Source organism: Granulicatella sp. 572.rep1_STHE (assembly GCF_001073445.1).
Lineage (GTDB): Bacteria > Bacillota > Bacilli > Lactobacillales > Aerococcaceae > Granulicatella > Granulicatella adiacens.
The window spans coordinates 1-57671 of sequence record NZ_JVBO01000031.1; the positions used below are offsets into that span (position 1 = coordinate 1).

58 protein-coding genes and 1 tRNA gene (1 of these 59 running past the window's edge) are annotated in these 57671 nt (G+C 38.9%); 21 read left to right on the forward strand and 38 right to left on the reverse strand.

What is annotated here, in order from left to right; genetic code table 11:
* Positions 1–317: 317 nt before the first annotated feature.
* Entirely contained in the window at positions 318–1031 is a 714-nt protein-coding gene (locus ADH99_RS07260; RefSeq protein WP_049554752.1) for a 16S rRNA pseudouridine(516) synthase, read from the forward strand.
* A 188-nt stretch (positions 1032–1219) separates the two neighbouring features.
* Positions 1220–1588 (forward strand): EXLDI protein, encoded by a 369-nt coding sequence (locus ADH99_RS07265; RefSeq protein WP_049554753.1) that lies wholly within the window; start codon positions 1220–1222, stop codon positions 1586–1588.
* Between the two features lie 101 nt (positions 1589–1689).
* Here ADH99_RS07265 and ADH99_RS07270 read toward each other — a convergent pair whose 3' ends face one another.
* Complete coding sequence (locus tag ADH99_RS07270) at positions 1690–2826, reverse strand: acyl-CoA dehydrogenase family protein (protein ID WP_049554754.1); 1137 nt, start codon at positions 2824–2826, stop codon at positions 1690–1692.
* 336 nt (positions 2827–3162) lie between these two features.
* Here ADH99_RS07270 and ADH99_RS07275 point away from each other — a divergent pair, with 336 nt between their 5' ends.
* From ADH99_RS07275 to ADH99_RS07295, 4 genes are all read left to right on the forward strand, one after another.
* Positions 3163–3387 carry a hypothetical protein gene (locus ADH99_RS07275; protein ID WP_049554755.1) on the forward strand — a complete coding sequence of 75 codons (225 nt, stop codon included), beginning with the start codon at positions 3163–3165 and terminating at the stop codon, positions 3385–3387.
* 299 nt (positions 3388–3686) lie between these two features.
* A complete protein-coding gene (locus ADH99_RS07280) occupies positions 3687–3905 on the forward strand; it encodes a tyrosine-type recombinase/integrase (RefSeq protein WP_239652317.1) in 219 nt (72 codons plus the stop codon).
* 158 nt (positions 3906–4063) lie between these two features.
* A complete protein-coding gene (locus ADH99_RS07285) occupies positions 4064–5347 on the forward strand; it encodes a hypothetical protein (protein ID WP_049554756.1) in 1284 nt (427 codons plus the stop codon).
* Between the two features lie 151 nt (positions 5348–5498).
* A protein-coding gene (locus ADH99_RS07295; protein ID WP_152903678.1) for an IS3 family transposase occupies positions 5499–6640 on the forward strand; the annotation gives its coding sequence in 2 pieces (ribosomal slippage) (positions 5499–5784 and positions 5784–6640; 1143 coding nt in all).
* Positions 6641–6802: 162 nt separating this feature from the next.
* Here the strand turns inward: ADH99_RS07295 and guaA are convergent.
* The 6 genes from guaA to coaA all read right to left on the reverse strand — a co-directional run bounded on the left by guaA (position 6803) and on the right by coaA (position 12389).
* Positions 6803–8356, reverse strand: a complete 1554-nt coding sequence (guaA, locus tag ADH99_RS07300) for a glutamine-hydrolyzing GMP synthase (RefSeq protein WP_049554759.1) — start codon at positions 8354–8356, stop codon at positions 6803–6805.
* Positions 8357–8885: 529 nt separating this feature from the next.
* Positions 8886–9620 (reverse strand): MerR family transcriptional regulator, encoded by a 735-nt coding sequence (locus ADH99_RS07305; RefSeq protein WP_049554761.1) that lies wholly within the window; start codon positions 9618–9620, stop codon positions 8886–8888.
* A 236-nt stretch (positions 9621–9856) separates the two neighbouring features.
* The gene (locus ADH99_RS07310; protein ID WP_160313172.1) at positions 9857–10207 is read right to left on the reverse strand and encodes a methyltransferase family protein; all 351 of its coding nucleotides are present in this window, start codon (positions 10205–10207) and stop codon (positions 9857–9859) included.
* 325 nt (positions 10208–10532) lie between these two features.
* Positions 10533–10727 (reverse strand): helix-turn-helix transcriptional regulator, encoded by a 195-nt coding sequence (locus ADH99_RS07315; protein ID WP_005607997.1) that lies wholly within the window; start codon positions 10725–10727, stop codon positions 10533–10535.
* A 6-nt stretch (positions 10728–10733) separates the two neighbouring features.
* Positions 10734–11063: a hypothetical protein gene (locus ADH99_RS07320; protein WP_005607999.1), complete on the reverse strand. Its 330-nt coding sequence runs from the start codon at positions 11061–11063 to the stop codon at positions 10734–10736.
* 402 nt (positions 11064–11465) lie between these two features.
* A complete protein-coding gene (gene coaA / locus ADH99_RS07325) occupies positions 11466–12389 on the reverse strand; it encodes a type I pantothenate kinase (RefSeq protein WP_065427299.1) in 924 nt (307 codons plus the stop codon).
* A gap of 178 nt (positions 12390–12567) precedes the next feature.
* Here coaA and mvk point away from each other — a divergent pair, with 178 nt between their 5' ends.
* The 5 genes from mvk (at position 12568) to ADH99_RS07350 (ending at position 17819) form a co-directional block, all read left to right on the forward strand.
* Positions 12568–13539: a mevalonate kinase gene (mvk, locus tag ADH99_RS07330; RefSeq protein WP_049554763.1), complete on the forward strand. Its 972-nt coding sequence runs from the start codon at positions 12568–12570 to the stop codon at positions 13537–13539.
* Complete coding sequence (gene mvaD / locus ADH99_RS07335) at positions 13539–14561, forward strand: diphosphomevalonate decarboxylase (protein ID WP_049554764.1); 1023 nt, start codon at positions 13539–13541, stop codon at positions 14559–14561. The genes mvk and mvaD overlap by 1 nt, the downstream gene beginning before the upstream one ends.
* Positions 14539–15648, forward strand: coding sequence for a phosphomevalonate kinase (locus tag ADH99_RS07340; RefSeq protein ID WP_160313173.1), 1110 nt, complete (start codon positions 14539–14541; stop codon positions 15646–15648). The genes mvaD and ADH99_RS07340 overlap by 23 nt, the downstream gene beginning before the upstream one ends.
* Positions 15649–15657: 9 nt before the next feature.
* Positions 15658–16722, forward strand: a complete 1065-nt coding sequence (gene fni, locus ADH99_RS07345; protein WP_049554766.1) for a type 2 isopentenyl-diphosphate Delta-isomerase — start codon at positions 15658–15660, stop codon at positions 16720–16722.
* Positions 16723–16853: 131 nt separating this feature from the next.
* The gene (locus ADH99_RS07350) at positions 16854–17819 is read left to right on the forward strand and encodes an Abi family protein (RefSeq protein WP_049554767.1); all 966 of its coding nucleotides are present in this window, start codon (positions 16854–16856) and stop codon (positions 17817–17819) included.
* A gap of 153 nt (positions 17820–17972) precedes the next feature.
* Here ADH99_RS07350 and ADH99_RS07355 read toward each other — a convergent pair whose 3' ends face one another.
* From ADH99_RS07355 to ADH99_RS07385, 7 genes are all read right to left on the reverse strand, one after another.
* Positions 17973–18164 carry a hypothetical protein gene (locus ADH99_RS07355; protein WP_005608016.1) on the reverse strand — a complete coding sequence of 64 codons (192 nt, stop codon included), beginning with the start codon at positions 18162–18164 and terminating at the stop codon, positions 17973–17975.
* Positions 18165–18176: 12 nt separating this feature from the next.
* Positions 18177–19163 (reverse strand): YeiH family protein, encoded by a 987-nt coding sequence (locus ADH99_RS07360; protein WP_244266362.1) that lies wholly within the window; start codon positions 19161–19163, stop codon positions 18177–18179.
* A 182-nt stretch (positions 19164–19345) separates the two neighbouring features.
* On the reverse strand, positions 19346–20014 hold the full coding sequence (rpiA, locus tag ADH99_RS07365; protein WP_005608021.1) for a ribose-5-phosphate isomerase RpiA: 669 nt from the start codon (positions 20012–20014) through the stop codon (positions 19346–19348).
* A gap of 78 nt (positions 20015–20092) precedes the next feature.
* A complete protein-coding gene (gene uvrA / locus ADH99_RS07370) occupies positions 20093–22936 on the reverse strand; it encodes an excinuclease ABC subunit UvrA (protein WP_049554768.1) in 2844 nt (947 codons plus the stop codon).
* 63 nt (positions 22937–22999) lie between these two features.
* On the reverse strand, positions 23000–23764 hold the full coding sequence (locus ADH99_RS07375) for an exodeoxyribonuclease III (protein WP_049554769.1): 765 nt from the start codon (positions 23762–23764) through the stop codon (positions 23000–23002).
* Positions 23765–23869: 105 nt separating this feature from the next.
* The gene (locus ADH99_RS07380) at positions 23870–25075 is read right to left on the reverse strand and encodes a sensor histidine kinase (RefSeq protein ID WP_082160237.1); all 1206 of its coding nucleotides are present in this window, start codon (positions 25073–25075) and stop codon (positions 23870–23872) included.
* Complete coding sequence (locus ADH99_RS07385; protein WP_039849301.1) at positions 25062–25754, reverse strand: response regulator transcription factor; 693 nt, start codon at positions 25752–25754, stop codon at positions 25062–25064. The genes ADH99_RS07380 and ADH99_RS07385 overlap by 14 nt, the downstream gene beginning before the upstream one ends.
* A 190-nt stretch (positions 25755–25944) precedes the next feature.
* Between ADH99_RS07385 and ADH99_RS07390 the strand changes: the two genes are divergently transcribed.
* The 5 genes from ADH99_RS07390 (at position 25945) to purR (ending at position 31156) form a co-directional block, all read left to right on the forward strand.
* Positions 25945–26769: a lipoate--protein ligase family protein gene (locus ADH99_RS07390; protein WP_049554770.1), complete on the forward strand. Its 825-nt coding sequence runs from the start codon at positions 25945–25947 to the stop codon at positions 26767–26769.
* Between the two features lie 127 nt (positions 26770–26896).
* Positions 26897–28249 carry an HD domain-containing protein gene (locus ADH99_RS07395; protein WP_049554771.1) on the forward strand — a complete coding sequence of 451 codons (1353 nt, stop codon included), beginning with the start codon at positions 26897–26899 and terminating at the stop codon, positions 28247–28249.
* Between the two features lie 402 nt (positions 28250–28651).
* Entirely contained in the window at positions 28652–29473 is an 822-nt protein-coding gene (yidA, locus tag ADH99_RS07400) for a sugar-phosphatase (RefSeq protein ID WP_049554772.1), read from the forward strand.
* A gap of 2 nt (positions 29474–29475) precedes the next feature.
* Entirely contained in the window at positions 29476–29820 is a 345-nt protein-coding gene (locus ADH99_RS07405; RefSeq protein WP_049554773.1) for an ASCH domain-containing protein, read from the forward strand.
* 508 nt (positions 29821–30328) lie between these two features.
* A complete protein-coding gene (purR, locus tag ADH99_RS07410; RefSeq protein ID WP_039849302.1) occupies positions 30329–31156 on the forward strand; it encodes a pur operon repressor in 828 nt (275 codons plus the stop codon).
* An 81-nt stretch (positions 31157–31237) separates the two neighbouring features.
* Here the strand turns inward: purR and ADH99_RS07415 are convergent, their stop codons facing one another.
* The 5 genes from ADH99_RS07415 to ADH99_RS07435 all read right to left on the reverse strand — a co-directional run bounded on the left by ADH99_RS07415 (position 31238) and on the right by ADH99_RS07435 (position 35067).
* On the reverse strand, positions 31238–32176 hold the full coding sequence (locus ADH99_RS07415; RefSeq protein WP_244266363.1) for an AEC family transporter: 939 nt from the start codon (positions 32174–32176) through the stop codon (positions 31238–31240).
* Positions 32177–32203: 27 nt separating this feature from the next.
* A complete protein-coding gene (locus ADH99_RS07420) occupies positions 32204–32794 on the reverse strand; it encodes a TetR/AcrR family transcriptional regulator (protein WP_049554775.1) in 591 nt (196 codons plus the stop codon).
* Positions 32776–33492 (reverse strand): MBL fold metallo-hydrolase, encoded by a 717-nt coding sequence (locus ADH99_RS07425; protein WP_049554776.1) that lies wholly within the window; start codon positions 33490–33492, stop codon positions 32776–32778. Before ADH99_RS07425 ends, ADH99_RS07420 begins: the two co-directional genes overlap by 19 nt.
* A 112-nt stretch (positions 33493–33604) precedes the next feature.
* Positions 33605–34414: a metal ABC transporter permease gene (locus ADH99_RS07430; RefSeq protein ID WP_049554777.1), complete on the reverse strand. Its 810-nt coding sequence runs from the start codon at positions 34412–34414 to the stop codon at positions 33605–33607.
* Entirely contained in the window at positions 34363–35067 is a 705-nt protein-coding gene (locus tag ADH99_RS07435) for a metal ABC transporter ATP-binding protein (RefSeq protein WP_039849304.1), read from the reverse strand. Before ADH99_RS07435 ends, ADH99_RS07430 begins: the two co-directional genes overlap by 52 nt.
* A gap of 162 nt (positions 35068–35229) precedes the next feature.
* Here ADH99_RS07435 and ADH99_RS07440 point away from each other — a divergent pair, with 162 nt between their 5' ends.
* The 3 genes from ADH99_RS07440 to ADH99_RS07450 all read left to right on the forward strand — a co-directional run bounded on the left by ADH99_RS07440 (position 35230) and on the right by ADH99_RS07450 (position 36930).
* A complete protein-coding gene (locus tag ADH99_RS07440) occupies positions 35230–35586 on the forward strand; it encodes a DUF1304 domain-containing protein (RefSeq protein ID WP_049554778.1) in 357 nt (118 codons plus the stop codon).
* A gap of 118 nt (positions 35587–35704) precedes the next feature.
* Entirely contained in the window at positions 35705–36724 is a 1020-nt protein-coding gene (locus ADH99_RS07445; protein ID WP_049554779.1) for an SPFH domain-containing protein, read from the forward strand.
* 2 nt (positions 36725–36726) lie between these two features.
* Positions 36727–36930 carry a hypothetical protein gene (locus ADH99_RS07450; RefSeq protein WP_005608052.1) on the forward strand — a complete coding sequence of 68 codons (204 nt, stop codon included), beginning with the start codon at positions 36727–36729 and terminating at the stop codon, positions 36928–36930.
* Between the two features lie 294 nt (positions 36931–37224).
* Here the strand turns inward: ADH99_RS07450 and ADH99_RS07455 are convergent, their stop codons facing one another.
* From ADH99_RS07455 to ADH99_RS07465, 3 genes are read right to left on the reverse strand one after another with little or no spacing between them, the layout of a single operon-like run.
* Positions 37225–38349 (reverse strand): PIN/TRAM domain-containing protein, encoded by a 1125-nt coding sequence (locus tag ADH99_RS07455; protein ID WP_049554780.1) that lies wholly within the window; start codon positions 38347–38349, stop codon positions 37225–37227.
* Between the two features lie 15 nt (positions 38350–38364).
* Positions 38365–39750 carry a DNA repair protein RadA gene (gene radA, locus ADH99_RS07460; RefSeq protein WP_049554781.1) on the reverse strand — a complete coding sequence of 462 codons (1386 nt, stop codon included), beginning with the start codon at positions 39748–39750 and terminating at the stop codon, positions 38365–38367.
* Positions 39751–39762: 12 nt separating this feature from the next.
* Entirely contained in the window at positions 39763–40326 is a 564-nt protein-coding gene (locus ADH99_RS07465; protein WP_005608058.1) for a dUTP diphosphatase, read from the reverse strand.
* Positions 40327–40577: 251 nt separating this feature from the next.
* Between ADH99_RS07465 and ADH99_RS07470 the strand changes: the two genes are divergently transcribed.
* The gene (locus ADH99_RS07470; protein ID WP_049554782.1) at positions 40578–41681 is read left to right on the forward strand and encodes an ABC transporter ATP-binding protein; all 1104 of its coding nucleotides are present in this window, start codon (positions 40578–40580) and stop codon (positions 41679–41681) included.
* A gap of 60 nt (positions 41682–41741) precedes the next feature.
* On the opposite strand, the gene ADH99_RS07475 is transcribed toward ADH99_RS07470, so the two are convergent.
* The 16 genes from ADH99_RS07475 to rpsF all read right to left on the reverse strand — a co-directional run bounded on the left by ADH99_RS07475 (position 41742) and on the right by rpsF (position 57278).
* Positions 41742–42080 (reverse strand): hypothetical protein, encoded by a 339-nt coding sequence (locus ADH99_RS07475; RefSeq protein ID WP_049554783.1) that lies wholly within the window; start codon positions 42078–42080, stop codon positions 41742–41744.
* A 109-nt stretch (positions 42081–42189) separates the two neighbouring features.
* Positions 42190–42277, reverse strand: a tRNA-Ser gene (locus ADH99_RS07480).
* 220 nt (positions 42278–42497) lie between these two features.
* Complete coding sequence (gene rlmH / locus ADH99_RS07485) at positions 42498–42977, reverse strand: 23S rRNA (pseudouridine(1915)-N(3))-methyltransferase RlmH (RefSeq protein WP_049554784.1); 480 nt, start codon at positions 42975–42977, stop codon at positions 42498–42500.
* A 515-nt stretch (positions 42978–43492) separates the two neighbouring features.
* The gene (locus ADH99_RS07490) at positions 43493–44725 is read right to left on the reverse strand and encodes a S1C family serine protease (RefSeq protein WP_049554785.1); all 1233 of its coding nucleotides are present in this window, start codon (positions 44723–44725) and stop codon (positions 43493–43495) included.
* Between the two features lie 107 nt (positions 44726–44832).
* Entirely contained in the window at positions 44833–45636 is an 804-nt protein-coding gene (locus tag ADH99_RS07495; protein WP_049554786.1) for an MBL fold metallo-hydrolase, read from the reverse strand.
* 12 nt (positions 45637–45648) lie between these two features.
* A complete protein-coding gene (locus ADH99_RS07500; protein WP_049554787.1) occupies positions 45649–46512 on the reverse strand; it encodes a two-component system regulatory protein YycI in 864 nt (287 codons plus the stop codon).
* Positions 46502–47854: a YycH family regulatory protein gene (locus tag ADH99_RS07505; protein WP_049554788.1), complete on the reverse strand. Its 1353-nt coding sequence runs from the start codon at positions 47852–47854 to the stop codon at positions 46502–46504. The genes ADH99_RS07500 and ADH99_RS07505 overlap by 11 nt, the downstream gene beginning before the upstream one ends.
* A complete protein-coding gene (gene walK / locus ADH99_RS07510) occupies positions 47844–49700 on the reverse strand; it encodes a cell wall metabolism sensor histidine kinase WalK (protein WP_049554789.1) in 1857 nt (618 codons plus the stop codon). The genes ADH99_RS07505 and walK overlap by 11 nt, the downstream gene beginning before the upstream one ends.
* Before the next feature lie 82 nt (positions 49701–49782).
* Positions 49783–50499: a response regulator YycF gene (gene yycF, locus ADH99_RS07515; RefSeq protein WP_049554790.1), complete on the reverse strand. Its 717-nt coding sequence runs from the start codon at positions 50497–50499 to the stop codon at positions 49783–49785.
* A 27-nt stretch (positions 50500–50526) separates the two neighbouring features.
* Positions 50527–51816: an adenylosuccinate synthase gene (locus ADH99_RS07520; RefSeq protein ID WP_049554791.1), complete on the reverse strand. Its 1290-nt coding sequence runs from the start codon at positions 51814–51816 to the stop codon at positions 50527–50529.
* 32 nt (positions 51817–51848) lie between these two features.
* Positions 51849–53234: a replicative DNA helicase gene (dnaB, locus tag ADH99_RS07525; RefSeq protein ID WP_049554792.1), complete on the reverse strand. Its 1386-nt coding sequence runs from the start codon at positions 53232–53234 to the stop codon at positions 51849–51851.
* 186 nt (positions 53235–53420) lie between these two features.
* Positions 53421–53873, reverse strand: coding sequence for a 50S ribosomal protein L9 (rplI, locus tag ADH99_RS07530; RefSeq protein ID WP_049554793.1), 453 nt, complete (start codon positions 53871–53873; stop codon positions 53421–53423).
* 15 nt (positions 53874–53888) lie between these two features.
* Entirely contained in the window at positions 53889–55916 is a 2028-nt protein-coding gene (locus ADH99_RS07535) for a DHH family phosphoesterase (RefSeq protein ID WP_049554794.1), read from the reverse strand.
* 253 nt (positions 55917–56169) lie between these two features.
* Positions 56170–56412 carry a 30S ribosomal protein S18 gene (rpsR, locus tag ADH99_RS07540; protein ID WP_005608178.1) on the reverse strand — a complete coding sequence of 81 codons (243 nt, stop codon included), beginning with the start codon at positions 56410–56412 and terminating at the stop codon, positions 56170–56172.
* A gap of 22 nt (positions 56413–56434) precedes the next feature.
* A complete protein-coding gene (gene ssb / locus ADH99_RS07545; protein WP_005608180.1) occupies positions 56435–56932 on the reverse strand; it encodes a single-stranded DNA-binding protein in 498 nt (165 codons plus the stop codon).
* A 46-nt stretch (positions 56933–56978) separates the two neighbouring features.
* Positions 56979–57278, reverse strand: coding sequence for a 30S ribosomal protein S6 (gene rpsF, locus ADH99_RS07550; RefSeq protein WP_049554795.1), 300 nt, complete (start codon positions 57276–57278; stop codon positions 56979–56981).
* A 242-nt stretch (positions 57279–57520) separates the two neighbouring features.
* Between rpsF and ADH99_RS07555 the strand changes: the two genes are divergently transcribed.
* A protein-coding gene (locus tag ADH99_RS07555) for a helix-turn-helix domain-containing protein (RefSeq protein WP_049554796.1) crosses the window boundary here: on the forward strand, positions 57521–57671 show its 5' portion. 149 nt of this gene lie beyond the right edge of the window; 151 of the gene's 300 nt are visible here — the first part of the coding sequence; its start codon is at positions 57521–57523; its stop codon lies beyond the right edge, outside the window.

Genomic DNA, 57671 nt, shown 5'->3' on the forward strand with positions numbered 1-57671 from the left:
CTCATTTTAATTACTGACTTATTGTATCTCTTTAAGAGATAAGAAATTGTTGTTTCTTCATTATTTCAAAAAATGAAGTCCCTACACATTTGGTTCGTCTTCTTTGTTCAGTTTTCAAAGGTCAATCGTTGTTTTGCAACAACTTTGATATCATATCACGCGTTCATTTTCTTTGCAAGAAATATGATTCGATGTTTTTTAACATCTTGCGCGACAACGTTTAATAATTTACCACAGGAAGAAAGAGACGTCAACGAATAACTACTCGATTTTTGAAAAAAATTGTATAATCGAGAAAACGACTGCAAGGAGGGCCTATGAGACTCGAACATCTATTAATGAAACATCTGGTGCTGAGCCGCCGTGAAATGAAGAAACTCATCAAGAACGAAGCTGTCTTAATCGATGGTGTTTCGGCCACTCACGTCAGCAATAATGTTGATGCAAGCCTGCAAGTTATCACGGTGAACGGTACTCAGATTCATGACAACAGCCAGAAGTACTATATGCTGAATAAACCTCAAGGCGTCATCTCCGCTACGATCGATAAGAAACATACGACCGTTATCGACCTCTTCGCCAAGGAGAACGTTGAAGGCTTATACCCGCTCGGACGACTTGATGGGGATACTGAAGGGCTGCTCCTCGTGACGAATAATGGTCCGCTGGGCTACCGAATGCTGAATCCCGACCAACATATCGAGAAAGAATATTATGTAGAAGTGAACGGCCCGCTAGACGAGGATGCCATAGAAACCTTCAAACGCGGCGTCACTTTCCACGGTGGGTATCAATGCAAAACTAGTTCGCTTACGATAATAGAAAGTAGCGGCAGCTTAAGCCGTGCGACCGTCACAATCTCTGAAGGGAAATTCCATCAAGTGAAGAAGATGTTTCTATGCGTTGGTGTGAAAGTGACGTATCTTAAACGCATTCGCTTTGGAGAGTTTGTGTTAGCTGAATCGCTGGCTCCTGGGGAATACCGAGAACTAAACGAAGCAGAACTTGAACTTGTAAAGACGTATTTCTAAAAAAGCAAAATGTAACATAAAAGTTACGTAACTTATATGTTACATTTCGGTTGTTCAACACTGAAAATTTCATCTTAGCCAATCTAACTACCCGTCTCATAATCATAAAGAGATAGACATCACTCTTAAAAAGTGGTTTAATAGAAGTAACAGCATATCATCCAGTTGACTATTTTGGAGGTAAGGTTATGGATTATGAAGTCATTAAACTTAACGTTTCAAAGGATAAAATTCGAGAATATAAGCAATTCGAGGGATTAAAATTATATTCAACTATTATTAAATCCCAAGATGAACGGACTCTGACGAATAAAAGAATTTACGTTACGAAAAAGAACAACTATGTTTATTACGAGCGAACCGATACGAATTGGAATTTTTGGTCAAATCCAAAAAATCATCAGTCTTCATTTATCCCAGTTGAAGAAAACCACCATATTCTCTTTGAAGTTGCACCTGACCTAAGTGCATTCTCCAAGTATTTAGGGGAAGAGCTGATTCAAAAAATTCAATCCAAACAACAGAATGGTGAAATCATCGAAAAATTAGATATTTAATAACAGTGGATTCACAAATACGGATACTCTCTCTGAACTTGTTTAAACACAAATAAGCTCGCCTGCACTGACGCAAGCGAGCTTTTCTACTATATATAAATTTATTGAATAGGTCCTAAGAGAATATTCGCCCACGCATCATGCAATGACTCTTGGTCACTTGGTTGGAACAAGCCTGCCAACACGTCGCGGTATAAGCGAGATAATTCTGTACGGTTGAAGTATGAACTACCACCACATGCACGAACGATTTCTTCCACGGCTTTCTTCGATACTTCTACAGAACGGTTCTTAATAGAAGATAGACGAGGCAACCAGATGAAGCTGTATTCAGAACTTGCTTCAAGCGTGTCGCTCAATTCGTTAATTTGCGGTTGAATGCCGTCTAGCATAATCGCCGCTTCCGCAATTCTCCAGCGAATGTTTTTATCGTTGGCATAAGGCGCATCGTTGGATACAGAGTGACGTTTCTTCACTGTCTCTACCCCGATTTCTAGCGCACGTTTTCCGATACCAAAGTATGTTGCCGCCAGTAGAATCTCGAAGTAGGCGAAAATACCGAATACCACTGGATCGAAGCTTGGTCCAGGAGCCACTTTTGTGAGGACTTGCTCTTCTGCTGCGAAAATCCCTTTTAACTCAACGCTGTTTGATTGCGTCGCACGCATGCCCATTGTATCCCAGTCGTCTTTTACGATAAACGTTTCTTGGTCCGGTGTTAAATACGCAAAGACTGACAGTGGTGATTCGCCTGTATTATCTTGCCCAAATGAAACCAACTTGTCGCAATATTTTCCCATTGATAAGAAGACTTTCTTGCCGTAAAAACGATACGCGCCGCCCTCTTCCGGACGAGCCTCAGAAATCGAACCGAATAACACGCGGTCGTTTGATGGTTCAGAAATCCCAAACGCCAATAACTTGCCTTCTGCAGCATCGCGAAGGATTTGTTCTCCCTTCTTGTTACCAAAACGAACCATGTGCTTGCCTAGGCCGACAATAATTTGGTGCATGTTCACCCCAAGCGCAGTCCCTGGAGCCGCCATCGCAAGACGTGTTTGTTCTTGCGCGATTTCTTTCAGCGACAAACCGAAACCGCCGTACTCTTTTGGCACGAACGCCTTCAAGTATCCCGCCTCTTTTAACGCTGCATAGTCCTGCGCAGGCCACGCATTTTCTTTGTCATAACGCGGTGCACGCTCATGAATTTCTTGTAATAACTCTTCCGATAAAAACATAAAAAGCCTCCTTAATGGTTGTACATCGTTAGTATACGATTAGCAAGACTAATATAGCAAACGGCATACACTTATTCTTAAGGAATTATCAACTATCAATCTTCACTCGATTTATACATGTTATTTTTTATGGCATATGATTTATTAAATTTTAGAACTTTATTAGCGTTCTCATCTTATTTATATCTGATTAAATACACTGCTAACTAACGAAATGTCGTAACATTATTTTTAACGTTAATAATATTTAAAATCCCTTCCACATCCCCTTGACAGACTCTATAGAGAGAGTTAAAATCCAATTGAATAAAGCGCTATCAAAAAGGAGGATATATCATGAAAAAAATTTATGAAACTCAAGAATGGAAAGGTAACGGAAAGCAAAATTACTATCATAATGAATACCGAACAGATGGAGATAAAGTATACAAAGTCAAATGTAATAGACGGAAATTTTTTGACGGAAAAGAAAATAAATGGGAAACCTCAGAGAAAGTGACAGACCGATGGGAAAAGTCTGATTCAAATTTAGCAGATTGGCTAAAAAATCTACTAAATTAACATTGTTGACATTTTATTAAAAATAAAAATTTTGAAAAATTGTACTGACCCCAAAAGTTAGATTTTCTGTCTAACTTTTGGGGTGCAGTTCGGTCCCTCTTCCTTTAAAAATCCTAATCATCATTTTTATTTCTAATAAGGTAGTGATTCGGTTGATTTATATTGCAATGTAGTGAAATTTAGAATTTCAAAAATCGCTTTGAATCAAGGTCTATACCGTCTAGTGACGTGTAGTGAATCCCTATTTTACTTCTATAAATAACAAACAGGGCAGAGCATTGTATCATATAGAAATTTTAATGTTCTTAAGAGGTGGAACTAGTCAGTCCGCTAAGTATAATAAGAAAAGTAGAAAATCCTATAAGGATATTGATAACATAGTTGATTTTGGTAGGCCTGTTTACATAGTTCCCCATATGTTCCGACATAGTTTTGTTTCAGTCCTGGCTGATAAGAATGTGAACCTAAACTTTATTCGAGAGTTTGTGGGACATTCAGAAGATAGCAGAGAAGTATAAAAATCTATCTTCATGTTATGCAAAAAAGAAAACATAAGATTGAACAAGCTATGATAGATTTGGCTGAAATCATAAAATGAGTAATAGTTCCGGTTATTGATTCAGTTTTATTCAAAAAATGATATGATAGTGATATAAAGTATCAATTAGGTGTAGGTATGATAAATAGACAAGCTAAGAAGTTTTTTGATTATTATTTAAAAATAGTTGCAACAGAAGAATATCAATCTTATTATCACAGAAATGAGCAGGAAGGATTAGAATTTCATAAAAAGTACATTGAAGAAAAACACCCCGAATGGAGGACACGGACAGACTATTTTGATGAATTCTCAATTGGCGAGTTTATTATTTTAGATACACTTTCAAATGAGGGTGTTAATAAATTAACGAAGCGTTTATATTCGTTACCAAAGTCGAAATTTAAAGTGAAAAATTATTATAAAAAACCTACTATATTTAAAAAATACGACTATGTCCATTTAGAATATTTAAGGCATGGAGTCGGAATTTTTGCTGAAATTGAGATAATTGGAGATAAATTTTTCAGCAGTATTGAAATAAGTTGGGCGACGGTAAATAATTATTATGCTATTTTTCAATATAGATTTCATTTCAAACAAGTATTGACAGAGTCTAATCTTCAATTATTTATTTCTGATAATATCAATAACTTGAGTAAAAAAGATTACATTAATTGGTATATTCTGGATGATAAGGACGATAAACTTAATTATCTAGCTATTGATCAGATGACAAGTGAACTTCCTTCTTTGATATGTCAACATTACATAACTACGTTTTTATATAGCGAAAATGGGAAAATGAACAAATTAATTAATCTAACAGTTGCTTTTCGAAAGGAAAAAGTTGATATAGATAAAATATACTTCGGGGATATTAGTTATAGTCTATATAATAAGAAAGGTAATTACTATATTTCAAATAGTTTTAATGATAGCGATTATGTTCTATACTCAGGAAATAATTTCATTCCTAGATTTAGTATTTTAGGGTCTATATCGCAATATGGGAACGAGCTCTATTACTTATTATTTGGAGAGCGAGAACTTCACATTTTTGAAAGAGATTTTTCGAAATATGTATCAGGAAGAAAGAACATAATGTTTAATAAAAATTTTTTAAACCTTTTGAAAAAGATACAAAGCCTATCGGAGTCAGAAAACAGAATAGATATTTCTAATTTTAAAAAAGACTTTGAAGATTCTTGGACTATATTTGTATCAAATGACGAAGTTCAACTAGAAAATTTATTTCATAAAAATTTGTCATATTATCGAAATGTAATTAAAGAAAATTATTCCTATTTGAATATGCTTACAGAGATAAATTACACAAAGGCAAATACCATAAGTTCTATCGTTGCTACGATAGTCTCCATCATTGCTACCATTATATCTATTATTGCTCTCCTAAAGTGATATAATCAGTTAAAATTCAGTTGTTTTGCTAAAATTAAAAGAAAAAAGCCTTTGAAATGCGGCACTCCCCCCCGTAAATGAGAATTAAATAAAAACACCTCCAAGTTGGATTTGGTACAATATTATCAAATACGCATGGAGGTGTCTTTTTATGGTTAAAAATCGTGTGGCCTATTCTGTCGATACAAAGAATAAAGCCGTAGAAATGAAATTACAGGGATATACTACAAAACAAGTAATGCAGGAGTTAAACATTAAAAATGAAACTCAAGTAAAAACATGGTTTAGATGGTATAAAAATGGAGAAACTCATCGTTTCCACCAACAGGTGGGGAAACAATATTCCTATAATAAAGGAATAGCTGAACTTTCAGAAATCGATCAATTAAAATTAGAATTACAAAGAAAAGAAGTTGAATTAGAAATATTAAAAAAATACAAGGAATTGGAAAGGAAGTGTCGCCTCAAGTAGTTGTAAAATTAGTGGAAGAATTGAAAGGTAAATATACATTTCGTTTAATCTGTTTTTGCCTTAATATACCCATATCTACTTACTATCGATGGAAAAAGAAAGACTTTTCGCCAACCGTTATCGAGGAAACCATTGGTAAAATTTGTAAGAAAAACAAATTTATTTATGGGTACAGAAAGATTAAGCATTTGATTCAGAAGGAATTAAATCAGATTGTTAACCATAAGGTTGTGCAGCGGATTATGCAGAAAAATGGTTGGAATTGTGCCGTGAAACCTAAAAAAGCTATCAAAATAGGTAAACCATTCTCAATTACTGGCAATACTCTAAATAGAAATTTTTCAGCAGACAAACCTATGCAAAAGTTGACTACTGATATCACATATTTGCCTTTCGGTCCTAAACGATTATATTTATCTTCCATTATGGATTTACATAATGGGGAAATCCTTGCTTATACAATTGGTTCAAAACAAGATACAAAGTTTGTATTGGATACTTTAAATCAAATTGATTTACCTAAGGATGTTCTATTACATAGTGATCAAGGCAGCGTTTATACTTCTGCTGAATATTACAATTTATGTAAAGAAAAAAACATTATCCGCAGTATGTCCCGTAAGGGGACACCCGCAGATAATGCACCTATCGAAAGCTTCCATTCTTCGCTAAAGTGCGAAGCTTTCTACATAAAAGATGAAGTAATAACTTCATCTTCTATTGTAATTCAAATTGTAGAAAATTACATCAAATATTATAATGAAAATAGAATCCAACAAAAATTGGACTACCTGTCTCCGGTTGAATACCGGAGACGGTAGCCCTAGGGTGTTTTTATTAAATTCTCACTTTTTGGGGTCAGTCCCGAAAATTCTGGTGGGGTTTTTGGTGGGGAACCAATCGATTTTGATTGATTTTTAACCTTTTATAATAACCGAAAGTGCTGTTAAAACAACCATTTCACTTCAAATCATGTTTATAAATCATTCCCACTCAATCGTAGCCGGCGGTTTGCTCGTGATGTCGTAGACGACGCGGTTGACGTGGGCTACTTCATTGACGATGCGGGCGCTGATGGTTTGAAGCACTTCCCAAGGAAGGCGAGCGAAGTCACTGGTCATGCCGTCGATACTCGTTACGGCACGGATTCCGATTGTGTAGTCGTACGTTCTGCCGTCTCCCATCACCCCTACGCTGCGGATTCCTGGAAGAACCGTGAAGTATTGCCATACGTCTCGTTCTAGGCCGTTTTTGGCGATTTCTTCTCGTAAGATGGCATCAGATTCGCGGACGATTTCAAGTTTTTCTTCGGTCACTTCCCCAAGAACGCGGATTCCAAGCCCTGGTCCTGGGAATGGTTGGCGCCATACGATAGAGTCTGGCATGCCAAGCGCTGTTCCCAAAGCGCGCACTTCATCTTTGAAGAGCGTGTTCAGCGGTTCGATCAGTTCGAATTGCATATCCTCTGGAAGTCCCCCTACGTTATGGTGAGACTTGATCGTTTGCGCGGTTTTCGTTCCGGATTCGATGATGTCTGTATAGAGCGTTCCTTGCGCAAGGAAATCCACGTCTGTGAGTTTTGCTGCTTCGTCGTCGAATACGTACACAAACTCATTTCCGATGATTTTTCGTTTTTGTTCAGGGTCGTTCACGCCTTTTAGTTTCGATAGGAAACGTTCCTGAGCGTTCACGCGAATAATATTGAGGCCAAATTTACCAGAAAGGCTCTCCATCACTTGGTCGCCTTCCCCTTTACGAAGCAAGCCGTGGTCTACGAAAATACAGATGAGTTGGTCGCCGATTGCTTTTTGCAAGAGAACTCCAACCACACTAGAGTCAACTCCACCAGATAGCCCAAGTAGGACTTTCTTATCGCCTACTTTTTCGCGAATCTTCGCAATTTCCATTTCAATAAAGCTGTCCATTGACCAGTCACCTGTTGCCCCACAAATATCGAACACGAAGTTACGAAGCATGTCGTTCCCGTGAATACTGTGGCGCACTTCTGGGTGGAACTGTACGCCGTAGATGCGACGTTCTTGGTTTTCAAAAGCCGCAAATGGCGTGTGCGCATTCGAAGCCGTCACGCTGAAGCCTTCCGGAATCGCAGTAATACGGTCGCCGTGGCTCATGAGTACCTCTTCCTCTTCAGCTAACCCTTTGAAAATGCCTGAAGTCGTGTTGAAAACATCGACTTTCGCAGAACCATATTCACGCGTTGTAGACGATTCTACCTTCCCACCGAACAGATGCGTTGTCAGTTGCATCCCGTAGCAAATCCCAAGCACTGGAATTCCCAATTCAAAAATCGCAGGATCCACGGTAAAAGCATCCTCTGCATAAACGCTATGTGGTCCCCCTGAGAAAATAATCCCTTTTACGTTGCCACGTGCCTTAATTTCTTCGGCTGTAATGTCGTTGTGTAGCAACTCGCTGAACACACCGAATTCACGAATACGGCGCGTAATCAACTGGTTGTACTGACTTCCGAAGTCGAGCACGATAATCTTTTCTAATGAAGTGGTTTGAGCTGTCATAAGAGGCCTCCTTAGTTTTAGTTCTTTTTCATTGTAACAGAAAAGCCCGAAAATTACTTAAAAAACAGAAATTTTTGTTCGGATTTTTTAACCCCATTTTCCGCGTCACACCAAGCTTTCATGAAAATATATAAATTAGTATATAACGTGTACACTCGCTACTCTCTCCTTCCAGAAACATTGTCACATCAACGTTTCTAAGTGTTGACACTCTGTTTAAAAATTGTGTTTTTAATTTTTGAAAAGTAGCATATATGCTACTTTTCTTTTTTACAAAAAAAGAAAAGGGGCTTACCGTCTCTTTCCGTATACGCTTAACAGTGCACATCATCGGTAACTCTTTTGACAAAACCTCCTTAGTTCTTTCAATGTTGTTTACAGACCACATACGAAACTTCACTAAGGAGGCTTGTTTTCTATTATCAGACTGCGAAGCTTTTTGATTCGTGACCAATCCAAGGTTGCATTAAAAAACAAAAAACAGTAAATCCTCTTTTGATTTACTGTTTCTTGTTAATGATTTTTTATCCTATTTTTCTTTCACATATTCCTGAATGGCATCGCATATATACTGTGCTGTTCCATCACCGAATTGATCTAAGTTGTTTTTAAATTCTGCATTTTGAACATATCCATACCCAATGTTTGAAAATACATCGATTGGGCATTCGAACGAGTATTTGCAAATATGTTTATGAAGTTTCTCTGCTAAATCTATATTTTCTTTAGATGTTGCGCTCATTCCATTTGACCTATTTTCAGAGAAAGCGAAGAATATTTCATTAAAACCATCCGTCAATTCTTGTTCCTTTCCCTTTTGTTTTTCAATGGCTTCTTCAATAACTTCCTTCCCGTACATATCGATTGCAGTTTGCTTGTATTTTTGATTATCTTGGTATGTAAACCCATTAAATTTTTCTTTTGTTGACATTGTAATTTTCCTTTCTTCATAATCAATCGTTTTCCGTAATGTTTCCATCAATGTTAAGAGTCTCTCGTTTTCCTTTTGCATTAAGGTCAACTGTCTTTTCAAGTGAGTTAGTAGTTCGGTATCATCTTTTGCCATTAGTGATTTAATTTTTTTAATTGGAAATCCTAAATATTTGTAAAAGAGTATGGTTTGTAAACATGCCATATCTTCTTCGGTATAACACCTATATCCATTCTCTGATTTTTGGGGAGATAATAACCCAATCTCATCATAATGGTGCAACATTCGTACTGACACACCACTAATCTCACTTGCTTTTTTTATCATGTACATGTATCTACCTCCTAACAATTTACATTCTAAACCATGACACAATGTTATAGTCAACACTTATTGCAAAATATTTTTTTAATTATAACTCACTGCCTTTTATAGCTTATCTTTAGATGTTTCTAAAAGTACTTTTCGGATATTTCATTTCAGATTTAATTAGAACCCAAAAAAACTCCATCCATTAGACATGCTATTGGATGAAGTTCAGGAACCTTCTACAAATATGTTTAGTTTGGTTACTTAATTTTCTTAATCGGAATCCATCGATTCACTCTCGCGCAATAGTCCTTATAGGCTTCTCCGTGCAGTTCGTAGAGCCATTTTTCATCGGTAATACGAATCACGACGGTTAATAACACCCACTGAATCGGAATAAGAAGTAGTAACCACACATTATGGATGGTTAGGGTAATCCCGATGCTGCTGAGCCACCACGAAAAGTAAATTGGATTGCGAGTGCGCGCGTAAATTCCTGTTGTCTTGAGTTCGCTAGTTTGGATACTTGTGCTAATAAACGACTTCACCCCGCTGAGCCACTGAATTCTCGCTGCAACGAACATTAAGAGGAAGCCAATCAGATAAAACAAATCTTTAAAGCCACCCTTTAACAGTCCGCTCTCGAGCACTGACTGACTCAGCAGCAAACCCGTCAAATTCGGCAAAAGGATAGTTATGTATATGTAAGGCGCTGCTCCATAAGTCGGTATTTTTTGATGTTTTTTTTGATCACTTTTTAAGTACATGTTCTCACCTCATTATTAAAGAAACCATACTATAAGCTACAATTTTTCACCTACATTTTACCACTACTATTCCGCGTTTTAAACAGGATTTTTAAGGATTTTACAAAAAAAGAGATTCCCCCACAAATAGGAATCTCTCTTCATTTATTGAGTATTCAGTTATGTCTTTTTAGTCCTCTAACACAAAAATCTCTTCAACATTGAGCTGGAGTAACCTTGCAATCTTCATTGCAAGTTCAAGGGTAGGATTATATTTATCATTCTCAATGGCAATAATGGTCTGTCTGCTTACACCCAATGTTTTTGCCATATCCTCTTGTCGCAATCCTGCTGCTTTTCTTAGCTGTTTTATATTATTTTTCATATGCCATCACGCTTTCTGGAAAAAATACACGCCAACAGCCAATACCACGATAACAGCGACAACTGCTAGAATGACTCCTTGAACAAGTTTATTTGGTTCTTTATACTCTTCATCACCAGCAATCATATTGCGTTTCATTGCGGTTTGAGCAAATCCTTGCACACTTACAGATAAGAGCAAAATCAAGCAAGGTAGCATTTCAAGTTTGCCACCACTAACAAGTGCTTGATAGATATTAAATCCTGTCCATGCACATAAACCCAAAAGCGCTGTTTTATAGCCCCACGCCTCAGAACGCAACTGAATATCTCTGTCCATTTCATCCATCTTTTTCATGGCTTTGTTCCTCCAAATTTTCGTAATAATGTCAAGAGCTCTTTACATTTAAAATTATACTCTCCTACCTAAAAATGTCAAGAGGTTTTTACATTTTATTTTTGCAATGAACATAGATATACTCTTTCTTACGATTCCCCGTACTCTTACTAAGAATCCCGTACCGCTTCACCTACTAAAACAGTGGCACAATTTTTTGTAAAAAAATAATCGATTACGAAAAATCAAGCGGATTTTATAATCGCAGTAATGGGGGATAGCAACCAATGTGAATTACTGACTCTAGGGTGAAACCCGTAGAGTCAGTTTGAAGCTTGGTAGAGGTTGAGACGTAGGCTCAATCCGGTGCCCCATTACAGTGATTATAAAAAAATCCGCAAGGATTTTAAGTAATCGATGTACCTAATATTTTTTAATTTGCACAAAATCAATGTGATGTCCCACTGTTTTATGGAGGATGAAGTCGGCGCGGGTTTTCGTTGGTAAGATGTATTCTTTAAGGTTCTTCAGGTTAGTCTTCTTCCACACATCTTTCGCCATCGCAATCGCGTCCGCACGATTCCCAATCGCATATTGATAGTAATAGTTATCCGGCTGAGATTTCGCACGGTCCATCAACAATTCGAAACGCTCCAAGTACCATTGTTCAATCAGCGTTGCATCAGCATCTACGAAAATCGACCAGTCGAAAAAATCACTCACGTAAATTTCACGATTTGGCGGCAATTGCAACACATTAATTCCCTCCACAATCAAGATGTCGGGCGACTCAATCGTCTGCACTTCCCCTGGCACAATATCGTAAATCTCATGCGAATACACCGGTGCATCCACGCTTGGATTTCCAGTCTTCACTTCGAGTAAAAAATGAACGAGAGCTTCCATGTCGTAACTTTCCGGGAATCCTTTACGATCCAAGATGCCACGTTGAATTAACTCTTTTGTTGGAAGCAAAAAACCATCCGTTGTCATCAGTGCCACTCGTTTACTTGGGTAGCGTTGTTGTAGCATCGTTTGCATTAAACGAGCCGTTGTACTCTTCCCGACAGCCACACTTCCTGAGACCCCAATAATAAAGGGTACCGTCTTCTTCTGTTGATTCAGGAATTGTTGTTCCTCAGTATGTAATTCAATATGTTTTTTAAAATATACATCAAAATAATCCAGCATCGGCACATACACTTCTTGCACGTCCTGTAGGGAAATGCGGTCGTTTAATGACGTTAAGTGCGCAAGTTCAGCGCTTGTCATCGTGAATGGATGCATGCCTTTATACTGGCTCCACTCACTTCTTTGAATCTGATAATACGTCTCGTTTTCTCTCAACGGATTCGTCTCCTTCAGTTACAGGTTTACTATTCTTGAATTGTACCATAAGTAGCACACTGTTTCTATGATTCGTTTCTTTATAATCTTAAGTTTTTCCCATGAAATCAGCATGCTTGTTTACGAAGGGGAACGAATCTAGTAGAATGTGAATTGAAAACGAAGAAAGGGATGTCGTATGAAACTACAAAAGGGAACAGGCCTCGCCAATGGAAAAATCATTTTAGCCGGTGAACATGCCGTCGTCTATCATAAACCAGCCATTGCACTCCCCATTAATGCGGTGTTCGTGAAAGCCGATATCGTCACTGCAACCACAGGGCAAACGATCGAATGCGAACTATACTCAGGGGACCTTCAAAGCATGCCTGCTTCAATGGCAGGTTTGCAGTTTGCGATTCAAAAAGCATTTTTACTTGCCTCTTCAAAAGAAGTCACGAGTCAAGCTTTTGTCCTCTCCATCGAGTCAACGATTCCAGCGGAACGAGGCATGGGATCCAGCGCTGCAGTAAGCGTGGCGGTCGTGCGTGCCATTTTTGATTTTTTCAAAACACCTTTATCCAATGCCACTTTATGGGACATCGTTCAAGGCGCGGAAACCATTTCGCATGGCTATCCAAGTGGTGTCGATACCGCGACAACGAGTGGCACTCATCCGGTCTTTTTCCAAAAGGAACAAGAACTTCAAACGCTTGAGCTGGATATGCCAGCGTATCTCGTTATTGCAGATTCAGGTGTGACCGGGAATACGAAGCAAGCAGTCCATCATGTAAGCACCCTGCAAGAACGCATCATCGACCCTACCACTAACGAAACTGGTTCAGACGCGGTTCAGTCGATTGGCGCCATCGTACAAGATACAAAGACCGCCATTGAAACCAAAGATCCTCTAAAGCTCGGCCAGCTGATGACTTCTAATCACGATCGTCTTAAAAAATTAGGGGTTTCTCATGATATCATTGAAGCACTCGTCAGTACGGCCCACGAAAACCATGCACTCGGGGCAAAAGTCACAGGTGGTGGCTTAGGTGGTTGTATGATTGCCCTTGTAGCTACAGAGAACGACGCCCTTCATTTACAAGAACAATTCATGAAAAAAGGAGCGCAAGCGGTCTGGATTCAGTCGCTCGCCAAAAAGGAGAAGAGCTAATGACCACATCGATTGGAATGACGCGTGCGCATACGAATATCGCACTCATTAAATATTGGGGAAAAGAAAATAAAGAGCTTTTCATTCCGATGAATAGTAGCCTCTCTTTAACCCTTGAAGCTTTCTATACCGATACAAAAGTCGAACTCTCAGATGCGTTAGCGGAAGACGAGTTCTATCTTAATGGTGCCAGACAAGACGAAGCGGCGACCGCTAAAATTACGCGCTTCTTAGACCTATTCCGCGCTGAAACGGGAGATACGCGTCGTGCTCGTGTCGAGAGCTTGAATTTTGTCCCAACTGCAGCAGGTCTTGCGAGCTCTGCTTCCGCCTTTGCGGCACTGGCAGGTGCGATGAACGATGCTACCGGTCTTAACATGCCTGCTCAAAAACTATCGACTTACGCTCGTCGTGGAAGCGGAAGCGCTACTCGTAGTCTGTTTGGCGGATTTGTCGAATGGAATAAGGGAGACTCCAACGAAAACAGTATGGCCATCCCTGTCGACGATGCCAACTTTGACATCGGGATGATTATTATCGTCGTGAGCGCGGCCGAGAAGAAGATTTCGAGTCGTGCCGGCATGGAATTGACCGTTTCTACTTCACCATTTTATGAAGGTTGGGTCACTTCAGCAGCGGACGATTTAGCCGACATCAAAGAGGCTATCAAGGACCGCGACATTCATCGTATCGGCTCTATTGCGGAATTTAACGGCATGAAAATGCACGCTACGATGCTGGCAAGTAACCCTCCATTCTGTTATTTTGAACCGGAGAGTATTATCGCCCAACAAACAATTCGCACGATTCGAGAAGAACGAGGCATTCCGGCCTACTTCACAATGGATGCGGGACCAAACGTTAAAGTCATCTGCAAGGCAAGCGATATTCCTGCGATTATGGAAGAGCTTAGCAAAGTATTCCCGAGTGAAAAACTCATCCCTACGCTTCCAGGGGAAGGTATTCGCACGCTAAGTGAAGACGAATGGAACGCTTCTCGTGCGGCTTTCGAAGGGAAGTGAGCGCGTGACGATTACTTCAAAAGCTCCCGGTAAACTCTTTATTGCCGGAGAATATGCGGTTGTCGAACCAGGTCACGGCGCTATTGTTGCGGCAGTATCGAGGTACTTAACCGTTACAATCGATAAAGCTACTAGTGAAGGAAGTTTAACGTCTACTCAAAATCCAGACCTCGTTGTGGAATGGACTCGCGAAGGTGAACTGTTCCAAGCAAAAGGAGAACATCCCTATAAACTAGTCGAAGAAGCGATTCTGGTCGCAGAGCAATATGTTCGGGAATGCGGCACGCCAACAAACGACCTCTACTCGCTTTCGATTACGAGTGAACTCGATGACGCTAAACGTGGTATTAAATACGGACTCGGTTCCAGTGGTGCCGTTGTGGTCGCAACGATTCAAGCCGTTCTTGATTTTTACAAGACTCCTCGCACGCCTCTACTCGTCTATAAGCTTAGTGTGTTAACGAATCTCCGCTTATCCCAACGTGGATCCTTTGGAGATATCGCCGCCTCTTCTTTTGGAGGATTGGTGTATTATACAAGCCCAGACCGAAGCGCATTACTCGTAAAATTACAAAGCCAAACGATCAAAAAAATTTGTGATTCCGACTGGAAAGACCTCACGATTGAACGTCTTCCAGAAATCCCAGACTTCACCCTCTTAGTAGGATGGACGGGGCAAGTCGCAATCACAGATTCACTCATTCAAGCCACTGAGAAGAAACGCAAAGTCGCAACCGATAGTGACTTTTACAAAGAATTTCTCAAAAAGAGTCATGCCATCGTTCAAGGCCTACAAACAGCTTGGAACAAACAAGATATCTCAGCCTTACAAGAAGGAATCCGCGCTAACCGCGCACTCTTAAATGAATTTGCTAAAGTGATGCAGCTAGAAATCGAAACACCTGCACTACAAACGCTTTGCGACCTCGTAGAACAGTTTGGTGCCTGCGCAAAAACTTCAGGCGCTGGCGGTGGCGACTGCGGTATTTGCTTTACTCAAAACAAACACCAACGACAAACAATCGAAAACCAATGGGCCAAGGCTCAAATTCAAGTGCTTCCGCTGACCATCGCTGAAGCCTGGTAAAGGAGATTAATGATGGATTTATTTCAACAACAAATGAATCGAAAGGACGAACACGTAGGTCATGCGAACCAGCAATACCGTGCAACGAGCGCTCCCGAGTTCGTGGAAACGCGCTTTGTACATCATCCCTTCACGACCGTTGATGTGGCTGATGTGACATTACAGACCAAACTTACCGGGCTTACCTTCGACGTTCCATTTTTCATCAATGCCATCACAGGTGGGAGCCCACTCACGACTGCGTTAAACCAGCGCTTAGCCATCTTGGCTCGTGAAACAGGCATGGCAATGGCGACTGGTTCGATGAGTATCGCGATGAAATTTCCTGAAAGTGCGGAAAGCTTCAAGGTGATTCGCCAAGAAAATCCAAACGGCATCCTCTTTGCGAACCTTGGTGCGCATTACAACGCTGAGGCTGCTAAACGAGCTGTCGAACTCATCGAAGCCAACGCGATTCAAATTCACGTCAACCGTGCACAAGAACTCGTCATGCCAGAAGGTGACCGCGTCTTTAGCAATTGGCTTAAAAATATCGAAGAAATCGTTAAGACGAGTGCTGTTCCCGTCATCGTTAAAGAAGTCGGATTTGGATTTAGCCGCGAAGCCATCGCACAACTGGAAAGTATTGGCGTCGCTGCCATCGATATTAGTGGTACTGGCGGTACGAATTTCGCAAAAATCGAAAACGGCCGTCGCAAGGAAGATAAACTCGATTTCCTAGAAGACTGGGGCCAAACAACCTTGACGTCGCTCATGGAAGCCCAAGGAAGCCGCACCCCAATCATCGCTTCCGGCGGTGTGAAGACGCCACTCGACATGTCCAAATGCTTCGCGCTAGGAGCTAGCTTGGTCGGATTGTCTGGGGAAATGTTGCATCTCGTACGGAAAGACGACTCCCTTCCAGACGCAATCCATACGGTCCAAACCTGGAAAGAGCAACTGACAACGATCTTAACGCTTGTCGGTGCAGGTAGCATCTCTAGTCTCCAACAAGCCCCAATCGTGGTCGCACCAAGCATACAAAACTGGTGTGATGCCCGCGGGATTGATTGGAAACATCTTGCCCAACGTTAACACTCAAAAACAGCCTACTTTGAAAAAAGTAGGCTGTTTTTATACCACTAATCTTAAAATTATAGTTCCTCTCTATTTTGTTTGTGATATAATTATTAAAGGTTAGGATTAATTTTAAAGGTGGGATTAAATTGAAAGGAAAATCAACCGCAGCTTTAATGAAGCATATTCGAGATGCTCATAAAATAAATATCAGTGGCACAAAGCATAAAAACAAACTGCTTCAAATGGGATATTATCACGGGTATAAAGGCTATAGATTCCATAAAGAAAAGAATCATCTCTTCAACTTTACAGATTTCGATGAGATTATCGCGATATACGATTTTGATACTGAACTAAAAAAATTATTATTGTCTCCTGTCTTATCGTTGGAATCATCCGTAAAAAATCTCATTTTAGATTGTCTCGTTACGAATTCAAAGGCAACTTTCGAAGATGTTTTTTCAAATCAATTAACAGACTATCGCCGGTACACTGGCCCAAAACAAGCAAAGATGCTAAAGGAAAAATTAAAACTGCAAAAAGATATTCATACTAGCATTCATATGAATTATCAAAGGAATAATATGGTTACCAGTAAAATCGATTCTGGAAGCCCTCTACCGATTTGGGTTATTTTTGAAATAATCTCTCTTGGTAAACTTGGGGATTTTATTCACCATATGAGCGTTCAAAGTAGAATTGAAATACTCCGGAAATTAAATATTTATTCTAGTAATGATACTGTTGGATCCGAAATAACCCAACACTTATTGATACTAAATGAATTTAGAAACGGTATGGCTCACAACCATATTATTTTTGACACTAGATTTAAAAATAGAAATATAAAAGATGCAATAAAAACAAATATTGAAGTATTAGTGGGCACCTCCAACATTCAATTTGAATCCATTGTTGACTATTTAACACTCGTTATTCTATATTTAAAAGGGTTAAAGTACTCTAAAACTGAATTAAAAAATATCACTATTCAATTTCGTAAAATTGTTGTTCGCCTTTCTGAAAGAATCCCTACAAGTGAATTTCATAAGATTCTAGGTAATGATATTTTTTCCAAAATTTCAGACCTCCAGCGCTTTATTTCTACTTGACAGCTATTAGTTTTATCAGTAAAATTGATGTATTGATAGCGGTATATGTTGTAACAGACTATACTTGCACTCTCGAGAAAATATCGAGAGTGTTTTTTTATTTATTGAATGATAAAACCAGCTTAGACATTCTGCCTAAGCTGGTTTCATTTTTTACGGGAAAAATAAGAAATGGATAATGCGCAGTACGTAGAAGAAAATCCCCACAATCAGTAACAAGACCATCGCGACATGCACATAAGGTCCTACTGGTGTGTTCACGAAGGCTTGTAGCGCTGGGAGTTTCGAATATAAAACAAAGTACAAGGCGCTAATCCAGAACCCGAGTCCTAATAATCTTTTCATGAGATGTCCTTTCTATAAAACGAAGTACTGCATGATTAAGCTAGAAACAGCCACCATAAACCAAGTTGCTAAACCTGTTAAGATTGGTTTTGCCCCTGCTTCTTTGAATTGTTTGAAAGAAACTTGCATTCCGATACCTACTAATGCCATCGCCATCAACCATTTAGATGCTAATTTTGCATACGGTACAAGGAAATTTGGGAATAAGCCCACACTTGTAATAATCGAAGCGACCATGAACCAAATGATAAACATTGGCACGATTTTTTTCCATTGAACGCTTTGTCCTTCTTGTTTCATACGGCGTGCTTCGACTAAAGATAACACAATACACGCTGGAACAATCATCAATGCACGAGTCAGTTTTACGATTGTCGCGATTTCTAGGGCTTCCGCACTGTAACTTGCGCCGGCTGCGACCACGCTGGATGTATCGTTAATCGCTGTTCCTGCCCAAAGCCCGAACTGCGATGCGTCCATGCCCATCATATGTCCTAAGAATGGGAATAAGAATACCGCCATTACATTGAAAAGGAAGATGGTTGAAATCGACAACGCTACTTCATCGTCTTCGGCTTTAATGATTGGTGAAGCTGCAGCGATCGCCGAGCCCCCGCAAATGGCAGTTCCGAATCCAACAAGAATCTTCAATGGACGAGAAAGTTTGAAGAAGTTCCCTACAAATAGCGCTGTTAAAAATGCAATCGAAATCGTCACAATCGTCACTGGGAACGATGACGCACCTGTTTGGCTCACTTGCGCAAACGACATTGTAAATCCAAGCGCAATAATCGAATAATGTAATAATTTTTTCGCTGAATAGTTAATTCCCGGTCTAAAATCACTTGGGATTTTCCAAAATTGGTTTAAGACCATTCCTAAAATAATGGCAAATACCGCACTTCCAATCACGGGGAATAAATCTCCGAGTATGACTGCGACAACTGCTACGGCAAACGTACAAAGTAGCCCTTTTCTTTTTTCCATGAATGATGACATTTCATCAGATCCTTTCAGTACTAAATCTTTACTAGTATAGCACAAAATGCCTTGTTTTTCTTACGCAAATTGAAAAAATGCCTCATCATTATAAAATTAACCGTGTGCAATTCGACACGGTTTACTATAACAAAAACCCGCTTAGAATCACGCATCATCGCTGACTCTAAGCGGGTTATTTTTTAGAATTGTTTTACGACAACCCCATCAGGAGTTCCAACAAGCACGATATCGGTCATGTTTGTAAAGAGGCCTTGCTCTACCACACCTGTCATACCTTTGATTTTTTCTCCGAAAGCGATTGGGTCTTTAATTGGATACACATCCAAGTCGATAATGTAGTTTTTGCTATCAGTTAAGTAGCGTTCTCCGTCACGTTCGCGGAACGTTGGTTTGTATCCTAGCGCTTCAAAACGTTTGAATAATTGAAGCGAACCATAAGGCACTACTTCCACTGGTAATGGGAAACGACCTAAATAGTCGACCATTTTTGATTCGTCTACAATCCAGATTACGCTCTTTGATTGCTCGGCAACGATTTTTTCGAATAATAACGCACCGCCACCGCCTTTGATTCCTGAAAAATCAGGAGCGATTTCGTCTGCGCCATCGATTGTGACGTCGATATAATCTACTTCATCCACGCTCTTCAATGGAATTCCAAGTGCTTCTGCTTGTTTCTTCGTTGCTAGGGAAGTTGTTACTCCAACAATTTCAAGTCCTTCTTCTTTTACTCGTCGACCGATTTCTTCCACAAAATAGTAGGCAGTCGAACCAGTTCCTAAACCAACCGTCATTCCACTTTCTACATATTCTGCGGCTTTCTTGCCGACTAATTCTTTCATGTTCATTCAAGTTTCCCCCTGAGAAATTATCTATGTTGAGTATAGCATAACAACCTTCTTCAAACTATCTCTTCTAGCAATTTTCTACTTCTTTTTTTGAGAGGCAGCTGCTTCTAAGGCGCGTTTTAAATAACGACCCGTGTGACTGTTTTTATCTTTGGCCACTTCTTCTGGCGTCCCTGTCGCAATGACAAGACCTCCACCGCTACCGCCTTCTGGTCCCATATCAATGATATAGTCAGCGGTCTTAATCACATCTAAGTTATGTTCGATGACAAGTACAGTATTCCCTGCTTCAACTAAACGATTCAACACTTCAAGTAGACGTGCGATATCGTCCGTATGCAGACCAGTCGTTGGTTCATCAAGCACGTAGAAGGTATTACCGGTTGAGACACGTTGGAGTTCACTAGCTAACTTCATTCGTTGCGCTTCTCCCCCAGAGAGCGTTGTGGCTGATTGTCCAAGGGTTACGTATCCGAGTCCGACATCCTTAATCGTCTGTAATTTACGTTTGATTTTCGGTACGGCTTGGAAGAATTCCACCGCTTCATCAACGGTCAATTGAAGAACATCCGCAATACTCTTTCCTTTGTATTTCACTTCGAGCGTTTCAGAGTTATAACGCGTTCCGTGGCAGACTTCACACGGCACATATACGTCTGGCAGGAAGTGCATCTCGATTTTCAGGATACCGTCCCCTTTACAAGACTCGCATCGTCCACCCTTCACATTGAAACTGAAACGACCTTTCTTATATCCGCGGATTTTCGCTTCGTTTGTGGTTGCAAATAAATCACGAATATCATCGAATACACCCGTATACGTAGCCGGGTTGCTTCGTGGGGTTCTTCCGATTGGGCTTTGGTCGATATCGATAATCTTATCCAGGCTCTCAAATCCTGAGATGCTCTTGAACTTCCCTGGTTTTTCCTTCGTACGTGTAATCTCACGCGCTAAGGCTTTCTTCAATACGCTGTTCACAAGTGAGCTCTTTCCAGAACCGGATACCCCTGTGACCGCAACAAAGCGTCCAAGTGGTACATCCACATCGATACCACGTAAGTTGTTTTCCGCAGCGCCTTTTAAGTGGATCCAGCCCTTATCTTCCCTGCGGCGTTCGCTTGGAACTGGAATATATTTTTTCCCAGCTAAATATTGACCGGTGAGTGATTTTGGATTCTTCTCCACTTCTTTTGGAGTGCCTGCAGCGATAATCTCACCACCGAATTCACCCGCACCTGGGCCGATATCAATCAAGTAGTCCGCAGCACGCATGGTATCTTCATCATGTTCTACGACAATCAAGGTATTTCCAAGGTCTCGCATGCTCTTCAAGGACTCAATTAAGCGGTCATTGTCTCTTTGGTGAAGTCCAATCGAAGGTTCATCTAAAATATAGAGGACGCCCGATAGGTTAGAACCGATTTGAGTCGCTAAACGAATTCGTTGCGCTTCTCCCCCAGATAAAGTTCCTGCGGCACGGCTTAAGGTTAAGTATTGCAAACCAACATTGCGTAAGAATTTCAGACGAGAACTTACTTCTTTTAAGATTGGAGCTGCGATTTGCTCATCCGTTTCAGATAAGTTTAAGTCTTTGAAGAAGTCAATCTCATCATCCACAGACAGAGAGAAGACTTCGCTAATATTTTTTCCACCTACTTTGACAGATAAGGCTTGTTCGTTTAAACGGAAGCCATGACAAGTCTTACAAGCGGATTCTGTCATATATTGGCGCATTTGTTCTCTTGTAAAATCACTATTGGTTTCACGATAGCGGCGTTCCACATTCACTGCCACACCTTCAAATGGGATTTCTACATCTCGAACTCCACCAAATTCATTTTCATGATGGAATTGGAAAGTAGCATCTCCGGAACCATACAGAACCATATTGACTTGTGACTGTGTCAATTTTTCAAACGGAATATTCATCGGAATCTTAAATTGCTCACAAAATTGGCTGAGCATCGATGGATAATAGTTGGAGCTAATAGGATTCCACGGAACAAGCGCTCCTTCTTCTAATGTCAAACTCTTATCGGGAACAATTAATTCCAAGTCCACTTCGAGTTTTGATCCAAGGCCATCACATTCCGGACAAGCTCCAAATGGCGCATTAAAGGAGAAAAGACGCGGCTCTAATTCGCCAACTGTAAATCCACAAATCGGACATGAATGGTGTTCGCTAAAGAGATGTTCTTCCCCACCAATCACATCTACAATGGCATACCCCTCCGCTAAACGGAGAGCTGCTTCAATCGAATCGAATAGACGTGAACGACTCTTATCACTCACCACAATACGGTCCACAACGATTTCGATATTATGCTTTTTGTTCTTCTCTAAATTCAGTTCATCAGTGACTTCATGCATCTCGCCATCGACGCGCACACGCACATATCCATCTTTTTGAATTTTTTCAAAGACTTTTTTATGCTCCCCTTTCTTTTGGACCACAACAGGAGCAAGCACTTGAATCTTTGTTTTTTCGGGCATTTCCATCACACGATTGACCATCTGTTCGAGAGATTGGCTTTCAATCGGTGTTCCATCGTTTGGACAGATTGGTTTCCCAACACGTGCATATAATAAACGTAAATAATCATTAATTTCTGTAACAGTACCCACTGTTGAACGTGGGTTTCTAGATGTGGTTTTTTGATCGATCGCAATCGCCGGACTTAAGCCATCGATACTATCTACATCAGGTTTGTCCATTTGCCCTAAAAATTGACGCGCATACGCAGACAGACTTTCCACATAACGGCGTTGTCCTTCAGCGTATAAAGTGTCGAAGGCTAACGAACTTTTTCCTGAACCCGATAATCCTGTAATCACGACAAATTGATCACGAGGAATACTCACATCAATGTTTTTTAAATTATGAGATCGTGCTCCATGCACGACAATATGGTCTTTTGCCATTTGAATACCTCTTTATAATTGATACCTCTATTGTATCAAATTTTTACAACACGAACAAATGTTCTACAATTCAATGTTCATTTCTACTGGACAATGATCGCTTCCGGTGACATCACTTCGGATTTTTACTTCTTGAAGGAGGGCTGTTAGTGGTTGTGAAATCACAAAATAATCAATTCTCCATCCGACATTTCGAGCGCGGGCCCCTCCCATGTAACTCCACCAACTGTAGGCTCCTAGCGTATCCGGATATAAGTAACGGAACGCATCTACTAAGTCATTATTGACGACTTGATCAAATTTTGCACGTTCTTCTTTTGTAAATCCTGCATTCATCGTATTTGTTTTCGGATTTGCCAAGTCGATTTCTTTATGCGCCACATTTAAGTCCCCACAGAAAATTACAGGCTTTGTTTCTTCTAGTTTTTTGATAAAAGCAAGGAAGTCATCTTCCCATACTTGGCGATACTCGAGGCGAGATAAGTCACGTTTCGCATTCGGAGTATACACCGTCACTAAATAGAACTTCTCGTATTCCGCTGTAATCACACGCCCTTCTTGGTCATGCTCTTCTATTCCAATTCCATATTCTACAGATAAAGGTTTTTCTTTCGTAAAAATGGCTGTCCCTGAGTATCCTTTTTTCACTGCTGAATTGAAGAATACCTCATATTCACTAAATTCCATTCCCAACTCTACTTGGTCTTGTTGCGCTTTTGTCTCTTGTAAGCATAAAATATCTGGATTGCTCTCTAACACATATTCTTGCAGCGCTCCTTTATTTAAAACAGAACGAATGCCATTCACATTCCATGTTGCTAGTTTCATCTTGATTCCTCCCTCATAATGTCTCTTGTCATAGTATCAACTCTCTCGCTTTTTTGCGAATAAAAATAACCGAAAAGGAAAGCACGTAGCCGTCCTTCTCGGTATTTATTTGTGATTTGTCATTTCTTTTAAAGGTCCTTGGTTTTCAGTGGGTAGACAGACATAGAAACTCGTTTGTCCGTTTTCCGACTCGGCAAACATGATTCCTCCATGGGAATGTACAATGTTTTCCGCAATCGCTAACCCTAAACCTGTACCACCTGTTTCTTTTGAACGAGAGCCTTCTGCACGATAGAACCTTGTAAAGAGTTGATCCAATACTTCTTTTGAAATCGGGTCGCCTTCATTTCTTACCGCGATGGTAATAACGCCCTCTTTCTTCAACACTTCCATTAAGATGGTTGAATTTTCATGACCGTATTTAATGGCGTTCGATAACAGATTGTTAATCACTCGTACCATTTTCTCAGCATCTAATTCCAGCACCACGTCACGGTTTTCTGAAGACACTTCTATTGCCATGTGACGTTTTTGAGCTTCTAATTCAAAGTCCGCTGCAATTTGCTCAAGAAAATTCACAATCGGAATATCGTTCAGTCGCAGTGGAGCCCCATTCGGTCTACTCGTCGTGTATTCAAACAAATCATCGACAAGCAATTTCATTTGCTCGGCTTTTGAATATGCGATTTCTGCATAACGCTTTGCATCCTCCGTATCAATCTTCGGCTGATTCACAATCAAGCCTAAGTATCCAAGGATGGACGTCAATGGTGTCCGGATATCATGTGAGACGTTTGTAATCAATTCATCTTTTGACTTTTCGATAGCGCGTTCTTCTTCTAGAGCGTTCACCGTCGAATCTACAAGACGATTAATACTATTCACAACTTGTCCCATATCCCCACTTAACTGGAATGGAATTCGTCTATCGTATCGTCCTTCCGCAATCAAATGCAGTTCATCTAAAATATGATTCAATTGCATTTGTTGATATCTTCTCATTAATCTCCAATAGGTAAATGCAATCGCAAAAATAATGGAAGTAATCGTGAAGATATTTTTATAGAGAAGCATTTGATCCGTGCCAATTTGCAACACGTCTCTTGCTGAGAACTGAATCGAAATGATTCCCGGCTCATTCACTAACTGACTAATCATCACTAAGATACCTAGATAGAGTAGAAATACCACACAGAGAGTGACAATCCCCTCTAAAACCAGTTCACTGATTTCTTTACGCGTCAGTGTGAGAATGGTCGGTTCGTTTTTTGCTTTTCCAATTTGAAGAATCTTTTGTTTATTTGTCTTCAATTTTATAGCCTACTCCCCATACTGTTTCGATGACTTTTTCTCCTCCAGTGGCTTCAGCAATTTTATCGCGCAAGTGACTTACGTGTACCATTACTGTTTTTGTAGAAACAATACTTTCTTGTTGCCATACGGTCTCAAAAATTTCATCAGCGCTAAATACTCGGTTTGGATGACTCGCTAATAAGAATAAAATTCCAAATTCTAATACCGTTAATTGAATTTCTTTTCCATCAGAAGTAGTCACTTGATGCGATTCTTTTTTGATTGTTAATGGTCCGATAGTAATTTCTTCGTTTGCTGGACCTTCTTGCGTAATGGTCGAACGGCGAAGTAATGATTTCACACGGGCAATCACTTCTAGTGGGTTGAATGGTTTCGTCACATAATCATCCGCCCCATTGGTTAATCCTTGAATCTTATCGATGTCTGTAGACTTCGCACTTAATAAAAGAATTGGTAATTGCGCATTTTCTTTACGCACTTCATGAACCACTGAGATTCCGTCTAGACGTGGCATCATAATATCCAAAATAATCATATCGATATCTGGATACATTTTTAATTTTTCGAGAGCTTGTTTTCCATCGTATGCTTTTACGATTTCATAGCTTTCATTTTTTAAATAAATGGTTAATAGTTCAACGATTTCGCGATCGTCATCTACTACTAAAATTTTCATGGGCATTCCCTCTTTTCGTTCTTTTTTCAATTTTATCCTATAAAAAAAAACCTATTTATGCTAGTCATTTTTAAGATTCTTGAATTTTACTTAATAATTTCCTAAGAAACGGCTTAAAAACGGCATATCGGACGACCCCATTCTGAACTTTTGTTATAATAAAACACGAAGAACTCTAAAGGAGAAACCTATGACATCATCACCAATTCAACACCAGACCGTTAAACTGGTCGCTACTCAAATCGAAAAAACCACTTCACTAGAACAAATCTTGACTCCTTTTGCTCTAGATGAAACCATTATTCGCCATTTAACGAAAGAGCAAACGGGACCTTTCGTTCATTTTTGGACACTAGAAGATATTATTATTCTTGGAATGACCGATACAAAAGTCCCATTTCTAGAGGAAGGCTTAGATCGACTTCGCTCGCATGGATTTACTCCCATTGTCCGCCAAGCAGGAGGCCTTGCTGTCGTTAGTAACGAAGGGATCTTAAACATTAGCCTTCTTTTCAAAAACGAACAAATGCCTACAATCAATCAAGCGTACGAGTGGATGCAGCAATTAATTCAGCAAAGCTTCCCAGAATCTACCTCGTTAGGTGGAATCAATGCATTTGAAGTCAGTGATTCTTATTGCCCTGGCGATTATGATTTAAGCATTCAAGGAAGAAAAATTGCCGGCATTGCACAACGCAGGTTAAAAGATGTGGTTTGTGTGTCCATTTACTTGAGTGTGTTTGGAGACCAACACTATCGCGGTCAAGTCGTTCGTGATTTTTATGACCATGCAATCCAAGGTCAAGAAACCAAATGGCATTTCCCAACGGTAAACGCCGATAGCATGTGGAATATTGGAGATGCTTTAGGACTCTCCCTCACGATTGAAGAAGTACAAATTCGCGTCTTACAAGCATTAACACAGATGGGTTGCTCTCTTGAAGAGACAAAAATTGACTTCACTCTCACTCCGGAATTCCAGAAAGCACTCGATCGATTTATTCAAAGACAATAACCCTTCAAAAATAGCGTTATAAAGGCTTTTTTCAACAAAACCCTCTTGCATTTCCGCCGAAAATAGCATACACTGGAAGTGCTTATGATAACATTTCACAATCTAAACGAAAGAAGGAGTAAAACGAATGACAGAAGCATTCAAACGTGAAAAAGTATTTCGTGACCCTGTTCACGATTATATCCATGTGCAACATCCAATTATTCTGGAATTGATTAACAGCCGTGAATTACAACGACTCCGCAGAATTAAACAAACGGGCGCCTCTATGTACACTTTCCATACTGCAGAACATTCTAGATTCTCGCATTCTCTTGGAGTGTATGAAATCGCTCGACGCATTTGCGATAATTTCGCCAGAAATTACGCTACTCAAGAAGAAGGAGATGGCCTTTGGGACGATCGTAATCGCCTCGTAGTGCTATGCGCAGCTTTACTGCATGATGTAGGACATGGCCCATACTCTCATACCTTTGAGAAAATTTTCGACACAAACCATGAACAAATCACTATTGATATCATCTTGTCTGAAGGAACCGAAGTGAACCAGATTTTACGTAAAGTCTCTTCTACTTTCCCACAAGAAGTGGCCAGCGTGATTCAAAAAACACATCCAAATCCTCAAGTGGTGCAATTGATTTCAAGCCAAATCGATGCAGACCGTATGGACTACTTGCTTCGTGATGCTTATTTCACAGGGGTAAATTACGGAACCTTTGACCTTACGCGTATCCTCCGTGTAATTCGTCCGTATAAAGGCGGCATTGCATTTACGTATTCAGGAATGCACGCGGTGGAAGATTACATCGTGAGTCGTTATCAAATGTACATGCAAGTATATTTCCACCCCGTTTCACGTGGGATGGAAGTCGTATTAAATCACCTATTAAAACGCGCTTCGGCTTGCTACAACTCAGAATCAAATCCTTTAAAACACTCTGCAACATTCTTAAAACCTTTCTTCGAAGGAACTTGGACATTGGAAGATTACTTACGTCTTGATGACGGTGTATTAAATACGTACTTCTCCCACTGGCTCTTAGAAGAAGATGCGATTTTAAGTGACTTATCCGACCGTTTCATTAATCGTCGTCCATTTAAATCAGTGCCATTTAACCGCATCAATGATGGCGCAAAAATCGATCGAATGAGACAAATCGTGGAAGCCGTTGGGTTTGACCCTGAATATTATACTGCGATTAACAACAGTTTCGATTTACCATATGATTTCTATCGTCCAGATTCTATTAAGCCAAGAACACAAATTGAACTCGTAGAACGCAACGGAAATATGGTCGAGCTTTCTCAAGTCAGCTCGATTGTAGAAGCTATTTCTGGAAAGGTTCGTGGAGATGAACGCCTCTACTTCCCTCGTGAAATGGTGAGTGGCGAAATGCAAAACGGCCTCTTCATGGACGACTATGAAGAATTCCAAACGATCGCTGCACAATTAGACGTGTTTTCAAATCAGATGAAATAACAGGATGTGAGCAATCGCGTCTAGAAATGGAACGTTGAACCGGAACGCCGGAAGGGACTCGGAACGAGTCGTGCGGACGTTTCGGGAAACGCACGCCATTTCTGCGATTGCGAACTCAACTACACAGGATACGAGGGCGAACGATCAGGTTTGAACTCAACTTCACAGGATACGAGGGCTCACAGGATGTGAGCATCATCTACCAATTACTTTTTATAAATAAAAAAACACAATATACCTTATAAGGTATATTGTGTTTTCCCTATTTTACGGAGCACTCCAAAAGATTTCCGTAATGGACAAGAAGCATTGTATTTTTGCTCAGATTCTTATTTTAAAGACGTCTAATTATCCAGCTCAAAACATTACTTAACGCTATTTAACAATTTTCAAGGAGGCACTATGTCTATCAAATTAATCGCCATCGATATCGACGGCACACTGCTCAATTCAAAACGTGAAATTACACCTCGAGTAAAGGCTGCTTTAAACGCTGCAAGCGCACAAGGAGTCTATGTGGTTCTTTGTACAGGACGACCATATCCTGGTGTAGAAGGTCTTCTTCAAGAACTCGACCTCGTCAACGACCACGATTATGTCGTAACTTACAACGGAACTCTTGTCCAACAAACAGGTTCGAAAAAAGCACTCGTTCGCTTCTCAATGATACATGACGACTTAGAACGCGTGAACGATTATGCTACAAAATACAATGTGCACTACCACGCTATTGACGAAGAAGCGATTTTCGTTCCAACAGAAACCGTTGGGAAATACTCTAAACATGAGAGTGAACTTGTTGGAATGCCTATCGTGCACCAATTATACAAAGACATTCCAACCGATAAAGAATTCGTCAAAATCATGTTCGTGGATGAGCCTGAAGTGTTAGAAGAATTAATTCCAAATCTTTCTGACGACTTCAAGAGCAGTTACAACATTTTCCGTAGTGCCAGCTTTTACCTCGAAGTCATTCACCCTGAAGCCAGCAAAGGAAAAGCCGTGCATCATCTAGCTGAGAAACTAGGGCTTACACGAGACGAAGTGATGTGCCTTGGAGACCACGAAAACGACCGTGACATGATTGAATATGCTGGCCTTGGTGTTGCAATGGGAAATGCGATTGATTCCATTAAAGAAATTGCAAACTTCGTAACAACAACAAACGACGAAGACGGCGTTGCTGTTGCCGTTGAAAAATTCGTATTAAACAAGGAGAACTAGTCATGTTACATGAGATGACTCTCTTTCCAAAACCGTATGCTTCTATCGCTTCTGGCCAAAAAACCATTGAGCTTCGCCTCTACGATGAAAAACGCCAATCGATTCAAATTGGTGATCAGATTCGATTTACCAATTCTGAAGATGCTTCTAAGTCTACACTCTGTGAAGTGGTTCAGTTGCATGTTTTTAAAAGCTTTACAGAACTCTACGAGAACCTACCGCTATTAAAATGTGGTTATACTCCAGAAGACGTGGACAATGCACATCCCGATGACATGTTGATATACTATTCCAAGGAAAAACAAGCACAATACGGAGTTGTCGGCATCGAACTCAAACGAATTTAAACTGTCGAGAGTGGTTGGATAAAAAACTTTCTTTTGTATTGAAGTTTTACTGAAAATTCGAAGTGTTTATAAAATAGGCTGAACCATATGCATGCTTTACTAAGATTGAGATTACTGAGAATCCACGGATTCTAAAATAGCAGTAACGTGAATTCGCATTAAAACAAAAATAAGGGGCGTAGGATTTTTAATCCTTACGCCCCATTTTTTGTTTTAAAGGTGAGAGACCTTAGGCTCGAACCGGTGCAACGTTACCGCTATTATGAAGATATCCGTGAGGATTCGAAGTAATCGATTTCCCTTTGAGAAACTTTTCATAACTTTGTTCAGCCTTATTTTTATAACACTTCTCACGCTGAAAAGATATTCTTTATAAAAATAGAACGTTCGTTTTATAAAGAGGTGTTTTTGGTGCTTTTTCCCGAATGATACAGGTTTTCGAAATTGTAATTTTCGTCATTTTATGTATAATATAGAAGTAGTTCATTCAAAGAGGGAGGACGATACAATGAAATTGAAAAGAAGTGAACGTCTTATTGATATGACACAACGTCTATTAGATAATCCACATACGTTAATTTCATTAACTACATTTACAACTTTGTACCAGTCCGCAAAATCTTCTATTAGTGAAGATATTGCTATCATTAAGAAGACTTTTGAAAAACAAGGTGTTGGGATTATTCGTACAGTCCCTGGTGCTGCTGGCGGAGTGATTTTTGTACCAAAAATCAAACGTGAACAAGCATTGGCTGCTGCGGAGAAATTAAAAGAACAAATGAACGATGCAAGTCGCTTATTGCCAGGTGGATATATTTATCTTTCTGATTTACTTGCAAAACCAAATGTATTACATGATTTAGGAAAAATGATTGCATCTGCTTACGAAGATAAGAAGATTGATGCCGTTATGACCGTTGCAACAAAGGGTGTTCCTATTGCACAAACGGTAGCTAATTATTTAAACGTTCCTTTCGTGATTGTTCGTCGTGATTCAAAAATTACAGAAGGTTCGACTGTAAGTATTAACTACGTTTCCGGTTCTTCTTCTCGTGTTGAGAAAATGGAATTATCTAAACGTACACTTCCTAGTGGATCTAATGTATTAATCGTTGACGATTTCTTAAAAGCTGGTGGTACGATTAACGGAATGCGTAGCTTAATTCAAGAGTTCGATTCAACCACTGCAGGAGCGGTTGTGTTCTGTGAATCTGGAGTGTCTAATCACAATGTGTCTGATTATTCTTCTATCATTAAAATTACAGAAATTGATACCGAATCTCAAAAGATCAAAGCTGTTTTAGGTAACTTCTTTGATAAGCATGAATTTTTATAAGATAAAATGAAATAAAGCGAAGAGCCAAATTGGTTCTTCGCTTTTTTGTGTACTCTGCAATTACCATATATGGTAATTGCGTTAAATTAGAAATAAGAATAACGACCACAATGGCAATGCTGCTAAGTAAGCAATGGTGGTCATCGTCACCACATTCGTCGCAAAATCGACATCTCCTTTAGCTTCTGCCGCTAAAATTGGCATAATCACGAGCGTTGGAATAGTCGACTGAATAATAAAGGTTTCTTTTAATAAGGGATTATCCGCTCCTCCAACAAGTAACACCAATACCATTATGATTGGAAAAATAACAAAGCGCCCTGCTAGCGCAAGTACGGTATCGCGGTCGATGCGCAATGTTCCAAGACCACTTTGCTGAAGGTTGATCCCGATATACATAAGGGACAATGGCGTTACTAAACTTCCTACTATACTAATGGAATTTTGTGCAAATGATGGAATTGGAATTCCAAACGCCACAACTCCTAATGCCACCAAGAACGCAATAAGCGGGGGCGAACAGAGGCTCTTCCACTCGATTCCTTTATTTTTAGTTCCATCAGGACGGTCAATTGCTACGACATAAGTTCCCACAGTAAAAATCGACAATGTATTAATGACGTAGTAAACCAAAAAGTACGGCATCGCTTCTTCTCCAAAAAGAGAAAGATTGAGCGGCAGCCCCATAAAAACTGTGTTCGCATTCACGAATGTATTGAGCATCACTCCGCGTCTTCCAACTGGAACTTTGAACAAAACAACAGTGCCCCATGCCACGATGTATCCTAGAATCACCGTAATCAACGGATAAAGGCTTGCTCCAAAGAAGCTCACGAGTTGTTCTTTTGTAATAAATTTTAATACGGAAACAAAGATGGACGCTGGCAAAGCAATCTTCAAAATCAAATCCGCAATGCTCTTACTGAATCCTTCCTTAAACCATCCCTTGACCTGCAAGAGATAGCCGAGCGCGATGACCGCAAGTATCGTCACCATACTCGATAACGCCTGTATAATCACATGCTTGTCCTCCAAAAATAGTTATTTTTACAGATTCTTTCGATCCAACAATGTGAAGGTTAAGTAATCTGTAACAATTGTCTGCAATCTTTCGTTATATCCACAATTCCCAGAAGCGTAGTTAATCACCATTCCTTGCAAAAACAAATAGGTACCACGGACGATATTGAATAATTTCTCTTCACTGATTGATTGATGTAATACTGCTTGAATTAACGATTTTAGTATGTTGAAACTCTTCATTCTTAACTGATTAATTGGTTTTGTGACTTCGGGTAAATCAACTTCTTCCCCTTCAACAATGAATAAAAGCTGGTTAGAGCTCGCATATTGGAATCCAAACTGAATAAAATGATGGCAAACTCCTAATAATCTATCTTCTACACTCTCGTTCGATTGATAGATTTCTAATGACGTTTGATATAACTTTTCTAGTGGGGCACTGGCAACTTCAAACAGAATTTCATCCTTATTTTTGAAATAAAGATAAATAGTTGTATGAGAACATCCTGCACGTTTGGCAATTTCTCGAATCCCAACCTCTTGAAAAGACTTTTCTGCAAAAAGACTACTTGCCGCTTCTAAAATTCTATCTCTTGTTAACTGTTCTGAAACCATTCACTTTTCTCCATTTCTTGCAATGCATTCTTCACTTCTCCACCATGAGCAACAGAAAGTATAGCTTGGCTATATTCTTTCAATACTGTGTGAGCTGTTTCTAAAGCTTTCGGCATATCTGCTGTATATTCTTTCATTGGTGCGCTCAACACTCCCGCCCTGTTCGTCGTCAGAAGATCTCCTCCAATTAGTAGATTATCCTCTGCATGATAATAACAGGTATGTCCCGGTGAGTGCCCTGGTGAATAAATTGCTTTGAGCCCGGCTTGTTCTAACAACTCATTTGATTCGGGAGTTCCTAATTCAATAAAATCCTGCTTTTTAAAAGTGATAGGCTCTAACTTCTCTCGACCAGGATATGGTTTTTCTCCTGAGACAAAAGGAATTTCTCTGCTGTCGATTACAATTGGAAGATTTGGTAATAGTGTTTTTAATCTTGGAATTCCTCCAATATGGTCAGAATGTCCATGTGTTAAAAATACTCCAGAAACTCTTTTCTTATCATAAAAATTACGAACAACATACTCTGCCATTCGTGGTAATAATTTAGCTAAGCCACTATCAATCAAGAAGTATTGGTTATCCTTTTCAACAACCCAAATACTAACAATGAATATCCCAATATCAAACTCGAATTTTTCAATATGTGGACTAATTCTTTTTCTCTTGGAAATTAAACGATATATCAATTGATTCATTTCAACACCTCAACTGTCAATACTAACCACTGGTTACCACGTAATATAAACTCTTTTTTCACTCAAGTCAAGAAATAAAAAAAGCCTACCAAATAAATGGTAAGCTTTGTTATTATGCTTTTTTACGTAAGGCACTCATAATAAATGAGATCAATAAGATTACAAGGAATACACATGTAATCGCAGCTCCTGGAGGGGCTTCGTAAATATAAGAAGCTGATAGACCTGCAAAAAATCCAATCAGACTAATGATAATCCCGCCAATAATCACTCCATTAAACTTACTGCTCACTCGAAGCGCGATTGACGCTGGCAATACGATAACGGCTGACACTAGAAGGGATCCTGCGATAGGCATCATCACAGCAATCACAACACCTGTAATAATCGTAAAGAGATTCGTCATCAATCGAACGGGCAATCCTGCTGTCATCGCTGTGTCTTCATCAAACGATAGAACATACAGTGGTTTACGGAAAATCGCATATAAACCAACTACAACTACGGCTAGTAAAATCATAATCCACATTTGTTCATTTGTAATTGTCACAATCGAACCAAATAAAAATTGATCCACACTCATCGTTGAACGCCCTTTTTGTAAGTTCATTAAAATAAGGGCAATCGCCATTCCACCAGACATCAAAATCGCAACGGTGATTTCGGAATATCCTCTAAAATACTTTCCAATGGCTTCAATAAAAATGGCAGCAATAATGACTACAATTAGTGTTGTGAAGGTTGGATTCATTCCTAGAAGAAACCCTAGCGCTACCCCAACAAGGGACACGTGCGACAAGGTGTCAGCCATCAGCGACTGTCTTCTAAGAATTAAGAACAATCCAAGAATGGGCGTGATAAAAGCCATCGCTATTCCTGAGATGAATGCTCTTTGCATGAAACCATAGAAAAACATCTCCATGGAGAATCCTCCTTTCGTTGCAGATGGATATGTTTATCCACGTATTGTTCAAGCGCTTCTTCCTCGTGAGTGACCATTAAAATGGCTTTCCCGTGATGAGCACATGCATGATGTAATAGATGATAGAATCGTTCTCTAGAAGCTTTGTCCATACCCGCAGTTGGCTCATCTAAAACAAATAAATCTGGGTCTGTTGCAAAAATTCGCGCTAAACAAATGCGTTGTTTTTGTCCCCCAGATAAATCTCCGATACGCTTATGACGCTCATCCCACATCCCAACGGATTTGAGAGAACGCTCGATATGTTCGTGATCTTCTGCTGTTAATTTTTTAAACCAGCGACCTTGTTGGTATCGCCCTGAAGCCACTAACTCATAAACATTCGAAGGGAAACCTACATTAAAAGAAGAAATCTGTTGCGGAGCATACCCAATCGATAACTTCTCGCCATTACTATTTTTCTTAGCAATCACTGCTTTCCCTGTCTTAGGTGTTAAAAGTCCCAAAATATTTTTAACGAGCGTTGACTTTGCCGCACCATTTTCCCCAGTCAAAATTACAAATTGACCTGGCTCCACTGTAAAGCTAATATCTTCAAGTACTGTCTCTTGTTCATATGAGAAAGAAAGATGTTCTACTGAAATATAACTCATGACTTTCTCCTTTCTAAATCGTAGTGATTCTTTTTTATACAAAGGATAGGATAGCATATTGAGTGCACTCCGTCAATGTTTCGCTCTTCCTAGGCTTATCATTCGCTTCTGTCAAAAAAACGGGTTATACTCTAGTCTGCTTAATAAAAAGGAGGAAGACAAATGTCTATTATGATTACTATTTTAACTGCTTTCGCGGCACTCGAATTCGTGTATATTTTCTACTTGGAAACACTCCAAACGACTTCAGAAGCTACAAGCCGCGTCTTTAATATGAGTGTTGAAACATTGAAGAATGGCAATATTACGACGCTCTTCAAAAATCAAGGCGTCTATAACTTGATGATTGCTGTTGGTCTAATTTTCGGATTAATCATTGGCTCCCGTGAAGTTGTTGGATTTCTACTCTTCAATATCATTGTCGTAGCAGTATATGGTGGACTTACAAGCCAAATTAGCATCATCTGGAAACAAGGCGGACTAGCAATTATAACGTTCCTCTTACTACTTATTTTATAGTTAAAATTCCATCTCTAAGAATTATTGGGAAAATTTACCAATAGTTCTTTTTTTATATTGCTTTTTAGATTTCGTAGTGATATCATTTAGATATCAAATAGACAAAGGAGTCTTTTTTTTGAATGAAAAAATTTTAAAAACAAAGTCTAACGGTTTTGCCGCATTATTTTTCATTGTTCTAATGATAATTGTTGCGATTGCAAGCTTTATTTCTTCCATCGCCTTTTTGAAGATTGAAGCATTATCTGTCGTGGGTGTTCTTCTAAGTATCTTTTTATTTATTGGATCGGTCATTTCATTTGGTGGTCTGAAAGTTGTGAAACCTCAAGAAGCCATTGTTTTGACTCTTTTTGGGGATTACACAGGAACGATTAAAGATCCTGGATTCTATTTTGTAAATCCTTTTAGCGTGGCAGTGAATCCTGCTGCTAAAACAAAACTTGGTCAAAGCGGAGATGTCGATCGTCAAAATACACCAATCGCGGTTGGTAACTCAGGAATTGAAGCCAACTTAGATGCCTTTAAAAAACATATTTCCTTAAAAATCATGACCTTAAATAATTCTCGTCAAAAAATCAATGATTGCCTAGGGAATCCTGTAGAAATCGGAATTGCCGTAACTTGGAAAGTGGTCGATACAGCTAAAGCGGTCTTCAATGTAGATAACTATAAAGAATACTTATCGCTTCAATGTGACAGCGCCCTTCGTAATATCGTACGCATCTATCCATATGATGTCGCTCCAAATGTCGACACTACAGGTGATGGGATTGCCGATGAAGGTAGCTTACGTGGCTCTAGTGAAGTCGTTGCAAAACGTATTCGTGATGAAATTCAAGCACGTGTTGAAAATGCAGGACTTGAAATTATCGAAGCCCGTATTACGTATCTTGCTTATGCTCCAGAAATTGCTGCAGTAATGCTTCAACGTCAACAAGCTTCAGCAATTATTGATGCTAGAAAGATGATCGTAGATGGAGCTGTTGGAATGGTTGAAATGGCGCTAGAACGCTTAAGTGAGGGAGAACTCGTAGAACTTGATGAAGAACGTAAAGCTGCGATGGTCTCTAACTTACTAGTTGTTCTTTGCGGAAATCATGATGCTCAACCAATCGTTAATACAGGAAGCTTATACTAACGATGGCTGACTTAAAGAAAAAACAAATTCCATTACGACTGTCTTCTAAATTATATGCTGCTATCGCATCATGGGCAGAAGATGATTTTAGATCAGTCAATGGACAAATCGAATATTTATTAACGGAATGTGTGAAACAAAGGAAGAAAGACGGCAAATACGTCTCTGAAACCATTGATGAACCTTTCGAAATTGATATTGAATAGGAAAAAGGATGGACGAAATTCGTCCATCCTTTTTTTCTATTTATTCAAACTATCAGCAATCGTTGCTTCCTAACATACAAAAAACTTTAAGCACTATGATTACGGAGAATCATGCGGATTTTATAATAGCAGTAATGGGGATTAGCATTAAATGCGAAAAAGCTGGAGTTAGGAATTGATTCCTTACTCCAGCTTTGAGGCTTTAAAGGTGAGAGACTTCGGCTCGAACCGGTGCCCCATTACAGCGATTATAAACAAATCCGCAAGGATTCGTAGTAATCATGAGACTATGTCTTATTGTTTAATTTTCTTTTGGCTATGCAGCGGTTTGGCGAAAATCATACGACCTGCTGCAGTTTGAAGCGCGCTCGTAACGACTACTTCAATCTCTTCATTCATATAATATTGACCGTCTTCCACGACAATCATTGTTCCGTCATCCAAGTACGCTACCCCTTGCTGACGCTCCGTTCCTTGTTTCACAACGGTAGTCTTCAACGTTTCACCCGGAATCACAACTGGTTTAATGGCTTGGGCTAAAGCATTGATATTAAATACTGGAACATTTTGGAACTCACTTACTTTGTTCAAGTTAAAATCATTGGTGATAATAATTCCATCAATGGATTTGGCCAATCGAATCAATTTACGATCGACTTCATTGATATCATCATAATCCCCTTCGTAAATTTCTACTTGAATATGCTCTTCTTTTTGAAGGGCGTTTAAGATATCTAAACCTCGACGACCTCTTACTCGTTTTAAGCTATCCGCACTATCCGCAATGTATTGAAGCTCGTTCAATACGAATACCGGAATCACTAGTACCCCTTCTATAAAGCCTGTTTTAGCAATATCGTAAATACGACCATCAATAATAACACTCGTATCAAGCAGTTTATATTTTCTAAAATTATCTCCTGCTTTACGCTCTAACACTGGAGAATCTTCTGTTTTTTTCTTATTGACTGTGAAGACTCTTAAAATATCCTCACGACGAGTGGTTCCTACGTAAAATCCAAGATAACCAAAGATAATGCTAAGCGCAATCGGCAAAGCTTGCGTAACTGCTGGGATTTGCAAATTGGTAAATGGAAGGCCAACTAGCCAAGCCACTAATAGTCCAATCAGCGCTCCTATCATCCCGAAGAGTAAATAACTTACTGATAGTTGACTCACAATTTTTTCAAGTCTACGAATTCCCGCTAAAATCGGATCAGCAACGAAAAATGAAATACAGAATAAAATAATTGCACCTAATAAAATATTCGTTACTTGAGATGTTAGCCATTCATTTGAAATATTGAATGTTTGCCATAGACTTGGAAAGTACGTCGCTCCTAAAGATCCTCCGAGCAATACGAAAATGAATTGTAATAATTTTCTTCCGTATGCTCGAAATTTTTTGGGTTGTTCCATCCAATCCTCTCCTTTCTATTTTTCATGATTGAAGGCTTTATAAATAGCCTCTTTGACAGAAGATACACCGACAACTTCGATATTTTCAGGAATTTTCCATCCATCTAAGTTGTTTTTTGGAATGAAGACACGCTTGAATCCGAGTTTTTCTGCTTCACGGACACGGTCATAGACACGGTTTACTTTTCGAATTTCACCTGTCAAACCAATTTCGCCGATAAAGCAATCCCCCATCTGCGTTTCTTTTTCCTTATAGCTTGAAACGATACTCATCGCAATCGCTAAATCGACTGCAGGTTCGTTTAGTTTCAAACCGCCTGTTGATTTAAAGTAAGCATCTTGATTTTGCAGTAGAAGACCTGCACGTTTCTCAAGTACCGCCATTAAGAGCGCGACACGATTATAGTCTAGACCACTTGTGGTACGACGGGCATTTCCAAAGGCTGTTGGGGACAATAGACATTGCACCTCGGTTAAAATTGGCCTTGTCCCTTCAAGAGACACGACAATTGCGGAACCTGTCGCTCCAGCCAAACGTTCTTCTAAAAAGACTTCCGAAGGATTGGTTACTTCATTTAGCCCTTCTTGATGCATTTCGAAGACCCCAATCTCGTTCGTTGACCCAAAACGGTTTTTCACAGAGCGAAGCACTCGGAAACTATGATGTTTATCCCCTTCAAAATAAAGAACGGTGTCCACCATATGTTCCAACATACGAGGCCCAGCCAACGCTCCCTCTTTTGTCACGTGACCCACAATAAAGATGGCAATCTGATTAAGTTTCGCAAGTCGCATGAGTGTTGCCGTTGCCTCACGAACATGAGACACGCTTCCGGCTACCCCGTTTGCCTGTGGATGTGTCATTGTTTGAATCGAATCGATAATGACATAGTCCGGCTTCAACGCTTCTACTTGCGCAACGATATCTTCTAAGTTTGTCTCCGCATAAATATAAAATCCGTCTGCTTGCATCCCAAGACGCTCTGCACGCATTTTAATTTGAGACGCACTTTCCTCTCCGGATACATAGAGAACGGTCCCTTGTGTTTGTTGTAATTCACTAGAAACTTGTAATAATAAAGTCGATTTCCCAATCCCAGGGTCCCCACCAATCAATACAAGGGAACCTGGCACCACGCCACCACCAAGCACGCGGTCGAGTTCGCTAATGGACGTTTGTACACGGTTGACGCGTTCATAAGAAACCTGGTCGAGTCGCATCGGTTTTGTTTTATGGGCTTCTTCTGACTGTTGCACTAAAGAAGGTCGTTTCGTGTTACTCGTTGTTTCCTTAAACTCTTCCATCGTGGACCAATTTCCACAGTTTGGACATTTCCCTAAATATTTTGGTGAATTATATCCACATTCTCTACATACAAAACTTGTGGCTGTTTTTGCCATATTGGCTCCTTTCTAACGAACGCCAGAAGAACCAAAACCGCCTGTACGTTCATTCATATCATTTTCTTCGTCCGTATCTGCTTTTAAGAATGGTAAGAAAATACCTTGGCCAATACGGTCGCCTTTTTTAATTTCTTTATCAAATAATCCAAAGTTGATTAATTGGAAGTAAATATGTCCTTCGTTATCTGGATTATTATAGTAGTCGCTATCGACAACCCCAATTCCGTTTGGTAATACTAAAAAGTGTTTAAGTGGATTACTTGAACGGTTCGCAAGTTGTAAATATTCATCTTCTTGCATATAAGATTTAATTCCTGTTGGAACAAGAATCGGTTTTAATACCTTTTGTTCTTTTTGTAATTCTGCCTCAACCGTTTCTTTATCAGTTGTGTAAATCCACTGTTTTAATTGAGTAGCAGCAAATTTAAAGATCATTTTCCAAATACTTGGCAGCACAATATCTTCTGCCGCTTCAAAATCATAACCTGCCGAATGTTTTGTAGAACGTTTAGGAACATTAATTCCTTTCCCTTCATAAGCAGATATAACTTCAAATCCACGTTTTCTTTCCATTTCATCACCTTTTCATTTAAAGTTTCTACCTCTTATCATAACAAAGTTTTGGAAAGCTTGCACTCGTGTTCACTCTTTTTTTGAAAATCCTTACATTCTTTATCTTAAGATACGGTAAAAAGAATCCTTCATATCCTATTTTTCGGCAATATGCACAAAAAACAGGATGCTTTTTGTGCAATGTACCCTATCACTTTTCTACTAAAAATCGTAAACTAATAGTGTTAAAACAATGACAGGGGGAAATCCTAATGGTAGAAATGCAATTAAACCATATTCACAAAAAATATGACAACGCGGAAAACTATTCCGTAACAGACTTTAACTTACACATCAAAGATCGCGAATTCATCGTATTCGTAGGACCTTCTGGATGCGGTAAATCAACTACACTTCGTATGATTGCTGGTCTAGAAGATATTTCTGAAGGGGAATTAAAAATCGGCGACGTTGTGATGAACGACGTAGCTCCAAAAGATCGTGATATCGCGATGGTATTCCAAAACTATGCCCTATATCCTCACATGAGCGTATATGATAACATGGCATTCGGTTTGAAATTACGTAAATACGACAAAGCTGAAATTGACAAACGTGTTAAAAATGCTGCTGAAATCTTAGGTTTAGCACAATACTTAGAACGTAAACCAGCTGCTTTATCTGGTGGTCAACGTCAACGTGTGGCTTTAGGACGTGCGATCGTTCGTGATGCGAAAGTATTCTTAATGGACGAACCTCTTTCTAACTTAGATGCTAAATTACGTGTTGCGATGCGTGCTGAAATTGCAAAATTACACCGTCGTTTAGAAACAACAACTATTTACGTAACACACGACCAAACAGAAGCGATGACAATGGCGGACCGTATCGTTATCATGAAAGACGGTTTCGTACAACAAATCGGTACTCCACAAGAAGTGTACAACACACCTAACAATGTATTCGTAGCTGGATTCATCGGATCACCAGCAATGAACTTCTTCACTGTCACATTAAAAGACGGCGTGATTACAAACGGTAAAGGTTTATCATTACAATTACCAGAAGCGAAGAAAAAACTTCTTGAAGAAAAAGGCTATGAAGGAAAAGAACTTATCTTCGGTATTCGTCCAGAAGATATCAAAGGTTCTCAAATCGCTATCGATACTTACCCATCTTCTTCAGTAAAAGCTGAAGTTGTAGTATCAGAATTACTTGGTGCAGAAACAATGCTTTATACTCGTGTTGATGATACTGAATTCGTATCTAAAGTGGATGCACGTGACTTCCACAGCCCAGGCGAAACAGTTGAATTAGCATTCGACTTAAACAAATCTCACTTCTTCGACAAAGAAACAGAACAAGTGATTCGCTAATAGTCTATAATTGAAAAAGCTGACGGCTCTGATATAGAGCTGTCAGCTTTTTTGCATTTTTTACTCTTCTACTTCTTGAAACTCACAATCAAACCGATATGCAAAGAATTTTTCAATCACCGATTTGATTTCATTATCACTCAGATTTTGAATAATACGATCAAAATCAATCGCTTCTAATTCTTCCTCAGTAAGTTTCTGATAAGGAGGTAAATCAGAGTACTGTCTTAATTCATCATAGACAATAAAGTCTCCATCAATAAATGATTCGATAAGTCCACGTCTTTGAAGAAGATAAAACAACTCTTGGTAGCTATCCCCTGTAAAACTATACACCGTCTTATCCGAATAAATTCCACAACAGTGCGTTTGGTTTAAATTTAATTTTACTTTGGCCATTTATTCTCCGCCTCCATTACTCTATTAAAATGAATCTATCTAAAAAAGCAGCTACGGAACATTTACGGAACAAAACTAATCATAATTCCGATACATTCACGAAAACATAAGGAGAAGAGGAGATTTGAACTCCCGCGCCGCTTTCACGACCTATCGCATTTCGAGTGCGACCCCTTCAGCCTCTTGGGTACTTCTCCATACTTTAAGTATAGTACGGATTTTTTCCTCAATCAATGCTTTTTTGCACAAAAAAACCACCGACAGCTGTCGGTGGAAAAAAGGATTAGAAATATTTATTTGGGAGGATAAATATTCTCTTTGGGAATAACTAAAGTATAGACACACCTTATGAAATAAATGTGAAGATAACTTCTCTATTTTGCACTTTCTTTTTATTTTTTTTATGAGAATATTTACTTATTTATGATAAGCATGACCAGAATTAATTCGGAATGCTCGGTAAATTTGCTCGGTTAGAACCAATCTCATGAGTTGATGTGGTAAAGTTATACGACCAAATGATATTTTCCGGTCAGCCCGTTTTTTCACGGCTGGGCTTAACCCTAGAGATCCCCCAATAACAAAGACCATCGAACTCTTACCATGGAGCGCAAAAGTATCCATCTCTTTGGCGAGTTGCTCTGAACTCACTAAGTCTCCTTCAATCGCCATGGCCACAACCACGTCCCCATCTTTAATTTTAGCAAGGATGCGTTCTCCCTCTTTTTCGAGTACTTGCTCCATTTCTTTATCACTTAAGTTTTCAGGAGCCTTCTCGTCTGGCACTTCCACTACTTGGAACTTGCAGTAGCTGCCTAAGCGTTTTGCGTATTCATCAATTCCTTGTTTTAAATATTTTTCTTTTAATTTTCCAACACTCACAATCGTGATATTCATATTATCCCCTCACTTCATCCAATATCTTACCTTTTTTTGAGGAAAAATGCTTGTTTTATCCTCTTATCCCCTACTTATCCACAAAGTTATCCACATGTACACATGTTCGCCACTAAATTTTGACATTTTTTATCCATAGCCCCTAGATATAGATTCCATTCATTTAAATGTTACATAAATGTTATATTTAATTTTCGGAGGGATAAGTCAGTTATCCACAGTTATACACACTAAACCCGACCTTTTAAAAACACTGTTATATCAACGTTCTTTGTCATTTTATAAAAAAGTTATCCACAATAATTCTTTTTCATGTTTATAACTTTTTCCAATCAAATTCCTTATTCTAGGCCTTTTATCACTTTCTATTTTCAAAAGGTGTTTCCCACTATTTGGACTTGACAAGGAGTTTTCCAAAGACTTTTCCACAGAGTTATCCACAATTCGGTGGATAAGTTTGCGGATAAGTCCAAAAAAATCGGATTACACATTGGTAATCCGATTCTTCATTTACTTTATAAACTTGGGTTATTGGTTTCTGTTAAGGAAACTGTGGTTGTTTGTTTTTGTCCGTTACGATAATACGTTACTTCCAATTTATCTCCCACTTTATGGCTATAGAGTATTTTTCTTAAATTTTGAATTCCCTCTACTTTTTGGCCATCCATTTCTACAATGACATCATATGGTTGAAGTCCTGCCGCTTTTGCACTTCCCTTAGAAGACACTTCAGCAACCACTACACCGCTCTTCACATCTTTTGGTAAATTCAATTGATTAACAGCCTGTGAATTCACATTCGATAAGTTCACCATTGAAATTCCTAGAGCTGGACGAACGATTTTACCATTTTTTTCCAATTCATTAATGATGTTTACGACCTCATTACTTGGAATTGCAAATCCCATACCTTCAACAGAGGATTTAGAAATCTTCATAGAGTTAATCCCAATGACTTGTCCCGCGCTATTAATAAGAGCTCCACCTGAGTTCCCTGGATTAATCGCCGCATCCGTTTGAATCGCATTTACAATCCAATCTTGTTGGCCATCGCCATCCACATCTGTTGGAACTGGACGATTATTTGCAGAAACAATCCCTTGCGTAACACTGGTAGCAAATTCACTGCCGAGAGGAGATCCAATCGCAATAGCGGTTTGTCCTGCTTTCACCTCATCAGAGTTCGCAAATTCCGCTACAGTACTTACTTTATCTGCTGGAATACGAATCACTGCTAAGTCCGTCCATTGGTCACTCCCAACTAATTCTGCCTTTTCCCTAGTTCCGTCTGCTAAAAGAACTTCTAACTCTTGCGAATTTGCAATAACGTGATTGTTCGTTACGATATAGGCATATCCATTTTCCTTTTTATAAATAACGCCACTTCCTTCTGAAGCTGTCGTTAATTCATCATTTGATTGTTGTTGCTGCTGAGTCCCGTAAAGAGAATTACGGCCAGACGATTGTTTGTTAATAACAGAAACCACTGCATTTTTTACATTTTCTACAACCTTAGAAATATCATTATTTATATTTGCCGCGGCTGTAGAGGTTTTTGTAGTCGTTACATTACTCTCTGAAGCTTGCGTAGTAGGCGTTGGCGTTTGATGGTTTAAAGGATTTGTAATCGCCATAATTCCAATTCCACTTGCGACTGCAATGGTTCCTCCAACAATCCCACCAACAAAGCCATTTCTAAAGCTTTTATTCTTACGTTTTCTTAACTGTTTTTGTTGTTCTTCTTCCATTTGCTCACTCCTCTCGTTGTTACTTTAAAGATAAATTCTAAATATGAATTTTATGTGAACAAACACTTATAGTCTATTTAAAAATCTCTTGCATTATTCCTAAGAATTTAAACTTCAAATAGGCTTGTAGGCTCATACGGATCCGTATGAAATAATTCGAAGGAATGATGAACTCCTTTATCGTGCGTTCTAAATACGGATTCTGCTGTTTGATAAGCAATTTCCTTCATATTATTATCTTGACTTAAATGGCCTAAATAAATGCGTTTCGTCTGATCCCCAAGCATTTCACACATGGCTAAAGCCCCATCATCATTGGATAAATGGCCTTTATCACTTAAGATTCGTTGTTTTAAATGCCACGCATAAGGTCCCATTCTTAACATTTCAAGATCATGATTGCTTTCAATTAAATACGCATTGGCATTTTTGAGGAGTCCACGAAGTTTGTCACTCACATATCCAGTATCCGTTAGCATAACAAATTGGCGTTGATCCTTTTGGAAGCTATAAAACTGTGGAGCCGCCGCATCATGAGAAACCGCAAAACTCATCACATCAATATCTCCAAAAGTCAGTGTGTCTCCTGTATTGAAAATCTCTTGTTGCTCAAGAGCAACTTTTCCAATTTTTCCAGACATTGCTGCCCATGTTTTTTCGTTTGCATAAATAGGAATGCCATACTTTCTTGCAAGCACTCCAATTCCTTTGATGTGATCTGAATGCTCATGAGTCACTAAAATCGCATCAATATCCGATATAGAACGATTTATTTTCTCCATTTGCGCACTAATAGCTTTACCAGTGAGTCCACAATCCACTAATAATTTTTGCTTAGGAGTCTCAATATAAGTTGCATTACCTGAACTACCACTCGCTAATAAACTCACTTTAAAACCTAATTCTTGCATACTATGTCCCTTCTATTGTTGTTGCACTGTTTGTGTTGTTGTGTTATTGGTTGTTGTACGCTGCGTTTGCGTATTCGTTGTTTCTAAGGTTTCATTGGTTAATACGGTCCCATGAATCGCATCCACACGACGCGCCACTAACTGACCATCCGCTTGACGTATTTCAACATACCAAGCAGGAGAATAAATAGAAAATTCTTTTAGCACTAACGATTGGAAGTAAGATAACTTAACCGTTGAAACTGTTGATTTTGCTGGAATCTTTCCCGCTAGGAATAACACTTCAACAGCGCTTTGAGCAGTAATTAAACTTCTCTCATTTCCAAGCACTTGTACATTTCCCGCATAGGTTTGTTCATAACTAACGGCTTGGTCATTCGTATTCAATGTGACAATAATTTGGCTGGTTCCATCCATAATACTCAATTTATCTGCTTTTTGCGTATAAATTACTTTACGTGTAGTCGCATTATAAGAAGACCATACATATTTATCACCGAATAAAACCTTATTATTGATAAAAGCTGTTAAGTCATTAAAACTCTCCGCATTTACTGGATTCGATAGACTTAACTGAATCGGTGGTACTAACTCTGCATTGATGACATTTTTTTCCAATGACACGATCTGGTTTTGTAAATTATTCAAACCTGACTCAATGGAAACAGGGGTTAGTTGGATAATCGGAGCCGTTTCATCCGTTGAAGTTAGTGACGGCAATGTAATTCCATCTTGTTTCATCTGATCGATGACGTTAATACTTGTATTCAAAGGGGTTTTAGATTCTACCTTTTTCTGCCAAACGAGTCCAAATAGGAATACATCTAGGAAAAAGAAACAAACAATCAATACGATTGCACTTCTTCTAAAGTCCATCTCCGTCACCCCCTACTGTTTGTTTATTCGCGGCATCTCCGGCTTTTTTATCCGCTTTTAATTCTGATAATGTCTTCCATTTGTTATTTATTTTTATATACCAAGTCGGAATAAATTCTACGATTTGATTGTTTTCGCTGCTGGTTGTCCAAGAATAACCAATTCGAATATCTTCTATCTCATTCATGGAGAACCCTTCATTAAGCAGTTCCGCTACAATATCTTTTCCACCAACAATCGTTACTTTTTTATTTTTGGTTGGTAGAGGTGTTTGCGCAATTAAAGAGGAAGTTCTTAATTTTTCAATTCCATTTGTAGTCGCTTTTACTTGAGTCATTCCTTCTCTTCCGCTAGAAAGAATTGGATAGGAGCTCACATACCGAACATACTCTACTATATTGGAACTTAAATCTACTGAAGAAAAACTCATTCCTAACTGCCATCCGCCTAGACGCTTCATCTGTGTAAAAGTCTGCGTTAAGTTATTCGTATAAAGAAGTGTTTCATCCCCTGGTTTATTTTCAAAGAAAGTAATGATATTCGTTGTACGATCCATCTTCAATTGCGATAAATTGTCGTTATACACCACACTCTTTCCATCTCCACGTGTTCTAATTTCCGTTTGATTTGAAAAGAGTTGGCGGATATAGAAGGTAATTGGAATTTGCTCAATCAAATATGCTGATTGTTCAACGTTTACCTTATCTTGCTCCACAAAGAATTGTTTTGTCTTTCCTCGATACGATTCTACTTCATAAAATTCATCAGATTTATACAAAGCATCCATCTTTGCACTTAAGCTTTCATCGATTTTCGCACTGTACACATTTTTATTTTCATCATTGACAAAGTATGCCGTATGCGGTTCATCTGTTCGAATAACAATCCGTGAAAATCTCTCATTCACATAATCCTCATTCAACCCGTCAAAATACCGATTCATAATTCCAAAAGAAAGCAAACCATCAAATAAGATTTGCGAATGAGCTTCTCTTAAAACAAGGTTCTCATAACTAGTATCATCTAAGTTCGACAACCGTGTTAGATTCGAAAAGCTTTTTGATAGATAGGTATTTACTTCTTTTATAATCGACATTTGGCTTGTCATTTCAAACTTATTGTTATTGGTTAAGACAAGGCGCGTCGGTCTAAACACATCCTCCAGCGTATAGTTCGCTCGAATCTGCGCTCCGGAATCTTGAGAGGTCGTCAAATTAGTTGATTGCTTTTTAACTCCAAAAAATTCAACTGGACGAATAACAATTAAATACGTAAATACAAAGCTAAGGAGCATCAACACAAATAAGGTCGATAATAGTACTCGAAAATTTTTAAATTTCATCCCATTCACCATCCTCTTCAAATGGAACATAAGGTAATGAAATAAAGAATGTGGATCCTTTATTTTCAATACTATTCACCCAGATTTTTCCTCCATGAAGTTGTACAACTTCTTTAGAAATCGCAAGACCAAGTCCACTACCGCCCATTGCTCTTGAACGAGCTTTATCTACACGATAAAAACGATCAAATAGGTGAGGAATATCTTTACGCGGAACTCCTAGTCCTTCATCACTCACACTAACAATAAGGTCGGTATGAGTTTCCATGAGTCGAACAATAATCCGTCCGCCATCTGGAGAATATTTAATCGCATTATTGATAATATTATCTAATACTTGCGTCATCTTATCTTGGTCGATTTCTACCCATAGATTTCTTTGGGTAATATCTGTGAGAATTCGATAGTTCTTTTCTCTATATTGGTCAGATTGTAAAACCATATCAAATCGATTCACAATATGCTTCACGAGTTCATTCATATTCACAAACTCTTTATCCAGTTCTAATCGATTTTGGTCCATCCGTGATAAGTTCAGTAAGTCGGTAATCATACGCATCATTCGATCCGTTTCGGTTTCAATGACATTCAGAAACTCCGGAGCGATTTCTTTGTTTTCCCATGCCCCATCCACTAACGCTTCTGTATAACTCTTAATACTCGTTAATGGAGTTCTTAATTCGTGAGAAACATTTGATACGAAATTACGACGTTCGCGGTCAATTTTCTCTTGTTCCGTAACGTCCGTTAATACGCACACGAGACCACTAATAAATCCAGATTCACGTTGAATTACAGAGATTTCACATTGGACAATGGTTTCTTCTCCATCTTCCTCAATTGTAATCATTCGCTCTTCTTGCGATTCCAATAAATCTCTAAAAGAAACACTATTATCTAAACGTAATACTTCAAGCAATGGCGTTCCGATAATCCGCTCATTTCGTAAATTCAAAACATCCAATGCAGCCGCGTTAATAATTACAATTCTTCCTCGACGGTCTGTTGCAATAACCCCATCACTCATATGACGTAGGACACTGTCTAGACGTTGCCGCTCCGCTTCTGTTCCTTCTTGGGCTTCTTTGATTTTTACAGATAAATCATTAATCGCTTGCCCTAACTGACCAAGCTCATCGTCTCCGTAAATCATCACTTCACCCGTATAGTTTCCTTCTGCAATTTGTTCTGTCTGTTGTTTCATTTCCGCAATCGGACGAGTAATCCCTTGAGAAATCATGACTGTAATCACAATCGCTAAAATGATAATAAAAATGGAAGAACTAATAAAGATAATCCCAATATCTTTTACTTGGGTATAACGAGATTCAATATTAGACGTTACCGAAATGATTCCCACTGGATTTCCTGAAACCCCACTGACGGGATCAATTGGTGAAACGTATTTCCAATATCTAGAATCTCCGTCAATATAGTTATAACTGTACACAGTATTTGAGACGACCACTTGTTGCACATCAGCCTCTGTAGAACGAGTCCCAACAATTGATTGCTGCGTTTGATTCGTAGTTCCCAAAATATATCCCTGCATATCCATAATACGAATTTCTACAATACTATTTCCTGTTGGATAATCTTGCAATAACTGTGATATTTCAGCCGATTTAGCCTCATCTGTTGTATCCTTAGCCAAAATGGGCTGCACATTATTTTTCAAGAATCCTACTTGTAGCTGAATTTGTTCCTGAAAGTTCGAAATCATTTGAGATTCTAATTGCGTTAAGAAGTTCGCGACAATGAGTTGCAACGAAATCATCAAGAGCAAGATAAACAGCATTGGAATCTTAAATTGAATGGAACGAAAAAATCGTTTCATCTTCTTCATGAGTCACTTTCTCCTCTACTTTTTAGCAAAATACGCTTTTCTTGCCAGAATATACCATGGCAAGGAAAAGCGCATTCGTTGTTTAAGCTTCTTTTTCTTGGTCTGGGGTTTTAATATAATATCCTACCCCACGGCGAGTCATAATCCATGTTGGATGACTCGGTGTGTCTTCAATTTTTTCACGTAAACGACGAACTGTTACGTCTACTGTACGAACATCCCCAAAGTAATCATAACCCCATACCGTTTGTAATAAATGTTCACGAGTAATCACTTGTCCGATATGTTTTGCTAAATAATGAAGCAATTCAAATTCACGATGCGTTAATTCGATTTCTTCACCACGTTTTGAAACCACATAGGCATCTTCATGAATCGTTAAAGCGCCTAAAACAATTTCGTTAGCTGTTTTTTCTTCTTCTGCTTCGGCTGGAGCTAATTGTTGACGACGTAAGTTTGCTTTTACACGCGCTATTAATTCTCGGTTTGAAAAAGGTTTTGTTACGTAATCGTCTGCACCTAATTCCAGACCTAACACTTTATCAATTTCAGAATCTTTGGCCGTTACCATGATAATAGGAACATGGCTTGTTTTACGAATTTCACGACAAACTTCTAATCCATCAATTTTTGGTAACATTAAGTCCAAAATGACTAAATCTGGATTTTTTTCATGAAAAGCAGCAAGTCCTTCTTCACCATCAAATGCGGTGATGACTTCAAAGCCTTCTTTTGAAAGACTAAACTTGACGATGTCTGAGATTGGTTTCTCATCATCTACAACTAGAATTTTCTTCATATCAATCTTCCTTTACTCTATTCTTTTTTATGCCCAAACACTTTCTAAAATGTTGGTTTGTTCTCTATCTGGTCCTACTGAGAAAGTAGAAATGCGAACGCCGACTAATTCTGAAATACGACGTACATAGTTACGTGCATTTTCTGGCAGTTCTTCTAGTGAACGGCATCCTGTAATATCTTCACTCCAACCTGGTAATTCTTCATAGACTGGTTCACATTGACCTAGTTCAACTAAGCTTGCTGGGTAATGGGAAATTTCTTCTCCATTCGGTTTGCGGTAAGCCACACAGATTTTCACTGTTTCGAGGCCTGTTAAAACATCAATACTGTTTAAGCTTAAGTTTGTAATACCTGATACACGTTTAGAGTGGCGCATTACAACGCTATCGAACCACCCAACACGTCTTGGACGCCCAGTGGTTGTACCGTATTCACGTCCGACTTCACGAATACGTGAGCCGATTTCATCGAATAATTCTGTTGGGAAAGGTCCATCCCCTACACGAGAAGTATATGCTTTACATACCCCAACGACTTTATTAATTTTTGAAGGTCCAACACCACTACCGATTGTCACCCCACCAGCAACTGGGTTAGAAGAAGTTACAAATGGGTATGTTCCTTGGTCGATATCCAACATCACCCCTTGTGCCCCTTCGAATAACACACGTTTTCCTTGGTCTAATGCATCATTTAAAATCACAGAAGTGTCGCAAACGTATTGTTTCATTTGTTGACCATATTCATAGTACTCTTCAAAAATATCATCGAACTCGATTGGAACTGCATCGTACATTTTAGTAAAGAGACGGTTCTTTTCCGCTAAGTTGATTTTTAGACGTTCAGCAAACACTTCTCTATCGAGTAAGTCTGCCACACGAATACCAACACGAGCAGCCTTATCCATGTAGCAAGGTCCAATCCCTTTATTCGTTGTCCCAATTTTGTTGTCGCCTTTTGCTTCTTCTTGTAATTGGTCTAGGCGAATATGGTATGGCAAGATAACATGCGCACGGTCCGAAATCCGTAAGTTATCAGTAGTCACATTTCTTTCATGTAAATATGCAAGTTCTGTAATGAGAGATTTTGGATTTAAAACAACTCCATTTCCAATCACACTAATTTTTTCTGGTGAAAAAATACCGGATGGAATTAAATGAAGTTTATAAGTGACCCCATTAAACTGAATGGTATGCCCTGCATTGTCGCCCCCTTGATATCGAGCGATTACTTCTGCATTCTCACTGAGGAAATCCGTAATCTTACCTTTACCTTCGTCTCCCCATTGTGTTCCAACAACTACTACTGATGACATTTGACGCACCTCTTCTATTTTTTTAAATTTTACTATGCCATAGGAGCTCTTTGCTCAATTTCATCTGGCACTAAATTTGTAAACTTATTAAATTCCTTCATGAAGTTCAATTCAACCGTTCCACGTGGACCGCTACGGTTTTTCTCAATAATCACTTCAATGGTACTATTTGGCTCAACTTCTGGAACCTGTCCATTTTCATCTGGCTCTTGACGATAATAATCATCACGATATAAGAACGCTACGATATCCGCATCTTGCTCAATGGATCCAGACTCACGAATATCCGACATGATTGGTCGCTTATCTTGACGTTGTTCCACTCCACGAGATAATTGAGAAAGTGCAATAACTGGGACCTTTAATTCCTTCGCTAATTTTTTCAAATTACGAGAAATTTCAGAAACCTCTTGTTGACGACTCTCTTTTCCGTTTCCTTCGATTAATTGTAAGTAATCAATCACTACTAAGCCGAGATTATTCCGCTCTTGCTTCAACCGACGACATTTCGCACGAATCTCTGACACACGAATTCCTGGAGTATCATCGATATAAATAGGCGCTTCAGCAAGAACCCCTGTCGCCACGAAATATTGCGTATATTCCTCATCGGTCAATTTCCCTGTTTTCAAATGTCCTGCATTAATGCTCGCATGAGAACAGATAATCCGTTCTACTAAAGACTCTGCCCCCATTTCAAGACTGAAAATAGCAACTGTTTCATTCAAATTAACCGCAACGTTCTTTGCAATGTTTAACACGAAAGCAGTCTTCCCGACAGAGGGACGTGCTGCTAAAATAATTAGCTCATCGGCATGAAGACCAGAAGTCATTCGGTCTAAACCGATGTACCCTGTAGCAATACCAGTAACTTCTCCATTATTTTTGGATCGCTCTTCAAGACTTTCATATGCATCATGTAAAACATCGCGAATTGGAATGAATCCAGCTTTATTTCGTCCTTCAGATACAGAAAGAATATCTCTTTCAGCTGTATCTAAAACATTTGCAATCGTTTCATCTTCTTGGTACGCATTTTTAACAATATTCGTCGATGTTTTAATTAACTTACGACGAGTTGATTTTTCTAAAACAATTTGAGTGTAAAATTCCACGTTGGCTGCTGTCGGAACTTTATCAAGAAGCTCAATAATACCAGCTTCCCCACCCACATTATCAATTTGGTTCTTTTGCCTTAATTTTTCCGAAACGGTGATTGGATCGATCGCTTCCGAATTTTGATTTAATTCTATCATCGCGGCAAAAATCAATTGATGAGCAACGCGATAAAAATCATCGGGTACAAGAAACTCCATGACCGAGATAATTGAGTCTTGTTCCAAAAGAATTGAACCCAAAACGGCCTCTTCTGCCTCTAGATTTTGTGGCGGAACTAAATTAGGATATAGCTCTTCCATTCAAACACCCTTTCTACTAAAAATAGCCATAAAAATACAGTTTCATTGTATCACAAAACACCCTAATAAAACAGAAGATTGGGCTCAAAATAAAAGATAACTTAATTACTTTGTAATTTTTATCACATGTATATAAAGAATAAAGAGACTATCCAAACAGGATAATCTCTTTTCTAATTTTTAACTTTATTGAGCGACGATATTCACTGTCATAATCGCTTGAACATCATGGTGTAATTTAACAGGGACACGAGTGTATCCTAACGCTCGAATTGGAGCTGCTAATTCGAATTTACGACGATCCAATTCAACATTGAATTTCTTGTTGAATTCTTCGGCGATTTGTTTTGCTGGGATTGCTCCGAATAAACGTCCATCTTCCCCTGCCTTAGCTTTAATTGTAACCACTGTTTCTTCACGTTCTAGGAACTCTTTTAATTCCTTGGCTTTTGCTAATAATTCAGCGTTATGTTTTTCTTCTGCTTTCTTTTGACCTGATAAAGTCGCAAGGTTTGCTGAAGTGGCTTCTTTTGCAAAACCGTTCTTAATTAAGAAATTTTGTGCATAGCCATCAGCTACATTTTTAACTTCGCCTTTTTTACCTTTGCCTTTTACATCTTTTAAGAAAATTACTTTCATGTTTCTTCCTCCTAATTATAAGTTAATTTCACTACCAATTTCTTCAATGACTTGCATTAATTGGCGGATTGCATCTTCAATCGTGATATCCGATAGCTGAGTAGCAGCATTCGATAAATGACCACCACCACCCATTTTCTCCATTACACGTTGAACATTCTTATTCCCAAGACTGCGAGCGCTAATGCCAACACGACCGTCATTCCGTTTAGTTACAACAAATGAGGCATCGATGTTTTCCATAGACAACATCATATCTGCAGTCTGGGCTGCAACAACAGTAGGATAAACGGTATTTTCTTCACCATGAACAATTCCGACATTGTTAGGAAGCATTTCGAGTGAGTTTAATAAATGCGAACGCATTAAGTACGTATCTACATTTTCCTTTAATAATCGTTGGATAAGGATTGTATCCGCACCAACGGATTTTAAATAACTAGCCGTATCAAAGGTACGAGACCCTGTACGAAGCGTGAAATTACGCGTATCCACAATAATACCAGCAAGTAATGTAGTTGCTTCGATTGGCTGAATTTTCTCAGCTTCTTCAGATTGATATTCTAGTAATTCTGTAATCAATTCACCGACAGATGAAGCATACGGTTCAATATAAACCAAGTCAGGATTTTCAGGGAATTCCTCTCCACGACGGTGATGGTCGATAACCACTAATTTATTCGCCCTTTTAACAATAGACGGAGCAGCACATAGGGAAGGCTTACTTACATCGACAATAATAACAAGTGTATTTTCAGTAATTAACGCTTCTGCCATTTCTGGATTTACGATAGCGGAAGAGAGGAGTTTATCTTTTTTAATCACTTCCATCAATTTTTTGATATCATGCGAATATTGCTCTGGATTTGTGACAATCCAAGAGGTTTTACCGTGCATTTTAGCGATTCTTCGAATACCTAAACATCCACCAATACTATCCATATCTGGATATTGGTGGCCCATAACCATTACTTGATCTGCTTCTGCAATAAGGTTTTCTAATGCTTGAGAAACCATTCGAGAACGCACTCTTGTACGTTTTTCTAGTGGGTTGCTCTTACCACCGTAGAAGCGAGTTTCTTCGTTTTTAGAGCGTACAACGACTTGGTCACCGCCTCGTCCTAAGGCTAAATCAAGGTTATCTTGCGCAAATTTAGCGATTGCTCCATAATCCATCTCTTCTTGAGTATCATCCGCATAAGAGAACCCCATACTTACTGTTAGTGGGGTGTTTTGTTGAGCTGTTGTCTCACGGACACGGTCAATAATCTCAAATTTCGTTTTTTCAAGTTCAGAAAGGATGTTTTTATCTAAAAATGCGACAAAACGGTCTGAGCTAACACGTTTTAAGTAGATATTATTATGATTCGCCCAGCTAGTAAGCTGATTCGTCACGAAGTTATTCAAGTTTGATTTCTTACGGTCGCTCAGCGATTGAGAGACTTCAGCAAAATTATCGACGAAAATTTGTCCAAATACAGGTCTTTCGTCTAAATACGTCTCTTTAATTAACGCATATTCCGTAATATCCATCATGTAGAGCATTCCAATATCGTTATGGTAGACTATTTGGAAGTATTTATCTTTCCAATGGACTACATTATCATTATCATCATCAAGATTTTTAACGATATTCGCTAAATCTGGATCAACTACTTCGAGTTTAAAACCTAATAGTTCCTTGCGTTCAAAATACTTTTGCAAATAAGGATTAATCCATTGAATTTCTCCATTATCATCTAGTAAAAGCATTCCAATCGGCATTTTGATAGAGGCATCTTGCGAACCTTTATTGATTTTATACGATAAGTTCGTTACATAATGATTCGTTTCCTGAATAATATAGTTCGCGAACGAATAGAGGAGTGTTCCTAATAAAATAATAAATAAAGTAAGGATAAGTCCCATCCATATATTCATTACGTATGCCACAACCAGCATACAGAGAATGATTGCTATAAATGAGAATCCGTATTTCTTCATTGTTTCACTTTTAAGAAATGTCGGTAAAGCCTTAATACGTTCTTTTAGGCTTTTCTTCATTCTTGCACCTTCTTTCTATATAGATTATTTTACCATAGTTTTAGCCCCTCGTCAGTTCTCTAAAATTGTTTCACGTGAAACAATTTAAGAGAGGGTAGGGGTACAAATGTTTCACGTGAAACATTCTTTTATATGTATTCGATTTTTTATAATGATACTACTTAAATCTAAACAAATAGAAATTAACTTTTAATAGGATACAGCTTTATAAAACAAAAAAGGATTGAGAAATTCTCAATCCTTTTATTTAATATTAGTCAACTGTTGTGAATGGTAATAATCCCATGATACGAGCACGTTTGATTGCAACAGTTAAAGTACGTTGGTGTTTAGCACAAGTACCTGTTACACGGCGTGGTAAGATTTTACCTTTTTCAGAAATGTAACGTTTTAATAATTCTACATCTTTGTAATCAATGTAGTCTACATGGTTTGCACAGAAGTAGCAAACTTTTTTACGACGGCGTTGACCGCCACCTCTACGTTGTTGAGCCATTATGGTATCCTCCTTTTAAACTTTAGAATGGTAAATCATCATCTGAAATGTTGATTGTCTCTCCATTACTTAAGAATGGATCTGACATTCCACCACCGAATGATGAAGTAGGAGTGTTAAATTGATTAAAGTTATTTGATTGGTTTTGTTGGAATCCACCTTGTGAGCTTTGATCGTTTGCAGGGCGTTGTTCAGTAACATTACGTGATTCTAACAATGAGAAGTTCTCAGCTAGCACTTCAGTCACATAAACTTTTTGGCCTTGTTGGTTATCATAGCTACGAGTTTGAATACGTCCTTCAATTCCTACTAGTGAGCCTTTACGAGTGAAATTCGCAAAGTTTTCTGCAGCTTTACGCCACATTACGCAGTTGATAAAGTCTGTTTCACGTTCACCGTTTTGGTTTTGGTAACGACGATCAATTGCGATAGAGAAGCTCGCATAAGCAGTTCCGTTTGAAGTATAACGTAAATCAACGGCACGTGTTAAGCGTCCAACTAATACAACATTATTAATCATTTAATTTTTACTCCTTTCAAGATTTTTGTTTACTTATAATAAACAATTATGCTTCTAATTTAACGATCATGTGACGTAAGATGTCGTTGTTGATTTTCGCTAAACGGTCGAATTCATCGATTGCAGCAGCATCTTCAGCAGTGATGTTCACTAAGTGATAGATACCTTCTTGGAAATCTTTAATTTCGTATGCAAAACGACGTTTCGCCCAGTCTTTAGATTCAACAACAACTGCACCGTTGTCTGTTAAAACAGCATCAAATCTTGTAACCAATTCAGCTTTAGCAGCTTCATCGATGTTTGGACGGATGATATATAAAATCTCGTATTTTGATGTTTGACTCATTGACTGTCACCTCCTTATGGACTTTTGGCCTACTGAATTTTCAGCAAGCAAGGAGAGTATCATTTCTAATACTCACGTTCAATCATTATAGCAAACAAAGCTATAGAATGCAACAGAAATCCGCATTGCAGAGGTGCTTAGGAAAATTTGTGAGTACCAAAAAAAGTGTCATTATATCATATCTGATATGTAGCATATATGTTACAATTGGCTTATAAAGGAATTAGGGGGAGAAATAAAAAATGGTGGATTATTTAAAACGGCTTTTTGACCGACTTGACGCGAAATATGAGACTTTTAGAGATGATTTTGAAGCAGAATATTTTTTGCAGAAGAATGCCTTAGCGATGATCAGACTTCGGAGGGACTCTGGACTGACACAAACGGAATTCG

What these genes read in the sequence shown, in the direction of transcription:
- ADH99_RS07450 (WP_005608052.1), top strand. Translation starts at nt 36,727, where the DNA reads ATGGCTGACTTAAAGAAAAAACAAATTCCATTACGACTGTCTTCTAAA.
- ADH99_RS07395 (WP_049554771.1), top strand. Translation starts at nt 26,897, where the DNA reads ATGACAGAAGCATTCAAACGTGAAAAAGTATTTCGTGACCCTGTTCAC.
- ADH99_RS07425 (WP_049554776.1), bottom strand. Translation starts at nt 33,492, where the DNA reads ATGAATCAATTGATATATCGTTTAATTTCCAAGAGAAAAAGAATTAGT.
- ADH99_RS07435 (WP_039849304.1), bottom strand. Translation starts at nt 35,067, where the DNA reads ATGAGTTATATTTCAGTAGAACATCTTTCTTTCTCATATGAACAAGAG.
- walK (WP_049554789.1), bottom strand. Translation starts at nt 49,700, where the DNA reads ATGAAGAAGATGAAACGATTTTTTCGTTCCATTCAATTTAAGATTCCA.
- ADH99_RS07505 (WP_049554788.1), bottom strand. Translation starts at nt 47,854, where the DNA reads ATGAAATTTAAAAATTTTCGAGTACTATTATCGACCTTATTTGTGTTG.
- ADH99_RS07500 (WP_049554787.1), bottom strand. Translation starts at nt 46,512, where the DNA reads ATGGACTTTAGAAGAAGTGCAATCGTATTGATTGTTTGTTTCTTTTTC.
- ADH99_RS07465 (WP_005608058.1), bottom strand. Translation starts at nt 40,326, where the DNA reads ATGGAAAGAAAACGTGGATTTGAAGTTATATCTGCTTATGAAGGGAAA.
- radA (WP_049554781.1), bottom strand. Translation starts at nt 39,750, where the DNA reads ATGGCAAAAACAGCCACAAGTTTTGTATGTAGAGAATGTGGATATAAT.
- ADH99_RS07280 (WP_239652317.1), top strand. Translation starts at nt 3,687, where the DNA reads ATGTTCTTAAGAGGTGGAACTAGTCAGTCCGCTAAGTATAATAAGAAA.
- rplI (WP_049554793.1), bottom strand. Translation starts at nt 53,873, where the DNA reads ATGAAAGTAATTTTCTTAAAAGATGTAAAAGGCAAAGGTAAAAAAGGC.
- ADH99_RS07470 (WP_049554782.1), top strand. Translation starts at nt 40,578, where the DNA reads ATGGTAGAAATGCAATTAAACCATATTCACAAAAAATATGACAACGCG.
- ADH99_RS07320 (WP_005607999.1), bottom strand. Translation starts at nt 11,063, where the DNA reads ATGAAAAAGATGGATGAAATGGACAGAGATATTCAGTTGCGTTCTGAG.
- ADH99_RS07495 (WP_049554786.1), bottom strand. Translation starts at nt 45,636, where the DNA reads ATGCAAGAATTAGGTTTTAAAGTGAGTTTATTAGCGAGTGGTAGTTCA.
- mvaD (WP_049554764.1), top strand. Translation starts at nt 13,539, where the DNA reads ATGACCACATCGATTGGAATGACGCGTGCGCATACGAATATCGCACTC.
- yycF (WP_049554790.1), bottom strand. Translation starts at nt 50,499, where the DNA reads ATGAAGAAAATTCTAGTTGTAGATGATGAGAAACCAATCTCAGACATC.
- ADH99_RS07490 (WP_049554785.1), bottom strand. Translation starts at nt 44,725, where the DNA reads ATGGAAGAAGAACAACAAAAACAGTTAAGAAAACGTAAGAATAAAAGC.
- uvrA (WP_049554768.1), bottom strand. Translation starts at nt 22,936, where the DNA reads ATGGCAAAAGACCATATTGTCGTGCATGGAGCACGATCTCATAATTTA.
- ADH99_RS07360 (WP_244266362.1), bottom strand. Translation starts at nt 19,163, where the DNA reads ATGTCATCATTCATGGAAAAAAGAAAAGGGCTACTTTGTACGTTTGCC.
- guaA (WP_049554759.1), bottom strand. Translation starts at nt 8,356, where the DNA reads ATGACAGCTCAAACCACTTCATTAGAAAAGATTATCGTGCTCGACTTC.
- ADH99_RS07440 (WP_049554778.1), top strand. Translation starts at nt 35,230, where the DNA reads ATGTCTATTATGATTACTATTTTAACTGCTTTCGCGGCACTCGAATTC.
- ADH99_RS07260 (WP_049554752.1), top strand. Translation starts at nt 318, where the DNA reads ATGAGACTCGAACATCTATTAATGAAACATCTGGTGCTGAGCCGCCGT.
- ADH99_RS07390 (WP_049554770.1), top strand. Translation starts at nt 25,945, where the DNA reads ATGACATCATCACCAATTCAACACCAGACCGTTAAACTGGTCGCTACT.
- purR (WP_039849302.1), top strand. Translation starts at nt 30,329, where the DNA reads ATGAAATTGAAAAGAAGTGAACGTCTTATTGATATGACACAACGTCTA.
- rpiA (WP_005608021.1), bottom strand. Translation starts at nt 20,014, where the DNA reads ATGAACATGAAAGAATTAGTCGGCAAGAAAGCCGCAGAATATGTAGAA.
- rpsR (WP_005608178.1), bottom strand. Translation starts at nt 56,412, where the DNA reads ATGGCTCAACAACGTAGAGGTGGCGGTCAACGCCGTCGTAAAAAAGTT.
- mvk (WP_049554763.1), top strand. Translation starts at nt 12,568, where the DNA reads ATGAAACTACAAAAGGGAACAGGCCTCGCCAATGGAAAAATCATTTTA.
- ADH99_RS07405 (WP_049554773.1), top strand. Translation starts at nt 29,476, where the DNA reads ATGTTACATGAGATGACTCTCTTTCCAAAACCGTATGCTTCTATCGCT.
- ssb (WP_005608180.1), bottom strand. Translation starts at nt 56,932, where the DNA reads ATGATTAATAATGTTGTATTAGTTGGACGCTTAACACGTGCCGTTGAT.
- ADH99_RS07375 (WP_049554769.1), bottom strand. Translation starts at nt 23,764, where the DNA reads ATGAAACTAGCAACATGGAATGTGAATGGCATTCGTTCTGTTTTAAAT.
- rpsF (WP_049554795.1), bottom strand. Translation starts at nt 57,278, where the DNA reads ATGAGTCAAACATCAAAATACGAGATTTTATATATCATCCGTCCAAAC.
- ADH99_RS07455 (WP_049554780.1), bottom strand. Translation starts at nt 38,349, where the DNA reads ATGGAACAACCCAAAAAATTTCGAGCATACGGAAGAAAATTATTACAA.
- ADH99_RS07475 (WP_049554783.1), bottom strand. Translation starts at nt 42,080, where the DNA reads ATGGCCAAAGTAAAATTAAATTTAAACCAAACGCACTGTTGTGGAATT.
- dnaB (WP_049554792.1), bottom strand. Translation starts at nt 53,234, where the DNA reads ATGGAAGAGCTATATCCTAATTTAGTTCCGCCACAAAATCTAGAGGCA.
- ADH99_RS07270 (WP_049554754.1), bottom strand. Translation starts at nt 2,826, where the DNA reads ATGTTTTTATCGGAAGAGTTATTACAAGAAATTCATGAGCGTGCACCG.
- ADH99_RS07535 (WP_049554794.1), bottom strand. Translation starts at nt 55,916, where the DNA reads ATGAAGAAAAGCCTAAAAGAACGTATTAAGGCTTTACCGACATTTCTT.
- ADH99_RS07420 (WP_049554775.1), bottom strand. Translation starts at nt 32,794, where the DNA reads ATGGTTTCAGAACAGTTAACAAGAGATAGAATTTTAGAAGCGGCAAGT.
- rlmH (WP_049554784.1), bottom strand. Translation starts at nt 42,977, where the DNA reads ATGAATATCACGATTGTGAGTGTTGGAAAATTAAAAGAAAAATATTTA.
- ADH99_RS07430 (WP_049554777.1), bottom strand. Translation starts at nt 34,414, where the DNA reads ATGGAGATGTTTTTCTATGGTTTCATGCAAAGAGCATTCATCTCAGGA.
- ADH99_RS07275 (WP_049554755.1), top strand. Translation starts at nt 3,163, where the DNA reads ATGAAAAAAATTTATGAAACTCAAGAATGGAAAGGTAACGGAAAGCAA.
- ADH99_RS07305 (WP_049554761.1), bottom strand. Translation starts at nt 9,620, where the DNA reads ATGTACATGATAAAAAAAGCAAGTGAGATTAGTGGTGTGTCAGTACGA.
- ADH99_RS07265 (WP_049554753.1), top strand. Translation starts at nt 1,220, where the DNA reads ATGGATTATGAAGTCATTAAACTTAACGTTTCAAAGGATAAAATTCGA.
- ADH99_RS07285 (WP_049554756.1), top strand. Translation starts at nt 4,064, where the DNA reads ATGATAAATAGACAAGCTAAGAAGTTTTTTGATTATTATTTAAAAATA.
- ADH99_RS07520 (WP_049554791.1), bottom strand. Translation starts at nt 51,816, where the DNA reads ATGTCATCAGTAGTAGTTGTTGGAACACAATGGGGAGACGAAGGTAAA.
- ADH99_RS07385 (WP_039849301.1), bottom strand. Translation starts at nt 25,754, where the DNA reads ATGAAAATTTTAGTAGTAGATGACGATCGCGAAATCGTTGAACTATTA.
- ADH99_RS07315 (WP_005607997.1), bottom strand. Translation starts at nt 10,727, where the DNA reads ATGAAAAATAATATAAAACAGCTAAGAAAAGCAGCAGGATTGCGACAA.
- ADH99_RS07355 (WP_005608016.1), bottom strand. Translation starts at nt 18,164, where the DNA reads ATGAAAAGATTATTAGGACTCGGGTTCTGGATTAGCGCCTTGTACTTT.
- fni (WP_049554766.1), top strand. Translation starts at nt 15,658, where the DNA reads ATGATGGATTTATTTCAACAACAAATGAATCGAAAGGACGAACACGTA.
- yidA (WP_049554772.1), top strand. Translation starts at nt 28,652, where the DNA reads ATGTCTATCAAATTAATCGCCATCGATATCGACGGCACACTGCTCAAT.